At 65.0% G+C, this 57,671-nt stretch carries 49 protein-coding genes (2 of these 49 running past the window's edge); 28 read left to right on the top strand and 21 right to left on the bottom strand.

Features of this window, described 5'->3' with window-relative positions; translation table 11 throughout:
- Both D7S89_RS04415 and D7S89_RS04410 read left to right on the top strand, forming a co-directional pair.
- Nucleotides 1–98: the final stretch of a LysR family transcriptional regulator gene (locus tag D7S89_RS04415; protein WP_121275871.1), read on the top strand. 805 nt of this gene lie to the left of the window's left edge; 98 of the gene's 903 nt are visible here — the last part of the coding sequence; its start codon lies beyond the left edge, outside the window; it ends in the stop codon at nucleotides 96–98.
- Nucleotides 99–285: 187 nt separating this feature from the next.
- A complete protein-coding gene (locus D7S89_RS04410; protein WP_121275869.1) occupies nucleotides 286–720 on the top strand; it encodes a universal stress protein in 435 nt (144 codons plus the stop codon).
- 103 nt (nucleotides 721–823) lie between these two features.
- Here D7S89_RS04410 and aceA read toward each other — a convergent pair whose 3' ends face one another.
- The 3 genes from aceA to D7S89_RS04390 all read right to left on the bottom strand — a co-directional run bounded on the left by aceA (nucleotide 824) and on the right by D7S89_RS04390 (nucleotide 4,774).
- Nucleotides 824–2,128: an isocitrate lyase gene (gene aceA / locus D7S89_RS04405; protein WP_121275868.1), complete on the bottom strand. Its 1,305-nt coding sequence runs from the start codon at nucleotides 2,126–2,128 to the stop codon at nucleotides 824–826.
- Nucleotides 2,129–2,505: 377 nt separating this feature from the next.
- A complete protein-coding gene (locus D7S89_RS04400; RefSeq protein WP_121275866.1) occupies nucleotides 2,506–4,098 on the bottom strand; it encodes a DEAD/DEAH box helicase in 1,593 nt (530 codons plus the stop codon).
- A gap of 406 nt (nucleotides 4,099–4,504) precedes the next feature.
- Nucleotides 4,505–4,774 carry an acyl-CoA-binding protein gene (locus D7S89_RS04390; protein WP_121276108.1) on the bottom strand — a complete coding sequence of 90 codons (270 nt, stop codon included), beginning with the start codon at nucleotides 4,772–4,774 and terminating at the stop codon, nucleotides 4,505–4,507.
- A gap of 161 nt (nucleotides 4,775–4,935) precedes the next feature.
- Between D7S89_RS04390 and tsaB the strand changes: the two genes are divergently transcribed.
- The 4 genes from tsaB to D7S89_RS04370 are packed head-to-tail and all read left to right on the top strand — an operon-like array spanning nucleotide 4,936 to nucleotide 8,309.
- Nucleotides 4,936–5,688, top strand: a complete 753-nt coding sequence (tsaB, locus tag D7S89_RS04385) for a tRNA (adenosine(37)-N6)-threonylcarbamoyltransferase complex dimerization subunit type 1 TsaB (RefSeq protein ID WP_183085088.1) — start codon at nucleotides 4,936–4,938, stop codon at nucleotides 5,686–5,688.
- Nucleotides 5,685–6,182 (top strand): ribosomal protein S18-alanine N-acetyltransferase, encoded by a 498-nt coding sequence (gene rimI, locus D7S89_RS04380; protein WP_121275862.1) that lies wholly within the window; start codon nucleotides 5,685–5,687, stop codon nucleotides 6,180–6,182. The genes tsaB and rimI overlap by 4 nt, the downstream gene beginning before the upstream one ends.
- The gene (locus tag D7S89_RS04375; RefSeq protein WP_121275860.1) at nucleotides 6,169–7,299 is read left to right on the top strand and encodes a uracil-DNA glycosylase; all 1,131 of its coding nucleotides are present in this window, start codon (nucleotides 6,169–6,171) and stop codon (nucleotides 7,297–7,299) included. Before rimI ends, D7S89_RS04375 begins: the two co-directional genes overlap by 14 nt.
- Nucleotides 7,296–8,309 carry a DUF1853 family protein gene (locus D7S89_RS04370; RefSeq protein ID WP_121275858.1) on the top strand — a complete coding sequence of 338 codons (1,014 nt, stop codon included), beginning with the start codon at nucleotides 7,296–7,298 and terminating at the stop codon, nucleotides 8,307–8,309. Before D7S89_RS04375 ends, D7S89_RS04370 begins: the two co-directional genes overlap by 4 nt.
- A 59-nt stretch (nucleotides 8,310–8,368) precedes the next feature.
- On the opposite strand, the gene thiD is transcribed toward D7S89_RS04370, so the two are convergent.
- Nucleotides 8,369–9,175, bottom strand: a complete 807-nt coding sequence (thiD, locus tag D7S89_RS04365; protein WP_121275856.1) for a bifunctional hydroxymethylpyrimidine kinase/phosphomethylpyrimidine kinase — start codon at nucleotides 9,173–9,175, stop codon at nucleotides 8,369–8,371.
- A 22-nt stretch (nucleotides 9,176–9,197) separates the two neighbouring features.
- Nucleotides 9,198–10,505: a lysophospholipid transporter LplT gene (gene lplT, locus D7S89_RS04360; RefSeq protein ID WP_121275855.1), complete on the bottom strand. Its 1,308-nt coding sequence runs from the start codon at nucleotides 10,503–10,505 to the stop codon at nucleotides 9,198–9,200.
- Between the two features lie 214 nt (nucleotides 10,506–10,719).
- On the opposite strand from lplT, the gene alr reads away from it, so the two are divergent.
- Together alr and radA are read left to right on the top strand one after the other, a co-directional pair.
- Entirely contained in the window at nucleotides 10,720–11,790 is a 1,071-nt protein-coding gene (alr, locus tag D7S89_RS04355; RefSeq protein ID WP_121276104.1) for an alanine racemase, read from the top strand.
- Between the two features lie 56 nt (nucleotides 11,791–11,846).
- The gene (radA, locus tag D7S89_RS04350) at nucleotides 11,847–13,223 is read left to right on the top strand and encodes a DNA repair protein RadA (RefSeq protein WP_121276102.1); all 1,377 of its coding nucleotides are present in this window, start codon (nucleotides 11,847–11,849) and stop codon (nucleotides 13,221–13,223) included.
- A gap of 416 nt (nucleotides 13,224–13,639) precedes the next feature.
- On the opposite strand, the gene D7S89_RS04345 is transcribed toward radA, so the two are convergent.
- Both D7S89_RS04345 and D7S89_RS04340 read right to left on the bottom strand, forming a co-directional pair.
- Nucleotides 13,640–14,725: a CaiB/BaiF CoA transferase family protein gene (locus tag D7S89_RS04345; protein ID WP_425470726.1), complete on the bottom strand. Its 1,086-nt coding sequence runs from the start codon at nucleotides 14,723–14,725 to the stop codon at nucleotides 13,640–13,642.
- 97 nt (nucleotides 14,726–14,822) lie between these two features.
- Complete coding sequence (locus tag D7S89_RS04340; protein ID WP_121275853.1) at nucleotides 14,823–16,763, bottom strand: ATP-binding cassette domain-containing protein; 1,941 nt, start codon at nucleotides 16,761–16,763, stop codon at nucleotides 14,823–14,825.
- A 126-nt stretch (nucleotides 16,764–16,889) separates the two neighbouring features.
- On the opposite strand from D7S89_RS04340, the gene D7S89_RS04335 reads away from it, so the two are divergent.
- Entirely contained in the window at nucleotides 16,890–17,369 is a 480-nt protein-coding gene (locus D7S89_RS04335) for a glutathione peroxidase (RefSeq protein WP_121275851.1), read from the top strand.
- A 120-nt stretch (nucleotides 17,370–17,489) separates the two neighbouring features.
- On the opposite strand, the gene D7S89_RS04330 is transcribed toward D7S89_RS04335, so the two are convergent.
- From D7S89_RS04330 to dapC, 11 genes are all read right to left on the bottom strand, one after another.
- Nucleotides 17,490–18,452, bottom strand: coding sequence for a Csu type fimbrial protein (locus tag D7S89_RS04330; RefSeq protein WP_121275850.1), 963 nt, complete (start codon nucleotides 18,450–18,452; stop codon nucleotides 17,490–17,492).
- Entirely contained in the window at nucleotides 18,449–20,704 is a 2,256-nt protein-coding gene (locus D7S89_RS04325; RefSeq protein ID WP_342766888.1) for a fimbria/pilus outer membrane usher protein, read from the bottom strand. Before D7S89_RS04325 ends, D7S89_RS04330 begins: the two co-directional genes overlap by 4 nt.
- Nucleotides 20,705–20,843: 139 nt before the next feature.
- Nucleotides 20,844–21,578: a fimbrial biogenesis chaperone gene (locus D7S89_RS04320; protein WP_121275848.1), complete on the bottom strand. Its 735-nt coding sequence runs from the start codon at nucleotides 21,576–21,578 to the stop codon at nucleotides 20,844–20,846.
- 20 nt (nucleotides 21,579–21,598) lie between these two features.
- Complete coding sequence (locus D7S89_RS04315) at nucleotides 21,599–22,123, bottom strand: Csu type fimbrial protein (RefSeq protein WP_425470725.1); 525 nt, start codon at nucleotides 22,121–22,123, stop codon at nucleotides 21,599–21,601.
- 135 nt (nucleotides 22,124–22,258) lie between these two features.
- Complete coding sequence (cls, locus tag D7S89_RS04310; protein WP_121275845.1) at nucleotides 22,259–23,713, bottom strand: cardiolipin synthase; 1,455 nt, start codon at nucleotides 23,711–23,713, stop codon at nucleotides 22,259–22,261.
- A 149-nt stretch (nucleotides 23,714–23,862) separates the two neighbouring features.
- Nucleotides 23,863–24,579, bottom strand: a complete 717-nt coding sequence (locus D7S89_RS04305; protein ID WP_121276096.1) for a lysoplasmalogenase — start codon at nucleotides 24,577–24,579, stop codon at nucleotides 23,863–23,865.
- Nucleotides 24,580–24,603: 24 nt separating this feature from the next.
- A complete protein-coding gene (gene prmB / locus D7S89_RS04300) occupies nucleotides 24,604–25,491 on the bottom strand; it encodes a 50S ribosomal protein L3 N(5)-glutamine methyltransferase (RefSeq protein WP_121276094.1) in 888 nt (295 codons plus the stop codon).
- Between the two features lie 26 nt (nucleotides 25,492–25,517).
- Nucleotides 25,518–26,657: a succinyl-diaminopimelate desuccinylase gene (gene dapE, locus D7S89_RS04295; protein WP_121275843.1), complete on the bottom strand. Its 1,140-nt coding sequence runs from the start codon at nucleotides 26,655–26,657 to the stop codon at nucleotides 25,518–25,520.
- A gap of 98 nt (nucleotides 26,658–26,755) precedes the next feature.
- Nucleotides 26,756–27,118 (bottom strand): Spx/MgsR family RNA polymerase-binding regulatory protein, encoded by a 363-nt coding sequence (locus tag D7S89_RS04290; RefSeq protein ID WP_121275841.1) that lies wholly within the window; start codon nucleotides 27,116–27,118, stop codon nucleotides 26,756–26,758.
- Nucleotides 27,118–27,945 (bottom strand): 2,3,4,5-tetrahydropyridine-2,6-dicarboxylate N-succinyltransferase, encoded by an 828-nt coding sequence (dapD, locus tag D7S89_RS04285; RefSeq protein ID WP_121275839.1) that lies wholly within the window; start codon nucleotides 27,943–27,945, stop codon nucleotides 27,118–27,120. Before dapD ends, D7S89_RS04290 begins: the two co-directional genes overlap by 1 nt.
- A gap of 98 nt (nucleotides 27,946–28,043) precedes the next feature.
- A complete protein-coding gene (dapC, locus tag D7S89_RS04280; RefSeq protein ID WP_425470722.1) occupies nucleotides 28,044–29,249 on the bottom strand; it encodes a succinyldiaminopimelate transaminase in 1,206 nt (401 codons plus the stop codon).
- A 349-nt stretch (nucleotides 29,250–29,598) separates the two neighbouring features.
- Here dapC and smc point away from each other — a divergent pair, with 349 nt between their 5' ends.
- The 4 genes from smc to def all read left to right on the top strand — a co-directional run bounded on the left by smc (nucleotide 29,599) and on the right by def (nucleotide 37,099).
- Entirely contained in the window at nucleotides 29,599–33,117 is a 3,519-nt protein-coding gene (smc, locus tag D7S89_RS04275) for a chromosome segregation protein SMC (RefSeq protein WP_121276092.1), read from the top strand.
- Between the two features lie 75 nt (nucleotides 33,118–33,192).
- Entirely contained in the window at nucleotides 33,193–34,437 is a 1,245-nt protein-coding gene (locus D7S89_RS04270) for a cell division protein ZipA C-terminal FtsZ-binding domain-containing protein (protein WP_121275836.1), read from the top strand.
- An 83-nt stretch (nucleotides 34,438–34,520) separates the two neighbouring features.
- Complete coding sequence (gene ligA / locus D7S89_RS04265; RefSeq protein WP_121276091.1) at nucleotides 34,521–36,569, top strand: NAD-dependent DNA ligase LigA; 2,049 nt, start codon at nucleotides 34,521–34,523, stop codon at nucleotides 36,567–36,569.
- Nucleotides 36,566–37,099: a peptide deformylase gene (def, locus tag D7S89_RS04260; protein WP_121275835.1), complete on the top strand. Its 534-nt coding sequence runs from the start codon at nucleotides 36,566–36,568 to the stop codon at nucleotides 37,097–37,099. Before ligA ends, def begins: the two co-directional genes overlap by 4 nt.
- Nucleotides 37,100–37,192: 93 nt before the next feature.
- Here def and D7S89_RS04255 read toward each other — a convergent pair whose 3' ends face one another.
- The 3 genes from D7S89_RS04255 to map form a co-directional block, all read right to left on the bottom strand.
- The gene (locus D7S89_RS04255; protein WP_121275833.1) at nucleotides 37,193–38,926 is read right to left on the bottom strand and encodes a pseudouridine synthase; all 1,734 of its coding nucleotides are present in this window, start codon (nucleotides 38,924–38,926) and stop codon (nucleotides 37,193–37,195) included.
- A 7-nt stretch (nucleotides 38,927–38,933) separates the two neighbouring features.
- On the bottom strand, nucleotides 38,934–41,504 hold the full coding sequence (locus D7S89_RS04250) for a [protein-PII] uridylyltransferase (RefSeq protein WP_121275832.1): 2,571 nt from the start codon (nucleotides 41,502–41,504) through the stop codon (nucleotides 38,934–38,936).
- Nucleotides 41,505–41,616: 112 nt separating this feature from the next.
- Nucleotides 41,617–42,423, bottom strand: a complete 807-nt coding sequence (map, locus tag D7S89_RS04245) for a type I methionyl aminopeptidase (protein ID WP_121275830.1) — start codon at nucleotides 42,421–42,423, stop codon at nucleotides 41,617–41,619.
- Between the two features lie 382 nt (nucleotides 42,424–42,805).
- On the opposite strand from map, the gene rpsB reads away from it, so the two are divergent.
- From rpsB to rnhB, 15 genes are all read left to right on the top strand, one after another.
- The gene (rpsB, locus tag D7S89_RS04240; protein ID WP_121275828.1) at nucleotides 42,806–43,558 is read left to right on the top strand and encodes a 30S ribosomal protein S2; all 753 of its coding nucleotides are present in this window, start codon (nucleotides 42,806–42,808) and stop codon (nucleotides 43,556–43,558) included.
- Nucleotides 43,559–43,722: 164 nt separating this feature from the next.
- A complete protein-coding gene (tsf, locus tag D7S89_RS04235) occupies nucleotides 43,723–44,604 on the top strand; it encodes a translation elongation factor Ts (RefSeq protein WP_121276089.1) in 882 nt (293 codons plus the stop codon).
- A gap of 237 nt (nucleotides 44,605–44,841) precedes the next feature.
- Nucleotides 44,842–45,555: a UMP kinase gene (gene pyrH / locus D7S89_RS04230; RefSeq protein WP_121275827.1), complete on the top strand. Its 714-nt coding sequence runs from the start codon at nucleotides 44,842–44,844 to the stop codon at nucleotides 45,553–45,555.
- A gap of 95 nt (nucleotides 45,556–45,650) precedes the next feature.
- Entirely contained in the window at nucleotides 45,651–46,211 is a 561-nt protein-coding gene (frr, locus tag D7S89_RS04225; RefSeq protein WP_121275825.1) for a ribosome recycling factor, read from the top strand.
- 64 nt (nucleotides 46,212–46,275) lie between these two features.
- Nucleotides 46,276–47,058 carry a polyprenyl diphosphate synthase gene (uppS, locus tag D7S89_RS04220; RefSeq protein WP_121275823.1) on the top strand — a complete coding sequence of 261 codons (783 nt, stop codon included), beginning with the start codon at nucleotides 46,276–46,278 and terminating at the stop codon, nucleotides 47,056–47,058.
- Nucleotides 47,052–47,873: a phosphatidate cytidylyltransferase gene (locus tag D7S89_RS04215; RefSeq protein ID WP_121275821.1), complete on the top strand. Its 822-nt coding sequence runs from the start codon at nucleotides 47,052–47,054 to the stop codon at nucleotides 47,871–47,873. Before uppS ends, D7S89_RS04215 begins: the two co-directional genes overlap by 7 nt.
- A gap of 10 nt (nucleotides 47,874–47,883) precedes the next feature.
- Entirely contained in the window at nucleotides 47,884–49,107 is a 1,224-nt protein-coding gene (locus D7S89_RS04210; RefSeq protein ID WP_121275819.1) for a 1-deoxy-D-xylulose-5-phosphate reductoisomerase, read from the top strand.
- A 7-nt stretch (nucleotides 49,108–49,114) separates the two neighbouring features.
- On the top strand, nucleotides 49,115–50,482 hold the full coding sequence (gene rseP / locus D7S89_RS04205; protein ID WP_121276087.1) for an RIP metalloprotease RseP: 1,368 nt from the start codon (nucleotides 49,115–49,117) through the stop codon (nucleotides 50,480–50,482).
- 73 nt (nucleotides 50,483–50,555) lie between these two features.
- Nucleotides 50,556–52,859 (top strand): outer membrane protein assembly factor BamA, encoded by a 2,304-nt coding sequence (bamA, locus tag D7S89_RS04200; protein ID WP_121275818.1) that lies wholly within the window; start codon nucleotides 50,556–50,558, stop codon nucleotides 52,857–52,859.
- Between the two features lie 40 nt (nucleotides 52,860–52,899).
- Complete coding sequence (locus tag D7S89_RS04195; protein WP_121275816.1) at nucleotides 52,900–53,433, top strand: OmpH/Skp family outer membrane protein; 534 nt, start codon at nucleotides 52,900–52,902, stop codon at nucleotides 53,431–53,433.
- 16 nt (nucleotides 53,434–53,449) lie between these two features.
- A complete protein-coding gene (lpxD, locus tag D7S89_RS04190) occupies nucleotides 53,450–54,526 on the top strand; it encodes a UDP-3-O-(3-hydroxymyristoyl)glucosamine N-acyltransferase (protein WP_121275814.1) in 1,077 nt (358 codons plus the stop codon).
- Between the two features lie 130 nt (nucleotides 54,527–54,656).
- Nucleotides 54,657–55,124: a 3-hydroxyacyl-ACP dehydratase FabZ gene (gene fabZ, locus D7S89_RS04185; RefSeq protein WP_121275812.1), complete on the top strand. Its 468-nt coding sequence runs from the start codon at nucleotides 54,657–54,659 to the stop codon at nucleotides 55,122–55,124.
- Nucleotides 55,125–55,230: 106 nt separating this feature from the next.
- Nucleotides 55,231–56,019 carry an acyl-ACP--UDP-N-acetylglucosamine O-acyltransferase gene (gene lpxA / locus D7S89_RS04180; RefSeq protein WP_121275810.1) on the top strand — a complete coding sequence of 263 codons (789 nt, stop codon included), beginning with the start codon at nucleotides 55,231–55,233 and terminating at the stop codon, nucleotides 56,017–56,019.
- 2 nt (nucleotides 56,020–56,021) lie between these two features.
- The gene (lpxB, locus tag D7S89_RS04175) at nucleotides 56,022–57,191 is read left to right on the top strand and encodes a lipid-A-disaccharide synthase (RefSeq protein ID WP_121275808.1); all 1,170 of its coding nucleotides are present in this window, start codon (nucleotides 56,022–56,024) and stop codon (nucleotides 57,189–57,191) included.
- Nucleotides 57,188–57,671: the 5' portion of a ribonuclease HII gene (gene rnhB, locus D7S89_RS04170; protein WP_121275806.1), read on the top strand. It continues 245 nt past the right edge of the window; only the first 484 of its 729 coding nucleotides appear in the window; its start codon is at nucleotides 57,188–57,190; its stop codon lies beyond the right edge, outside the window. The genes lpxB and rnhB overlap by 4 nt, the downstream gene beginning before the upstream one ends.

Here is a 57,671-nt window from a genome sequence, read left to right as displayed (position 1 = left end):
ATGCGGTCTTCCCGCAGCGCCGCCATCTACCGTTGCGCGTGCGACTCTTTCTCGACTTCCTCAAACACACGTATGAGCGCCCTGACTATTGGCAGTAAGAGCGGGCAGTAACGGCCGGGCGGTGGCGGCTGCCGGGTTTTCGATATGCGGATTCACCCGCACGCCGGCATGAGCGGCGCGGCACGCGACCTACAATCGACTTCAGGCGCTCGTCGCGAGCGCTGCCTGCAACGCGCGCGCTGAAAGACGTGCGCCACGTGCTCGACGAGGGAGAGGGGGCGCACCATGTTCAAGCACATTCTGGTCCCGACCGACGGCTCCGACCTGTCGAAGAAGGCGATCGACGGCGCGATCGATCTGGCCCGTACCGTCGGGGCGCGCGTGACCGCCTATGCGTGCCTGCCGCAGTACCCGTATTCGCCGTTTTCCGAAGTCATGGTCGAGCCGCCCGCCGATTTTCAACAGCGCAGCGAGCGTGAAGCGCAAGACCATCTGCGCGAAGTCGAGGAGGCTGCGCGGCTCGCGGGGGTGGCGTGCTCGAGCCTCACGAGCGTGCATCCGTCGCCGTACCTCGGCATCATCGAAGCGGCCGAGCAAAGCGGCTGCGACGTCATCTTCATGGCCTCGCACGGACGGCGCGGCCTCGGCAGCCTGCTGATCGGCAGCGAGACGCAACGCGTGCTCACGCATACGAAGATTCCCGTCATCGTCTACCGCTGAAAAAACGCACGCGCCGTGCGAGGTGTCGCAGGGCGCGTGCGTGGGAGAGGCGGCCCGCGCGCAGCGCGGCGGGCCGTTTCTCATGAGGCTGGTCAGGCTAGCGTCAAGCGACCTTCTTGTCGAAGAACTGCTCGTCTTCGGTCGAGCCGTGCAGGGCCGTCGTCGAGGCGTCGCGCTCGACCGTCTGCGTGACGGCGTCGAAGTAGCCCGTCCCGACTTCGCGTTGATGCTTGACGGCCGTGAAGCCCTTCTCGGCTGCCGCGAATTCGGCTTGCTGCATTTCGACGAACGCGCTCATCTGCGTACGGGCATAGCCGTGCGCGAGGTTGAACATCGAGTAGTTGAGTGCGTGGAAGCCCGCGAGCGTGATGAACTGGAACTTGTAGCCCATCGCGCCGAGTTCCTTTTGGAACTTGGCGATCGTCGCGTCGTCGAGGTTCTTTTTCCAGTTGAACGACGGCGAGCAGTTGTACGAGAGCAGCTTGCCCGGGAACTGCTTGTGGATCGCCTCGGCGAACTTCTTCGCGTACTCGAGATCGGGCTTGCCCGTTTCGCACCAGATCATGTCGGCATACGGCGCGTAGGCGAGGCCGCGCGAAATCGCTTGCTCGAGGCCCGGCTTCGTGCGGAAGAAGCCTTCGACGGTACGCTCGCCCGTCAGGAACGGACGGTCGTTGTCGTCGACGTCCGACGTGATGAGGTCGGCGGCTTCGGCATCGGTACGGGCGATCAGCACGGTCGGCACGCCGCAGACGTCGGCCGCCAGACGCGCTGCCGTCAGCTTGGCGATGTTCTCGCGCGTCGGCACGAGCACCTTGCCACCCATGTGGCCGCACTTCTTGACCGAAGCCAGCTGATCTTCGAAGTGCACGCCCGAGGCGCCCGCTTCGATCATGGCCTTCATCAGTTCGAATGCGTTGAGCACGCCGCCGAAACCGGCTTCCGCGTCAGCGACGATCGGCGCGAAAAAGTCGACGTAGCCTTCGTCGCCGGGGTTCTTGCCTTCGGACCATTGGATCTGGTCGGCACGCGTGAGCGTGTTGTTGATGCGCTTGACGACGAGCGGCACCGAATTGGCCGGATACAGCGACTGGTCCGGATACATTTCGCCGGCGACGTTCGCATCGCCCGCGACTTGCCAACCCGACAGGTAGATGGCCTTCAGGCCAGCCTTGACTTGCTGCATGGCCTGGTTACCCGTCAGTGCGCCCAGCGCGTTGACGAACGGTTCGGTGTTGATCGCGTTCCACAGTTTTTCGGCGCCGCGCTTCGCGAGCGTGTGGTCGACTTGGAGGGAACCGCGCAGACGCACGACGTCTTCGGCCGTATAGCCGCGCTTGATGCCTTTCCAGCGCGGATCGGTTTCCCATTGCTGTTGAAGTTGCTGCGCTTGTTGCTGACGTGACATGGTGTGCTCCTGGGTTGCCTAGAGAAAAAGCCAATTCGCTTGCCCTTGGCTGGGTGGGTGCGAAGTCTTATATAAGAGTCTAGGCAAACTCGAGCGCCGAAGACAGACGTGTCATCGCCTTTTTTTGACAAGTTTATTTGTTTTAAATCAATGTGTTGCTAGTTTTATTTCACAATGAGAAATGCTATTTTCCATGCCGCAACGTTGTGCGTTGTGCCACGCAACACAGATTTTTACGACGCAAAAGGATTTTCCGTATCGTGAAATATCGGGGCGGACGAAAAAAAACCGGTGCACGAGGCACCGGTTGTGAAAAGTAGGAGCAGGGCGCGTCGGCGACGCAAGCCTGCGATGGCGCGTTGGAGCGCCGATTCTGATTAGTTGCCGCGACGGGCGCCGCCGCGCGGCGCGTCGCTGCGGCGAGCGCCGTAACCGTCGCGCGAGCCGCCCGAGGGACGGCCGCTCCAGCCACCGCGGCCTTCGCCGTTGCCGCCGCCGAACGACGAGCCATTGCCTCGGCTGCCGCCGTTGCCGTTGCCGTTGCCATTGCTGCTGCCGCTGCCATAGCGGCGGCCGCCATTACCGTTGCCGCCACCGGGGCGGCCGCGGCCAAAGCTCTTGCCGCCGCGATTGTTGGCGGGCGGGGCCTTGCGCGGCTCGAAGCCGGCGATGGTGTTCACCGGCAGCGTCGTGCGCACGAAGCGCTCGATGCGCTTCAACGCGCCTTGCTCGGCGTGATGCACGAGGCTGACCGCGGTGCCCGAGCGGCCCGCGCGGCCCGTACGGCCGATGCGGTGCACGTAGTCTTCGGCGAACTTCGGCAGGTCGTAGTTGAACACGTGCGTGATGCCCGGGATGTCGATGCCGCGCGCCGCGACGTCGGTGGCTACCAGCACGCGTACGCGCCGCTCGCGCAATGCGCGGATCGTGCGGTTGCGCGCGCCTTGCGGCAGGTCGCCGTGCAGCGCGGCCGACGAGAAGCCCGCATCGGACAGGCGGCCGGCCAGTTGGTCGGCTTCGCTCTTGGTTGCCGTGAAGATGATCGCCTGGTCGAGCGCCTCGTCGCGCAGCAGGTGGTCGAGCAGACGCTCCTTGTGATCGCGGTCGTCGACGTAATGCACGCTCTGCGTGATGTTCGCGCGCGACTCCATGCGGTGCTGAATCTCGATGCGTTCAGGATCGCGCAGCAGGCGGCTCGTCAGCGAGCCGATCTTGCCGTCGAGCGTAGCCGAGAACAGCATCGTCTGACGCGTGGCCGGCGTGGCGGCGACGATCGTTTCGATGTCGTCGATGAAGCCCATGTCGAGCATGCGGTCGGCTTCGTCGAGCACGAGCATCTGCAGCTGCGACAGATCGATGCGGCCGCGCTCGAGGTGATCGAGCAGGCGGCCCGGCGTAGCAACGAGGATTTCGGGGTTCTTTGCGAGCAGCATCAGCTGCTGGCCGTAGGCCACGCCGCCGAGGATACTGACCGTGCGCAGGCGGCGCAGGTGCTTGCCGTAGGTCGAGGCGGCCGTCGTCACTTGCATCGCGAGCTCACGCGTAGGCGTCAGCACGAGCAGGCCCGGACGGGCGACGGGCGGGCCGCGGCGCGGGCGGCGCTCGCCGTTCGGCTCGCGCGGTTCACGCGGCTGGGCAGCCTGTGTCTTTTGCAGCTGCGCGAAACGCTCGATCGCGGGCAGCATGAATGCAGCCGTCTTGCCCGAACCGGTCGGGCTCGAGACGAGCAGGTCGCGACCGGCGATCCCGGCCGGGATTGCGAGCTGCTGCACGGGCGTCGGGTTCTGGTAGCCGGCGGCCGTCAGCGCCGAAACGATTTCGGGCGACAGGCCCAGCGACGCGAAGCTCGGCCCCGCGGGCACGTTGCTTTCATCGGACGCCGGGGCCGCAGATGCGTCCGCGTCGTTCGTGTCGAGGCCAAGTGCGCGATCGGCGATGTTGTCCAACGGGGAATTGAAGCTCGAAGTCATGAGAATCCTTGAAACGTACGAAAGGAACGTCGGCGCCAATCGGCATTACCCAAGTCGTCGGATTCAGCATGCAAGACAGCAGCGAGCAAATCGAAAAACGGGGGCAGCTCGCGCTCATGAAGGCGAGCTTTTCGTTAGAAGCTGTATCGGATACGGGGATACCGGCATTGGTATCACCGCCAGCCTGGTACAAGACGGCCCGTGGGGCCTAGGCAGAAGGGGACAGGTTCTAAACTGGATTGGAGCAAAACGCTACGGTGCGCTGCATCGCAATGCACGATCAAGCGCAGGCCGCATTATAAGGATTATTGCTGCACTGCGCCAGCCGTTTGGCGAACTTTTCCACATGCCGAATTCGTTCGCATGCCACTGAAAGTGGAGCGGGGCTGGCGCAAGCGCATGCAGATCAGCTCGCGGTGCCGTTCTTCAGCGATTCGACGAGCTCGACGTATTGTTCCTTGGCTTTGTCCTGCGGCGTGCCCTTGAGTGCAGCCCAGGCGTCGTACTTGTATTTGCCGACGATATCGGCGAAACCGGGCTTGTCGCCGTGCACGTCGCCGTCGGTCGCTTGCTTGAACAGCGCATAAAGACGCAGCAGGGTCATGTTGCCCGGCTTCTCGGGCAGTTCTTTCACATCTACTTGGGCTTGCGCGAAAAGCGCGTCGACGTTGCTCATGAGAGGCTCCATGCCGAAACGATAAGGTCGCCGATCATAGCAAGCGATACGCGCCGAAAGCTGGAGCGATGCTTCCAAACGCGGCGACCGGCGTGCGATATGCCGCGTTGCCCGGGGCAAGCGCGTCCGGAGTGTTCAGCCGCCGCATTACAATAGCGCCCATGACTCGAACCGTGTTGCTTGCTCTCGATACGTCGACCGAATATTGCTCGGTCGCTTTGCTTCTCTCCGCTTCCGATGCCGACCCGTCGCCGCAGCTGTGGGCGCGCCACGACCAGACGGGTGCCGTCTCGAGTACGCGCGTGCTGCCGGCCGTGCGCGAACTGCTCGACGAGGCGGGGCTTACGTTGACCGATTGCGATGCGATCGCGTTCGGCGCCGGCCCTGGTTCGTTCACGGGCCTGCGTACGGCGACCGGTGTCACACAGGGGCTCGCGTTCGGGCTCGGTGTGCCCGTCGTCCCCGTCAGCACGTTGCTCGCCTGCGCCGAAAGCGTGCGCTTGCGCGATGCGTCGGTCACGCGCGTGTTGGCCGCACTCGATGCGCGTATGGACGAGGCGTACTGGGCCGACTACGCGTGGGATGCCGGGCTCGGCGACTGGCGCATGGTCGTGCCGCCTTCGCTGGGTGCGCCCGATCAGCTTGCCGCGCCCGACGAGCCGTTCGTCCTGGCTGGCAATGCGGTCGCGGCGTTCGGTGCACGGCTGACCGCGGCCACGCACGCCCGGGCGGTCGATTACGAGGCGCTGCCGCACGCGGTGCCGCTCGCTCACGCCGCGCTGCGCGCGTTTCGCGCGGGCCGCACCATGCCGGCCGATCAGGCGGCGCCCGAATATGTCCGCGACAAGGTCGCGCAGACTACGGCCGAGCGCCTTGCCGCACGCGCCGCGCAAGCCGGGGGGGCTGCAAGATGAGCGGCGTGCTGCTCGCCGACCGGTACATCTCGCCGATGACCGAGGCCGATCTCGACGAGGTCGCCGCCGTCGAGCGCGACGCGTACGAATTTCCATGGTCGCGCGGCAATTTCGAGGATTCGTTGCGCAACGGTTATTTCGGCGTGTGCATGCGCCACGTGACGGGTACGCTGATCGGCTATTGCGTGTTGATGCCGGTCGTCGACGAAATGCATCTGCTCAATCTGTGTGTGGCGCCGCAGGTACAGGGCACCGGCGCGGGCCTTGCGCTGCTGCGCGAAGCCGTGCGCATGACGCGCGGCAAGGGGCTCGCGGGCCTGCTGCTCGAGGTGCGGCCGTCGAATACGCGCGCGGTGCGGCTGTACGAGCGCTTCGGCTTCATCATGATCGGCCGTCGCAAGAACTATTACCCGGCGCGGCATCGCAGCCGTGAAGACGCGATCGTGATGCGCTACGCGTTCGCGAACGAGGAGGACGCGCATGGCGCTCAATGAAACCGCGCTCGAGACGCTGGGCCTCGCGCCGCTGTGGGTGCGTCGTGGGTCGGGCGGTGACGCACTGGCCCCCGAAAGTGGGGGGGGCGAGGCGCGGTCATCGCTTGAACTCGTCGACGTCGCGACGGCCGTAGAGAAAGCGCCAGCAAATGCGACCCGGGTCGCCGGTACGCAAGGCGTAGAGACGCAGGTCGAGGCAACGCAAGAGGATGCTGGCACGAGCAGGAAGGCGACTTCTGCCGCCCGGGCCGCAGTCGATTCGCGTATGCCGCCTGAGCCCGATACGGCCGCGTCGAGGGGCGATGCCGCAGGTGTCGAAGCAGCCGCGCCTCGCGCTACCGAGCGCGCGCCATCGCGCGCAGTCGAAGAAGACGCCGACGCATTCGGCATCATCGACGCCTTCGATGCGCTGGATCCGTTCGACGCGCCGCAAGCCGCACCGCAAGCCGCGCCGACCGCAAGGCGTGGCAACGCGGCTGCGCGCGAAGAGCCCGCCGCCGCGCCTGTGGTCGATATGCGCGAAGCGAAGTCCGACGTGCATGCGCTGGGCTGGGACGAGCTCGAGACGCGCGTGGCTGCCTGCGAGCGCTGCCGCCTGTGCGAGAAGCGCACGCAGACCGTGTTCGGCGTCGGCGATCGCGAGGCCGACTGGATGCTGATCGGCGAAGCGCCGGGCGAAAACGAGGATAAGCAGGGCGAGCCGTTCGTCGGTCAGGCCGGCAAGCTGCTCGACAGCATGCTGCGCGCGCTGTCGCTCGCGCGCGGCCAGGATGTCTACATCGCCAACGTCGTCAAATGCCGTCCGCCCGGCAACCGCAATCCGGAGCCCGATGAAGTCGCGCGTTGCGAGCCCTATCTGCAACGCCAGGTTGCGCTCGTGAAGCCCAAGCTCATCATCGCGCTCGGACGGGTGGCCGCGCAGAACCTGCTCAAGACGGACGCGAGCATCTCGTCGCTGCGTGGGCGCGTGCATCGCTACGAGGACGTGCCCGTCATCGTGACCTATCATCCGGCCTATCTGCTGCGCAGCCTGCCCGACAAGGCGAAAGCCTGGGCCGACCTGTGCCTGGCCGTCGATACGTACCGGCAGGCCCTCGCCGGACAGGCAGGCCAATGAACGCGCTCGAGCCGGCCGCCGATGCAGCCGCGCTCGATGCGTTGCTCGATACGCTGCGCGAGAGCGCCGTGCGCGATCTCGCGTGGCTGCTGTTCAGCCCCCATTTGCTGCGCGCGCAGCCGCCGCGCGGCGAGCTCGCGACCGTCTTCGAGACAGCCGACGAAGCGGCGGCCACTAGCGCATGGCTGCACGAGCTCGAGCGCGATGTCGCGCCGCTGCATGAAGCCATTGCAGTGCTGCGCGTCGTGCGGCTCGGCCGCTATGCCGAATGCCTGCTCGCCCATTTCCTGCGCTACGGCCCGGCCGTGCGCCTCGTGGCTGCCAACGTGGCGCTGCGGCGCGCGGGGCGCACACTCGGCGAATGCGATTTTCTCGTCGAAACGGCGAGCGGCCGGCGTCTGCACTGGGAGCTCGCGGTCAAGTGCTATCTGCACGTAGGCAGCGCGCAGGCGACGCTCGCCGATTACGTCGGCCCGAACCTGCAAGACCGGTTCGACCTCAAGCTGGCCCATCTGCTCGATCATCAGTTGCCGCTTTCGGCGCGCGATGAATTTGCCACGCTGGGCCACGTCGGCCCATGGGACGCGCAGATGCTCGTCAAAGGCTGGCTGTTCTATCGATGGGATCCGGTCCGCAACGGGCTGACCGCGGCGCCGGCCGAGACGACCGAGGTCGACATTGCCGGGCCAATCGATCCCGCACACGCACGCGGCTTCTGGACGACCCATGAGCAATGGCCTCGGCTTGCCGCAGCGCATCCTGCGTGCCGCTGGGTCGTGCTGCCGAGGCTCGCGTGGCTTGCGCCGCGCCGCGACGTCGAAGCCGGTAGCGCGGACGAGGCGATGTTGGGTGATGTCGCGACGCTTGCCGAGCGCTTGACGCAACAGGCCAGTCCGACGATGGTCGCCGGCTTCGTCAATGAGGGAGGCGGGCGCTGGTGTGAACGGCTGCGCGGCTTCGTCGTGCCCGACGCTTGGCCTGCGCAGGCCCAGGCGTTTGCTGCTGGTTGAAGCGAAGCGGCAGCGCCCGCCGCGACGTTTGCGCGCGATTCATGCTCGGTGGCGGTTGATCACCACCAGCGATGGAAATGATGGAGCGGGCCCGTACCGCTGCCTACCTGAAGGCGCACGCTTTCTCGCAGCGCGTCGAGCAGATAGGTCTTGGCCTCGGCGATGGCGCTGGCCCAGTCGCCGCGCTGCGCGACGAGCGCGGCGATAGCCGCCGACAACGTACAGCCGGTACCGTGTGTATGCGGCACTGCGACACGCGGGCCGCCGAAACGCTGCGCGCCGGTCGCGGCAACGAACCAGTCGGGGCTGTCCGGGGCTGGCAGGTGGCCGCCTTTCATGAGCACGGCCTGCGCACCGAGCACACGCAGCGCTTCGCCCTGACGCAGCATCGCGGCCTCGTCGGCCGCTTCGGGTTCGCCCAGTAGTGCCGCTGCTTCGGGCAGGTTCGGCGTGACGAGTCCCGCGAGCGGCAGCAATTCGTCGCGCAACGCGCCAACGGCCTCCGGGTCGAGCAGTGCGTGCTGGTTCTTCGAGATCATGACCGTGTCGAGCACGACGTACTTGGGCCGATAGCGGCGCAGGGCACTTGCCACGGCGCGCACGATGCCGGCGTTCGCGAGCATGCCGATCTTGACCGCATCGAAGCGGATGTCGCCGAACACGGCATCGAGTTGCGCAGTGACGAACGCGGCCTCGGGCGCGTGCACGGCGCTCACGCCATGCGTGTTTTGCGCGGTCAGCGCGGTGATGACGCTCGCGCCATAGGCGCCGAGCGCGGAGAACGTCTTGAGGTCGGCCTGAATGCCGGCGCCGCCGCCCGAATCGGAACCGGCGATCGTCAGCACGTTGGGAATCGGGTGGCTCATGGGCGATGGCCGGCGCCGGGTGTCAATGCTTGGCTTCGCCGATCAGCGCGACGGCATCGAAGGCGCGCTGGTTGGCTTGATGGCGGCGCATGACCAGCCACATCATCACGCAGACGAACGAGCCGAACAGCACGATGACGATCGAGACGGGCACATCGAGCCAGACGAGCACCGCATACAGGCTCAGCATGATGAGCACGGACAGGTTCTCGTTGAAATTCTGCACGGCGATGGAGTGTCCGGCGGACAGCAGCACGTGGCCGCGATGCTGGAGCAGCGCGTTCATCGGCACCACGAAAAAGCCCGACAGCGCGCCGACGACCATCAGGAACAGATAGGCGATCACCAGATAGCCGGGCACATGCACGCGCTCGAAGTAGACGCCCCAGTTCGCCGGAATCAGATGGCGCGTGTAGAACGCCATCATCATGACGGCGACGCCCATCATGATGCCGACCGGCAGCACCGTCAGCGATTTCTTCAGCGGCACCTTGGCTGCGGCGACGATGGCGCCACCGGCCACGCCGACCGCCACGATGGCCTGCAGGATCGCGCCCTCGGACAGCGACATGCCGAGCGAGACTTCGGCCCACTTGAGCACGATGAATTGCAGCGTGGCGCCTGCGCCCCAAAAGAGCGTCGTGACCGCGAGCGAAATCTGGCCCAGCTTGTCGTGCCACAGCGTGTTGAAGCAATGCGCGAAATCGACGATGAGCTTGATGGGGCCGTGCTGCTGTCTCGGGTAGCGCGCGCCCGTGTCGGGAATATGTAGATTGAATAGCGCGGCGACCACGTAGATGCCGACGATCACGACCATCGCGGCCTCGGCCGGTGTGGCGACGAACGGGACATGATGACGCAGCAGCGGCGCGGCGATATGCGGACTGATCAGTGCGCCGCCGAGCACCGTGCCCAGGATGATCGATGCGACTGTCGTGCCTTCGATCCAGCCGTTGGCGGCGACGAGCCGCTCGGGCGGCAGCAGTTCCGTCAGGATGCCGTACTTGGCCGGGGAGTAGGCTGCGGCGCCGAAGCCAACGATGCCGTAGGCGAGGAGCGGATGGGCACCGAACAGCATGAACAGGCAGCCGACGATCTTGATCGAGTTGGTCACGAACATGACCCGGCCCTTGGGCCTCGAATCGGCAAAGGCGCCGACGAACGCGGCGAGCACGACATACGAAAGGACGAAGAACAGCTTGAGCAGCGGCGTCATCCAGTTCGGGGCATGGAGGTCTTTCAGCAGAGCGATGGCAGCGATCAGAAGGGCGCTATCGGCCAGCGACGAGAAAAACTGCGCGGCCATGATGGAGTAAAAACCTTTTTTCATCTGATGCGATGCTGTCCTTTGCGGCGCGTCCTCCCCGGGCGCGACGATCGCGTTAGGACTTATGCCGTTCGAAATGGGTTGTGCGCACGGCTTTATATCACGAAAATAGGTGGTTTCGGACTGCCGGTGCGTCGCTCGAGAGCCGCGTGAGCCGGCTTTTGTCGCAAACACACGCTACAAGCGTCCATTTGCCCTAGTGATTACGAACAACGCCATGCCGCGCCCGCTTCTCGCCACTATTCATACCGCCGCCCTCGCCAACAATCTCGCTGTTGCCCGCCGGCACGCGCCGAATTCGAAGGTCTGGGCCGTCGTCAAAGCCAATGCCTACGGCCACGGCCTCGCCCGTGCGTTCCCGGGGCTGCGCGCCACCGATGGCTTCGGTCTGCTCGACCTCGAAGAAGCGGTGAAGCTTCGCGAGCTCGGCTGGGCCGGCCCGATTCTGCTGCTGGAAGGCTTTTTCCGCCCGACCGACATCGACGTCATCGACCGCTACAGCCTCACGACGACGGTTCACTGCGACGAGCAGCTGCGCATGCTCGAGATGGCGCGGCTGTCCAAGCCCGTGAACATTCAGCTGAAGATGAATACGGGCATGAACCGGCTCGGCTATACGCCTGACAAATTCCGTGCAGCGTGGGAACGGGCGCGCGCTTGTCCCGGCGTCGGCCAGATCGTGCTCATGACCCATTTTTCGGATGCCGACAGCGAGCGCGGCATCGCCGAGCAGCTGGCGGCGTTCGAGCGCGGCGCCGAGGGCATTGCCGGCGCGCGCAGCCTCGCCAACTCGGCCGCGACGTTATGGCATCCGCAGTCGCATTTCGACTGGGTGCGGCCCGGCATTATTTTGTACGGCGCTTCGCCGTCGGGCGTGACCTCGGCGATCGAGGGCACGGGCTTGCAGCCCGCGATGACGCTCGCCTCCGAGCTCATCGCCGTGCAGACGCTCGTGCCGGGACAGACGATCGGCTATGGCTCGACCTTCCAGGCGCCGGCGCCGATGCGTATCGGCGTCGTCGCGTGCGGCTATGCCGACGGCTATCCGCGCTGCGCGCCCGAAGGCACGCCGATCATCGTCGACGGCGTGCGCACGCGCGTCGTGGGCCGTGTGTCGATGGACATGATTACCGTCGACCTGACGCCGTGTCCCACTGCCAACGTCGGCTCGCGTGTCGAGCTGTGGGGGGCGCAGCTGCCGATCGACGATGTCGCACGCGCTTGCGGCACGATCGGCTACGAGCTCATGTGCGCCGTTGCGCAACGGGTGCCTGTACGTGCCGAATGAGCCTGCCGTTCTCGAGAACAACGAAAGCGAAGTGAACGGTTAGGGATTTGACGCGCGTGGCGAAACAGAAAACAACCTATACCTGTACGGAATGCGGCGGCCAGGCACCGAAGTGGCAAGGGCAGTGCCCTTCGTGCGGCGTCTGGAACACGCTCGTCGAGACGGTCGCACCGACCGCGAACGGGCATCGTTTCCAGTCGCTCGCGAAGAGCGCGCCCGTGCAACGTCTGGCCGACATCGAAGCGGCCGACGTGCCGCGCTTCTCGACCGGCATCGGCGAGTTCGATCGCGTGCTCGGCGGTGGTTTTGTGGCAGGTGGCGTCGTGCTGATCGGCGGCGACCCTGGCATCGGCAAGTCGACGCTGCTGTTGCAGTCGCTCGCCTCGCTGGCGCAGGATCGGCGTGCCCTTTATATCAGCGGCGAGGAATCGGCCGCGCAGATCGGCTTGCGCGCGCAGCGCCTCGCGCTGCTCGAGCCGGGCTCGAAGGCCGCCGATCTACAGCTGCTCGCCGAGATCCAGCTCGAGAAGATTCAGGCGGCCATTGAAGCCGAGCGGCCCGATGTGGCCGTCGTCGACTCGATTCAGACGATTTATTCCGATGCGCTGACTTCGGCGCCGGGCTCCGTCGCCCAGGTGCGCGAGTGCGCAGCACAGCTCACGCGCATCGCGAAGCAGTCGGGCACGACGATCGTGATGGTTGGACACGTGACGAAGGAGGGCAGTCTCGCAGGCCCGCGCGTGCTCGAACATATCGTCGATACGGTGCTGTACTTCGAAGGCGACACGCATTCGTCGTTCCGGCTCGTGCGGGCGTTCAAGAATCGCTTTGGCGCCGTCAACGAGCTTGGCGTGTTCGCGATGACCGAGCGCGGGCTGCGCGGCGTGGCGAATCCGTCGGCGCTGTTTCTGTCACAGCATGAGCAGATCGTGCCGGGTTCGTGCGTGCTCGTCACGCAGGAAGGCTCGCGGCCGCTGCTCGTCGAAATCCAGGCGCTCGTCGATACGGCGCATGTGCCGAACCCGCGACGGCTCGCGGTCGGTCTGGAGCAGAATCGTCTCGCGATGCTGCTGGCCGTGCTGCATCGGCATGCCGGCATCGCGTGCTTCGATCAGGACGTGTTCCTCAATGCCGTCGGCGGCGTCAAGATCGCCGAGCCTGCGGCCGATTTGGCCGTGTTGCTCGCGATTCATTCGTCGATGCGCAACAAGCCGTTGCCCAAGGGGCTCATCGTGTTCGGCGAAGTCGGGCTGGCCGGCGAGATCCGGCCGTCGCCGCGCGGGCAGGAGCGCTTGAAGGAAGCGGCCAAGCTCGGCTTTACCGCCGCGTTGATTCCGAAGGCCAATGCGCCGAAGCAGGCCGTCGACGGCTTGCAGGTGATCGCCGTCGAGCGCATCGAACAGGCTATTTCGCGGATCAAGGAGCTGGAGTAGGCGGTTCGTTGGCGTTGGTTGAGCGAAGATTGCCCCGCCGTCTTGGGCTCGACTTGGCAGGTCGAGCCGGGAAATCGGCTGATCTGCGCGAGCTTCACGAACAACGCTTCTTAGTCTTCCTAGAATTGGCGTCGAAAAGAAAAGGGCGTCACCGCAGTGACGCCCTGACAGCAGGAAGTCGGGGGTCCGTTTACCCAAGGGTAGCGGCCGACACTGATCCCGACTTTTCACGTGCCATGCTAGCGAAAACGAGGTTGACCGTCAATGGAGCTGGAGCTTCCCGAAGAGAATCTTGCCGCCATAACCCTCCTGCTCTCGAGCGAGCGCCTGAGTACCTTTCTCTGCCTGGCGGGGGCTGCCCGCTCCGCTGTGGCGCTGCATCAGCAGACACCGAAGCTAGTGGCTGAGGCTGTTGCTCAGGAGTGGCTCGCGTCCGCGCCAAGATCAGCCTCGCCTTGCACATCGGAAAACAGCAGGTGTTCGCGCGCCTCCTCGGCCGTCAGAATCGGCGAGACGCAGCAATCGAGCGGCTCTAGCAATTCAAGCCAGGCCGCGAGCCGATGCGTCGCGAAGCGTGCCGCCAGCTCCTGCGTCAGCGCAACCGCGTCTGGCCCGCCGATCGCCTGGCCGAGACTCCAATGCCGGCTCGTCCAATCTTCCCGGCCCAATGCGCGGCACAGCCGTTCCCAGAATTTGAGCTCGAGCGCGCCAACCGCCAGCCAGCGTTCGTCAGCCGTGCGGTACACGTTGTAGCAGGGCACCCCACCGTTGAGCAGACCGCGGCCCGCATGCCGTGCGTCCGTCGGATTGGCGTCTGACTGCTTGTCGCCCTCTTCGAGCGCGGCATGCGCGACGATGTTGTGCGTGTAAATCGCATGCGTCATCGACACATCGAGAAACGCGCCTTTGCCGCCGCGCGAGACCTGCCACAGTGCGGCCAGGATTTGCGTGACGGCCGTTGCCGCACCGCCCAGCATGTCCGCGATCTGGATATTGGGCACGACCGGCGTGCCGTCGACGGTGGCGATCTGGTCGAGCACGCCCGCGTAGCCGAGATAGTTGATGTCGTGGCCGGGGCGATGCGCGAACGCGCCCTCCGAGCCGTAGCCCGTGATGGCGCAGTAGACGAGTTTCGGATTGACGGCGGCGAGGGCCGCATAGTCGAGCCCAAGGCGCGCCATCACGCCGGGACGGAAGCTTTCGATGAGCACGTGCGATTCGCGCGCGAGTGCGCGCAGCACCGTGCGACCCGTCTCCGTCTTCAGGTCCAGCCGCGTTTCACGCTTGCCGCGATTGACGATGCGATAGAACGCGCTCGGCCGGCCCGCGGCCTTGTCGGCGGGGCTTTGCATCATGGCGCGGGCCGCGTCGCCGGTGCCGGGCTCTTCGATCTTCAGCACGTCGGCGCCGAGCTCGGCGAGCCGCAGCGTCGCGAGCGGGCCTGGCAGCAGGCGCGTGAGATCGAGCACGCGCAGACCTTGCAGCGGAGCTTGCGTCGTCAACGGACACCTCCTGTCGGTGCATGTCGGCTCGGCCTTCGCGCGAGAAGGCCGTGGGCGCTGCGCGGTGCGTCGAGCAGCTCGCGCTTGCGCATGCGCCTTAGCCGATCTGTTCCAGTTCTTCCTGCGCTTCGAGCCAGTCGGCTTCGAGCGCGTCAAGGCGCGCGTGCACTTGGGCCTGCCGGCGCAGCGCTTCGGTCAGCTGCGTCTTCATGGCCGGCTCGTAGCTCGAGGAGTCGGCGACGAACGCATCGAGCGTCGCCTTCTCCGCGTTCAACGTTTCCATTTCCTTTTCGATCTTCGTGATGCGTGCTTGCAGCGGCTTCTTGAGCTGCGAGAGTTTCTGCCGCGCTTCGGCTTCCTGGCGGCGCTGGTCCTTGCGGTTCGGCCCGGCATCGTTCGTGACACCCGCTGCTTGAGCGGCGCCCGCAGCCTTGGCCGCTGCGCGCGTGTCGGCCGCGTGTTGCAGCAGCCAGTCGCGATAATCATCGAGATCGCCGTCGAACGGTTGGAGCCGGTGGTTCGCCACGAGCATGAACTGGTCGGTGCTCGCGCGCAGCAGGTGCCGGTCGTGCGAAACGAGGATCAGCGTGCCTTCGAATTGCGCAAGCGCCATCGTCAGGGCGTGACGTGTTTCGAGATCGAGGTGGTTCGTCGGTTCGTCGAGCAGCAGCAGATTCGGCTTTTGCCAGATGATCAGCGCGAGCGCGAGGCGCGCCTTTTCGCCGCCCGAAAACGGTGCGATCGGCGCGCTCGCCATGTCGCCCGAAAAATTGAAGCCGCCCAGAAAGTCGCGCAGCTCCTGTTCGCGCGTCTCGGGTGCCATGCGCGCGAGGTGGGCGAGCGGCGAATCGTCGGGGCGCAGCGTCTCGAGCTGGTGCTGGGCGAAATAGCCGATCGTGAGCCCGCGGCCTTGGCGCATCTCGCCCGAGAGCGGCATCAGCGTGGCGGCCAGCGTCTTCACTAGTGTCGACTTGCCCTGGCCGTTCGCGCCGAGCAGGCCAATGCGCTGACCGTTCTGGATCGACAGCGTGACGCTCGAAACGATCGGGATTTCCTGACCGTCGTCGCTCTGGTAGCCGCAGCGCACGTTCTCGAGCACGAGCATCGGGTTCGGCGCCGCGTCGGGCGTACGGAATTCGAACGTGAACGGCGATTGCGCGTGGGCAGGCGCGATGAGCTCCATCTTTTCGAGCGCCTTCATGCGGCTTTGCGCCTGCCGGGCCTTGGTCGCTTTCGCCTTGAAGCGGTTGATGAAGCTTTGTAGATGCTCGACCGTCTTCTGTTGCTTCTCGTAGGCGTTTTGCTGCAGCGCCAGCTGCTGGGCGCGCAGGACTTCGAACTGCGAGTAGTTGCCGCCGTAGCGTTTGACCTGACGATTCTCGAGATGCAGCGTGACGTTGCAGACCGAATCGAGGAATTCGCGATCGTGGGAGATCACGACCAGCGTCCCCATATAGCGGTGCAACCAATCTTCGAGCCAGACGATCGCATCGAGATCCAGGTGGTTCGTCGGCTCGTCGAGCAGCAGCAGATCCGAGCGGCACATGAGCGCCTGCGCGAGATTGAGGCGCATGCGCCAGCCGCCCGAGAAGCTCGCGACGTTCTGGCGAGTTTGTTCGAGCGAGAAACCCAGGCCCAGCAGCAGCGCCTCGGCGCGCGCGGGCGCGGTGTAACCGTCGGCGTCGGCGAAAGCCGCGTGCGCATGCGCGAGCGCTTCGCCGTCATGGGCCGCTTCGGCGGCCGTGATGCTGGCCTCGATTTCGCGCAACGCCGTGTCGCCGTCGAGCGTGTACTCGAGCGCCGTCTTCTCGACGGCGGGCGTTTCCTGGGCAACGTGCGCGATGCGCCAGGTCGGCGGCATCGAGAAATCGCCCCCATCGGCGTGCAGGTCGCCACGCAGCACGGAGAAGAGCGTCGATTTGCCGGCACCGTTTGCGCCGATGAGCCCGGCTTTTTCGCCGGGGTTCAGGGCGAAGGAGGTGTCGTCGAAAAGCGGCTTGACGCCGCGCGCGAGGCTGAATTGGTTGAAACGGATCACGACAGGACTTGGGTTGGGCGGCTCGAAAAGCGCTATTTTAGACGGTGCTCGCCGCGCATAGTCCAGACCGATGCGTGCCGGGCGTCGGCTTTTCGCCTAGACTGCCGTTTTTTCAAGAGGCCAGCGATGAGTTCGCTTTATAACATCTCCACGCGCACGCTCGCGGGCGAGCCAGCCAATCTCGAGCGCTATCGCGGCAATGTGCTGCTGATCGTCAACACGGCCAGCGAGTGCGGGTTCACGCCGCAGTACACGGGTCTGCAAGCGTTGTACGAGCGCTACCGCGCGCGCGGCTTCGAGGTGCTTGGTTTTCCGTGCAATCAATTCGGGGCGCAAGAGCCTGGCGACGCCGCGCAGATCGCGCAGTTTTGCGACCGGACGTACGGCGTCACGTTTCCGATGTTCGAGAAGATCGACGTGAAGGGGCCCGATGCGCATCCGCTCTATCGGCATCTCACGGCGGCGGCGCCCGGCATCTTCGGGACGAAGGCGATCAAATGGAACTTCACGAAGTTTCTCGTCGATCGCGAAGGGCACGTCGTCAAGCGTTATGCGAGCCGCACGAAGCCGGAGGCGATTGCCCGCGCTATCGAGGCGCTGCTTTGAGGGGGCGGGTGCGGTTTCGGTAGTCACTCGTAGGCGCACGCCGGAAAAGGAACGCCAGCGATCTCCACGATCGCTGGCGCGCCGTCGACTTCATTCGCAACGGTCTTCGTTCGGCCTGACTCAGAAGCTGATTGTCGCCGTGATCGAGTCGAGATAGTTCCCTGGTGCTGGCGTCGTCTGAGACGGAACAACGCCATAGACGGTTACCACCTGAGTGTTGCCGGTGCCAATGCCAGTCACCGTCGTGGTGCCCGCGGTACCATCCCCCCATGCCGAAGTATGGGCTGAGTCGGTGTACAGCTGGTAGCTCACAGTCCCCCCACCTCCGGTGCGCTGCATGCTCCGGCTCACCACGTTGCCACTCGATCCGCCGTTCAGCGCGATGCTCCATGCATCCCCGTTCGTGCACTGTGCGCTGATCGAACCCAGTGCGTTAAACGCGCTACTCAGGACGCCCGCTGCCGCAAAGCTTACGTTTGTCGTGCTGATGTTGCAGTTGTTGACCACCGTCGCGCTGGCGGTGAACGGAAAGGTACCGTTGCTCGTCGTAAGCGATGCGCATGTGGGGGCGGTTAGCAGGTAGAAGCCATCGTTGAGCGACGTCAGCGTGCCGCTAAACGACTCCGTGTATACCGTGTCGCTGTCGCCGGTCGTCGGCACGGTGGGCTGGTTGGCGGCAATCCGGCCATAGACCGTGACAGTCTGCGCAGCCGTCGTCCCCAAAGTGGGTTTGCTGAGCGTGAGCGAAATGGGCGTCGAGCCATTGGAGATCGAGCCCCATGCGAGCGAATGGGCTGCATCCTGGTACAGGTCATACTGCATCGCGTTTGCGCCATTCGTGAGGCTGCGCGGACTCGTTGCGCCAAGATTCAGGCAAACCAGCGCGTTCGGCGTAACCGAAACGACAGGCCAGGTGCAAGTGACGTTGACCGTTCCCGTAGCCGTCACCGCACTGAGCGCGATCGGGCTCACGGAGCCGAAGTTGACAGCCGAGGCTGTGGCCGAACAGCTTTGCGCGCTCGCCGGCGCAGACAGACAAAGCATGACGGCCAAGATGAGCAGCGAAAGGACAGCGCGATTCATGGCGTGTCTCCCTCCGCCGCGCGGCATGTTAGCGGACCGATGACGGGCAGCGTACCGTCGCGGGGCCGCACGTATCCGAATTGCACCGAACAGTGAAGCGTGCCGCTATCGATCACCAGATGGTTGTCGGGGTGCAACTCGTCGATGAACGTGAGGCCATCATAGCCCGTGATCGTGTCCTTGCCGCTTTCGACGTGGTGGACACGCGAGCCGGGCGGCAGCACGGCGCCATTCGGACCGTGAAGGATGATCGAGGCCGCGCTGTAGCGCGTCACGCCAAAATGCGCGAGCACCCCGGATTGCGCTTGCGGCACGACGTTAGCCGACGTTGCCGCAATCTGCGCATCGGCTGGCAGGTTCGAGCTGTTGATGCTGATCTGATTGCTCTGGTAGCTGTTCAGGTCCGGCACAAGAAAATGGCCAGAACTGTCTGTTGTACCGATCACGCGATTTTCGTGCAGTACGGGAATGCCCGCGACGCCGTTCGTCACGACCAGCGCAAAGCCGTCGTCGATGCGTCGCGAAAGTTGCGCATTGCCGTCCATCAACACGAGCGCGCCGCTTAGGTCGACCGTCCCGTATGCGTGTCGGTCGACGTCTTGCACGATCGCCGTAGCCTCCCCGTCGTTACCGAGGTACTGGAACTGCGCTTGCCGATATTGCACACTGCCCGCGCCGCCGGCCTGGACGCCCCAGCCCGAGCCACCGGCGTAATCAGGCGGGCGTATGGCACTGACGTTGTAGCTCGACTGGCCGCTATGTCTGCCGGCCGTGGCGCTGACCGAGGTGTCATCGCCGAAGCCAAAGGTTATGGCAACGAACGCGCCGTTCGCGTTGCGCTGCTTGAAGTCCCGGTAAGCATTCAGACTCAGCGAGATGCGGTTACCGACGTCGAGGGTGCACGCGACGGACCCGATCCGCGAGGAGGGACCCTGCGGCGAGCGGAAGGCGATGTAGCTGACGGAGAACGTCTTGTGACGTAGAAAGGGGAGGGCGAGCGTGACGCGGTCCGTTGCGGAAGGTACCGGGATGCCATCGCGCGCAGCGAGGTCGCCGTAGTTGCCGAAGGCACGGATCGTCTGTGCGTCGATGAGGAAGTTTGGCTCGATCAGCTGGTAGCCGAGACTCACTTGTGTGCCCGCGAGCCGCCCAGCGCTTGCTGCCAGCGCGCCGTTTATGACGCCCGCCATGCCGAGCCGCACGAGTGCGCCGGCTCCTACGTTATAGAGGCCGGGGGTCGCTTCGGCGTGGCCTTCGACCGTGATCGTGTCGGATAGCCCGCGCCGGGCCGAGGTGCTGACCGCAGGGCGCCGATCGTATTCGAACGATTCGAGCCCGTAGTCGCGGCGCAGGAACCCTGCCTCGAACGAGTAACTCGTCAGCCCTGGCGCCAGCATGCGCGTGTCGACATAAAGCGGCACGGATGTGGCGATGGTCCGCCCCAGCGCATCGCGCGTGACGACAGTCGCTTCCCCTGCGCCGGTGATGCCGGGCACCTCGTTGACGATGAACGGCCCGCTGGGAACGTTGTCGCTGAATTGCCGGACGTTATTGATATAAAGGTCGACGGCCGATGGCAAGACCGCAGAACCCGCGAGCGCAGGAACCGGAAAAGTGACGAGGTCGGGGCGCAGCGCGAAATTGCTGCGCCACTGGAATCCGCCAAGCCGAATGGAGCGCGTCCATGCAAGCGACGACGTAATCGTATCGCCGATCTGAGTGGTGCTCGGCGTGGTCGGGGTCGACATGCGCCACGACGTGTCGTAGCGGATGTAGCGCTGTTCGTTCCGGTATAGGTAAGCGATGCCTGTATTGCTGAATACGCCGGCTGAATCGAAGTAGCGTTCCTCGGAATAAAGTGAGAGCTGTTCGTCGTCCAGCGTCTGTGCAAACGCGTCGTAGTTGATCACGAGCCCGCGCGCGGACGTGGCCTTCGGCGTGGCAGGCAGGGAGCGGCTTTCCAAGGTATACGCCCTGCGGATGCCGTCTGGAATGTCGAGGTCCACGGTTTGGTTTGCGGCATCGTACGTGTAATGCAGGCCTGGGATCGAGTCGAGCTGCACGTCGGCAGTGTCTGCAATGCCCAGTCGATCGGTGGAGAAACCGATCTCGTTCAGATCCTTGCCATGGGCTGACAGGTGGCCATCGTGTTCGCGAAAACTCACGAGTAACGTCGTGCGCTGGCCATTCACGTCCACTTCCAGGACTACATCATGAGGCCCATTCGGATTGATGTCTGTGATGGGCAGCATGGAATGCGCACCCACACGCGTAGACCCGAGCATGATCAATCCGGCCGCAAACGCGGCGCATGAATATCGCCCCCGTTGCTGCTTCGTACGCGCTAGACGACATGTGCGCGGTGCGGCAGGATCGAGGCCGTGCACGGGTTTAGCCAGGTTGTTTCAACGTTATCCCCCCTTTGACGGGTAGAGAGTTGACGACTGCCCGGACCTTTACGGTATCGCTCAAATCCAGCGTGGCTGGCAGGGGTACGTTCCACTGAACCGTGCGCCCGGCCAGTGCGTACCCAAGCAGCCCCTCGTTGAGCTGGTAAGCATTGCCGGCACCGTTCACCAGTTCAACCGCAGCGATCTGGGCACGACGCACGCCGGTATTGTCGACGCTCAACGTCCATCCCATTGCGCTCTTCGACAGGTGCCACGCGAGTTGGGGCACGCCAGCCATATTGGGTGGCTCAATAAAGATCGGCACCGAATAGCGCAGCCTTATCGTCACGCCGCCGACACTCACCTCGCCCGGTGGGGGCAGCTCGTCGATGAGAATCCTGAAGCTTTGCTCGACAGCGACAGGCGTGGCGCTGGCCCGTACGAGCCGCACCAGTTGATCAGCATGCGGAGGGATCTCGACGAGCGGGGGACTGGCGATCAAGTCCTGCGATGGAGTCAGCGTATCGTTGCCGTTTACCTGGTCCCAGCGAAACATCCTTACCTGTCCGTATAACGGATGGTCCCCCGGGTTGCGCAAGGTAATGCTCGATGCGTTTTCGCTTGGCCGGAATTCCACCATCACGGGCGAAACCTGCAGTGTGGCGGCCGAAACCGCGCTGGGTATCAGGTTGACCGGAAAAAGCACGCTCGCGGCGAGAAAGTGCAGTCGACCCATAAATTTTCTCTGGCGAACGCTCAGAAATAGACCGTTGCAGTCACTGTTGTTTGGTAGGTGTCCGGCTTCGGTGTCGTCTGCGTGGGTACCTGGCCATAAATCGTGATCGACTGTGACGATCCGTTGCCGGTGCCGCCCACCGTATCCGTTCCCTGAGTGTTACCCCACACCGTAGTATGACCGGCGTCCTGGTACAGCTGGAAGCTGACTGTCGTGCTAGTGTTGCCGGTGGCCGTGCCGGCCATCAGGCGGCTCGACACGGTCGAGCCGCTAACCGTGCCCGCATCTAGTCCCACGTTATACGGCGTGGTGTTACTGCAAGTGACCGCCACCGTGGTCTGCTGGTTCAGTGCCGCCGCGAGTACGCCGTTTGTCCCGAAATTCAGCGGATTCGCCAAAACCGTGCAATTAGCTTGAATGGTGAGCGAGACGTTAAAGGTCGAGGTAGCGGTACCGTTGCTATAGATGGCGGCATGTGAAACCGGCAACGGTGGTGCGAAAGCCAGGGCAATTGCGAGTGCTAGAGAGAGCGGCAGTGGCTTCATGACCGACTCCATGCGAACCGCTATTGATTGTCGGCCCCTGCTTGATTCCCATTCTGGCCGACATGGCATGAGTATCAAAATACTCATAGAAACTGCCACATTCAATATACTTTTTACCAGTCAACCCAAAACTCGCTACAAAATCGGTGAAAACAACCGCGCCACATGCATAGCGACGCGCCGCCAAGCGGGCGCATCGCGGTACTCGCTGCGATCGACTTCGTATGTATGCTCGAAATCGCGCAGGAGCATCGCTTCGACCTCGGACGCAAACGCGTGGTCGATCGTGAGCACCATGATCTCGAAGTTCAGGCGGAACGAGCGATTGTCGAGGTTGGCGCTGCCGACGGCCGCCGCCGCTTGGTCGATGAGCACCACTTTCTGATGCAGGAAGCCGGGCCGGTAGCGGAAGATGCGCACGCCCGCGCGCACGAGGTCGTGTGCATAGAGCTTCGATGCTTCGAATACGACGTAGTGATCGCGTCGGCTCGGAATCAGGATGCGCACGTCGACGCCGCGCATGACCGCGAGCCGCAATGCCGAGAACACGGCCTCGTCGGGCACGAGATAGGGCGTCGTGATCCAGATGCGCTCGCGTGCGGCGTTGATCGCTTCGACAAAAAATAGCGAGCCCGTCTCCTGCTTGTCGGCCGGGCTCGGTGCGACGACGAGGCAGTGCATGTCGTCGTCGTCGTCGGGGCTGTGCGGCTTGTCGGCCGGGGGCGGCTCGAACCGCGGCAGTTGCTGCGTCGCCCAATGCCAGTCTTCGATGAACACGAACTGCACGCTCGCGACGATGGGCCCGCGCATTTCGATGTGCGTGTCGCGCCACGGCGACAGGCGCGGGTTGCCGCCCAAATACTCGACACCGACGTTGTGGCCGCCGACGAACGCGCGTTCGCCGTCGACGACGACGATCTTGCGGTGGTTACGAAAATTAAGCTGAAAGCGGTTGACGAAGCGACGGTTCGTCGCGAATGGATGGATTTCGACGCCGCCTGCGAGCAAGTCCGCGGCATAACGCTGCGGCAGGTCGAAGCTGCCGATGCTGTCGTAAAGGAAGCAGACGCGCACGCCCTGTGCGGCCTTCGCGATCAGCAGTTCCTTCAGCATGCCGCCGAGCGCATCGTCGCGCACGATGAAGAACTGCACGAGCACGTAGTGACGGGCCGCGTCGATCGCTTCGAGAATCGCGGCGAACGTCGCATCGCCGTTCACGAGCGTGCGCACGAAGTTGCCGGGCAGAAATGGCATGCCGCTCAGGCCGGTCAACGCCCGGACGACGGCGTGGCCCAATGTTTCGGCGGGACGACCCGTCGACGACGCGCGCGTGTCCCATGCGCTCGGATGCGCATGCGTGCGCAGCAACTCGCTTTCGAGGCGCCGCGCGTCGACGTAGCCCGAGAATTTGCTGCGGCCCAGAAAGAGATACGGGATCAGCGTGAAGTACGGCATCGCCACGAGCGAGACCGCCCAGGCGATGGCGCCTTGCGAGGTGCGCGTGTTGAGGATCGCGTGACAGGCCGCGATCGCGCCGAGCACGTGCGCGGCGATCACGAACGTGCCTAGGGAAAGCCAGTTGAATTGCATACTTGGGCCGGTTGTGCCTGATCTGCCGGGACGCGCCGCATCGGGGCGGCGCCCATGCGCATCTTACCGAAGCCCATCAATGGGGGGCGGATTCGTGGCGGCGCGCATACAGTGCTGCGACGAGACCGATCGTCGCAGCACTCAGGCGGTCAACGCCGCCGTGCGAACAGGATGCCGGCCGACAGCGCGACTTGCGCGAGCGCGTAGCTAAACCAGATGGCGTAACCGCTGCCCGCGAATGGGCCGACGAAGCGGTCGATGCCGATCATCGTGTCGGAGACGACGAACGCCAGGCCGCCGCCTGCCACAGCCGCGGCCGTGCCCGGCACAGAGGCGAGCAGGGCGAAGCTCGCCATCAGGCACAGCGCAACTTCATAGACGGCGACCGGGATAACCAGCTCGCCGAGGTGGGGAAAGAAAACGGCATACGCCCCGAGCGCCGCGGCCCAAAGCAATGGCAGCGCGACGCGCCGCCAGCCGCGCACGGGGCCCGCGAGCGGCACGAGCAGCCCGCAATAGGCCAGATGGGCGAGCAGGAATGCGCCGAGCCCGCCAACGAACGAGAACGACAATTGCGGCAGCGCGAGCAGCGCGTCACCCACCGCCGACGCGGCCAGCGCTAGCCCGAGCCACCCGCGCTCGCGCATGGTCGTCTGGCGCGAGGTGGCCGTGGCGAGCACGAGCAGCGCGCACATCAACACCTTGGCAGCAGCTTGGTCGGGATAGGGCGCCTGGCGCAACGAGATGCCGTACGCCAGCGCGGCGCCGCCGGCCAGGAGCCACCAGCGGCGCGCCTGCGACGAAAGGGCTGCGCGAGCTTCGGCTTCGACCTCGGACTCGGCCTCGGTTTCGCGCTCGGGCGGCATGGGCAAGGGCGTCGGCATCGCGCGTCAGGCAGCCGGCAAGTCGCTGGCCTGGATCAGGAACACGCAGTCGTCGCCGGCGCTCGTGGACAGCCAGACGAGATCGAGCCCGCCCAGCGCCGCCTCGACGTTGGCGCGCTCGTTGCCGATCTCGACGACGAGGATGCCGTCTTCCGTGAGCCAGTTGCGCGCCTGCGCGACGATGCGGCGGACGACGTCCATGCCGTCGTCGCCGCCGGCCAGTGCGAGCTCCGGCTCATGGCGATACTCGGTCGGCAGCGCTTGCATCGACGCGCTGTTCACATAGGGCGGATTCGTGATGATGACGTCATAGCGCCGCTCGGGCAGCGGCGCGAACAGATCGCCCTCGAACAGCGCGATGTGATCCTCGAGTGTGTAATCGGCAACGTTGATCTGGGCGACTTCGAGCGCTTGCGGCGAGATATCGACCGCATCCACGTCGGCGTTCGGAAACGCATGCGCAGCGAGGATCGCGAGGCACCCGGAGCCCGTGCACAGCTCGAGCACGGCGCCTACCTCGTCGGGGTCGGCGACATACGGCTGCAAGCCGTCTTCGAGCAACTCGCCGATGAACGAGCGCGGCACGATCACTCGCTCGTCGACGTAAAAGCGCCGGCCATGCATCCACGCTTCGCGCGTGATGTAGGCGGCGGGCACGCGCTCGGCCGCGCGGCGCTCGATCACTTGCAGGACGCCATCGATCTCGGTGTCGAGCAGGCGCGCGTCGAGAAACGGCTCGAGCGTATCGAGCGGCAGATGCAGCGTGTGCAGGAGCAAATAGGCGGCTTCGTCGTAGGCGTTCGCGCTGCCGTGCCCGAAGGCGAGCTGCGCTTGGCTGAAGCGCGATACCGCATAGCGCAGCAGGTCGCGTATCGTCATGAACGGCGTGGTCATCGTCATCGTATGGGTCTCCTGAGCCATTACGCGATCAGCGTCTCGAGCACGCGCCGATAGACGTTCTTCAGCGGGTCGATAAACGCGATTTCAATATGCTCGTCGATCTTGTGGATGCTGCCGTTGGGTGGCCCGAACTCCACGACCTGCTTGCAGATGCGCGCGATGAAACGGCCGTCGGAGGTGCCGCCCGTCGTCGACAGTTCGGTCGTCACGCCCGTCTCGGCCTTGATGGCCTGCCCGAGCGCATCGGACAGCTCGCCTCGCGGCGTGAGGAACGGCAAGCCGCTGACGTTCCACTCCAGATCGTAGTCGAGCCCGTGCTTGTCGAGAATGGCATGCACGCGGCTTTGCAGGCCTTCGACGGTGCTCGCCGTCGAAAAACGGAAGTTGAACAGCAGCTCGGCGCGGCCCGGGATCACGTTGCTCGCGCCCGTGCCGCTATGCAGGTTCGACACCTGCCAGGTCGTGGGGGGGAAGTATTCGTTGCCTTCGTCCCAATGCTCGGCCACGAGCTCGGCCAGCGCCGGCGCCATCAGGTGGATCGGGTTCTGGGCCAGATGCGGATAGGCGATGTGACCTTGCACGCCCTTGATGACGAGCTTGCCCGACATCGAGCCGCGGCGCCCGTTCTTGACGACGTCGCCGAGCGTCGCGCTCGAAGTCGGTTCGCCGACCACGCAGTAGTCGAGCCTTTCGCCGCGCGCTTCCAGTGCGTCGACGACCTTGACGGTGCCGTCGGTGGCCGGGCCTTCCTCATCGCTCGTGATGAGCAGCGCGAGCGAGCCGCGATGGTCCGGATGCGCCGCGACGAACTCCTCGCTGGCCACGACGAAGCCGGCGATCGACGCCTTCATGTCGGCGGCGCCACGCCCGTACAGCTTGCCGTCGCGCTGCGACGGCACGAACGGCGGCGAGCTCCAGTGCTCGAGCGGGCCGGTCGGCACGACATCGGTATGGCCCGCGAACACGAGCAGCTTGCCGTTCGTGCCGTCGGTGCCGCGCTTGACGGCCCACAAATTCGTGACGCCATGCGATTCGATCGTTTCGCAGGCGAAGCCGATGGCTTCGAGCCGCTCGATCAGCAGGTTCTGACAATGCTGATCGTCGGGCGTGACGGAAGCGCGGGCGATGAGCTGTTCGGTGAGGGCGAGGGTGCCGGACATGGATTCAGACCACTTTTGATAAAAAAATGCCGGCACGCTCTGGCCGGCAACTGCTTAAAAATTTTCTTCTGGTGCGCGCAACGCAGCGGCGCGGGCAATCAGCCGAACAGCGCCGCGTATTCGCCGGCCGAAAAGCCGAGCGACTTCACGCGGCCGTCGACGACCACGACGGGCCGCTTCACGACCGAAGGCTTCTCGACCATCAACGCGATCGCGCCGGCTTCGCTGCCGGCCGCGGCCTTGGCATCGTCGGTCAGACCGCGCCAGGTCGTGCCGCGGCGGTTCAGCAGCGCGTCGAGTGGCACGTCGGCCAGCCACGCCTTCACGAGCGAGGCCGTGAGCCCCGCTTTCTTGAAGTCGTGGAACTCGAATGCCACGCCGTTCGACTCGAGCCACGTGCGCGCTTTCTTCACGGTGTCGCAGTTCGGAATGCCGTAGACGATGGTTCGCGAAGCCGCCATCAGTCGCCTCGCAGCAGCTCGTTCAGGCCGACCTTCGCGCGCGTTTTCGCGTCGACCTTCTTCACGATCACGGCGCAGTAAAGGCTATGCGAGCCGTCCTTCGAGGGCAGGTTGCCGGCCACGACGACCGAGCCCGGCGGCACGTAGCCGTACGTGATTTCGCCTGTCTCGCGGTCATAGATCTTGGTGCTCTGACCGAGGTACACCCCCATCGAGATGACCGAGTTTTCGCCGACGATCACGCCTTCGACGACTTCCGAACGCGCGCCGATGAAACAGTTGTCTTCGATGATGACGGGATTGGCTTGCAGCGGCTCGAGCACGCCGCCGATGCCGACACCGCCCGACAGGTGCACGTTCTTGCCGATCTGCGCGCACGAGCCGACGGTCGCCCACGTGTCGACCATCGTGCCTTCATCGACGTAGGCGCCGATGTTCGTGTACGACGGCATCAAGACGACGTTCTTCGCGATGTACGAGCCGCGGCGCGCGATCGCGGGCGGCACGACGCGAAAACCGCCTGCGGCAAAGTCTTCGGCCGTGTAGTTGGCGAACTTCGACGGCACCTTGTCGTAGAACTGCGAATAGCCGCCGGCCGGCATCGGCACGTTGTCCTCGAGCCGGAAGGACAGCAGCACGGCTTTCTTCAGCCACTGGTTGACGACCCATTGGCCGTCCTGCTTTTCGGCGACGCGCAACAGGCCCTTGTCGAGTTGCTCGATCGCGTAGGCGACGGCGTCACGCACTTCGGCGGGCGCGGCCTTCGGCGAGAGCTCGGCGCGGTTGTCCCAGGCGGTGTCGATGATCTGTTGAAGTTGTTGCGACATGTTCGGTTTCGCTCAATGAAGACTGGAAAGACAGGACGGGGTGGCTTCGTGCACGGGCGATGAGGGCGGGCGAGCCGGCCGCATGCCGGGCACGCGGATCAGCGCGCCAGGCCGCGGCAGAAATCGACGATGCGTTTGGCACCTTCGACACACTCGTTCACGTCGGCGACGAGCGCCAGGCGGACGAAATTGCGGCCGGGGTTCGTACCATGCGCGGTGCGCGCGAGATACGAGCCCGGCAAAACCGTCACATTATAGTCGGCGTAGAGGCGCTGGGCGAACTCGGTATCGGTCAGGCCCGTGCGCGACACGTCCGCCCACAGGTAGAACGCGGCATCGGGCAGACGCACGTCGAGCACATCGGCGAGCATCGGCGTGACGAGCGAGAATTTCTGCACGTACTTGGCGCGGTTCTCGCGCACATGTGCCTCGTCGCTCCATGCGGCGACACTCGCGGCCTGGTAGACCGGCGACATGGCCGCGCCGTGATAGGTGCGGTACAGCAGGAAGCGCTTGAGCAGGGCCGCATCGCCGGCGACGAAACCCGAGCGCATGCCGGGCACGTTCGAGCGCTTGGACAGGCTCGAGAGCATCACGAGCCGCTCGAAGCCGCGGCCGAGCCGGTGCGCGGCCTCGAGGCCGCCGAGCGGCGGTTTCGCTTCGTCGAAATAGATCTCCGAATAGCATTCGTCCGACGCGATCACGAAGCCATGGCGGTCCGACAGCGCAAAGAGCTCGCGCCAGTCGTCGAGCGTGAGCACGGCACCCGTCGGATTGCCGGGCGAGCAGACGTAGAGCAGCTGCGTGCGCGCCCAGACGTCCTCGGGCACGGCCGCGTAGTCGCAGGCGAAATTGCGCGCCGGGTCGCTGTTGACGAAGTACGGCTCGGCGCCTGCGAGCAGCGCGGCGCCCTCGTAGATCTGATAAAACGGATTCGGGCACAGGACGACCGCGCCGGGGCGTGTGCCGTCCACGACCGTCTGCGCGAGGGCGAACAGGGCCTCGCGCGAGCCCGAGACCGGCAGCACCTGCGTGGCCGGATCGAGCGTCGGCAGCCCGTAGCGCCGCATCGCCCAATGCGCGATCGCTTCACGCAGCGCGTTCGAGCCCAGCGTGGCCGGATAGCTTGCGAGCGTGTCGAGCGAAGCGACGACGGCCTCGCGAATCAGTTCAGGCGTGGCGTGCTTGGGTTCGCCGATGCCGAAACTGATGTGCGGGCGCTCGGCGCTCGGAATCGCGTCTTTGAGTAGCGCGCGCAGCTTTTCGAAGGGATAGGGCTGGAGACGGTCGAGTAGCGGATTCACGTGAGGCTCGGCGGGTATCGGCAGATGCGGACGGCGGCGCCAGGCGTGGCCTGTGCGTCGGGCGCAGTTGGTTCGGTAGTGCTTCGGTACTAGGGGAACCAGTAATTATAGCCGGGGTTCGTCCCTGGACCGATGCCTGGCGGGAGCGCCCGACCGCGATGGTATGATTGCCACTTGTGCGCGCGAAGCCGTATGCCGATTGTCGTCGGTGCCCGGCTTCGCGCGCTGTTAATAAGCATTGCGACGACGGCATTCTCGAGCGTTGCGCTTCACGGCGCAGGGCCGGCTGAGCCCCAAGGTGCCGCTCGCCGCGATCCGTTCGATTTCCCATTCAAACAGCGATATCGCCGTGCGTCTGACCTCGATCAAACTCGCTGGCTTCAAGTCTTTCGTCGATCCCACGCATTTCCAGGTACCGGGCCAGTTGGTTGGCGTCGTCGGTCCCAATGGCTGCGGCAAGTCCAACATCATCGACGCCGTGCGCTGGGTGCTTGGCGAGTCGCGCGCCTCGGAGCTGCGCGGCGAGTCGATGCAGGACGTGATCTTCAACGGCTCGACCGCCCGCAAGCCCGGTAGTCGCGCGAGCGTCGAACTCGTGTTCGACAACGCCGACGGCCGTGCGGCCGGCCAATGGGGGCAGTACACCGAAATTGCCGTCAAGCGTGTGCTGACGCGCGACGGTACGTCGAGCTACTACATCAACAATTTGCCGGCGCGGCGCCGCGACATTCAGGACATCTTCCTCGGCACGGGCCTCGGGCCGCGCGCCTACGCGATCATCGGGCAGGGCATGATCGCGCGCCTCATCGAGGCCAAGCCTGAAGAGTTGCGCGTGTTCCTCGAGGAGGCCGCGGGCGTCTCCAAGTACAAGGAGCGCCGGCGCGAGACCGAGAACCGTCTGCACGACACGCGCGAGAACCTCACGCGCGTCGAGGACATCGTGCGCGAGCTCGGCACGAATCTCGAGAAGCTCGAGGCGCAGGCTGTCGTCGCGACCAAGTTCAAGACGCTGCAAGCCGAGGGCGAGGAAAAGCAGCGCCTGCTGTGGCTGCTGCGCAAGAACGACTCGGCGGCCGAACAGGGGCGCCAGCAACGCGCGATCTCCGATGCGCAGATCGACCTCGAAGCCCAGACGGCCCGTCTGCGCGAGGTCGAAGCCGAGCTCGAGACGCTGCGCGTGGCGCACTACGCGGCCAGCGACGCGATGCAAGGCGCGCAGGGCGCGTTGTACGAGGCCAACGCCGAGGTGAGCCGGCTCGAAGCCGAGATCAAGTTCATCATCGAATCGCGCAACCGCACGCAGGCGCAGATTGCCGCGCTGACGGCGCAGCGCGAGCAGTGGCAGATGCAGGCCGAGAAGGCGCGCGGCGATCTCGAGGATGCCGAAGAGCAGCTCGCGATGGCCGAAGAAAAGGCCGCGCAGGCTGAAGATGAAGCCGCCGCCAAGCACGATGCGCTGCCCGCGCTCGAGACGCGCTGGCGCGATGCGCAGACGCAGCTGAACGACGAACGTGGCGGGATCGCGCAGACGGAGCAGTCGCTCAAGCTCGAAGCGGCGCATCAGCGCAATGCCGATCAGCAGCTGCAACAGCTGCAACAGCGGCACGAACGGCTCAAGGCCGAGGCGGGCGGGCTCGATGCGCCCGACGAAGTGCAGCTCGAAGAGCAGCGCATGCAGCTTGCCGAGCACGAGGAGATTCTGCGCGAGGCGCAGCAGCGTTTGGCCGAGGCGCAAGAGGCGCTGCCGCAGCTCGACGCGGCACGCCGCGAGGCGCAGCAACGCGTGCAGTCCGAAAGCGCGCAGATCCACCAGTTCGAAGCACGGCTCGTTGCGCTCAAGCAGTTGCAGGAGAACGTGCAGACCGAGGGCAAGATCCAGCCGTGGCTCGACAAGCACGAGCTCGCGGGCTTGTCGCGTCTGTGGAAGAAGCTGCACGTCGAAGCGGGTTGGGAGACGGCGCTCGAATCGATCCTGCGCGAGCGCCTGGCCGCGCTCGAGATCTCCAACCTCGACTGGGTGAAGGCGTTCGCCAGCGACGCGCCCCCGGCCAAGTTGGCCTTCTATTCGCCGCCTGCCGCGGGTGCTCCGCGCGAGACGCCGGCCGGCCTGCGGCCGCTGATTTCGCTCGTGCGTATCGACGACGCAGGCCTGCGCGCAGTCCTGAGCGACTGGCTCGGCCACGTCTACCTCGCCGACGATCTGACCCAGGCGCTTGCCATGCGCGCGCAGTTGCCGGAAGGCGGGGCGCTCGTCGTGAAGGCGGGGCACGTCGTCACGCGCGTGGGCGTGCAGCTTTACGCGGCCGATTCCGAGCAGGCCGGCATGTTGGCGCGTCAGCAGGAAATCGAAAACCTCACGCGTCAGCTGCGTGCACAGACGCTGCTGGCCGACGAGGCCAAGACTGCGTCGATCCGCGCCGAAGCCGCGCACACGCAAGCGTCGCAGGCGCTGGCCGACGTGCGGGCACAGGCCGAGCGTGCGACGCAGCGCGTGCATGCCCTGCAGATGGACGTGCTCAAGCTCACGCAGGCGCACGAGCGCTACACGCAGCGCAGCACGCAGATTCGCGAAGAGCTCGAGGAAATCGCGGCTCAGATCGACGAGCAGCGTGCGCAGCGCGCCGAGTCGGAGGCGAACTTCGAGCGTCACGATGGCGAGCTGGCCGAGTTGCAGGCGCGTTTCGAAGAGCATCAACTGGCGTTCGAAGCGCTCGACGAAGCGCTCGGCGAAGCACGCACGCAAGCGCGCGATCTCGAACGCGGAGCCACCGATGCGCGCTTTGCCGCACGCAACATGGCCAACCGCATCGACGAGCTCAAGCGCACGATCCAGGTCGCGCACGATCAGAGCGAGCGCGTAGCCGCCTCGCTCGAGGACGCGCGGGCCGAGCTCGAAACGATCAACGAACAGACGACGCACACCGGCCTGCAAGATGCGCTGGAGATTCGCACGGCCAAGGAAAGCGCATTGTCGGCAGCGCGCATCGAACTCGACGATCTGACGGCGAAGCTGCGTCACATGGACGAGACGCGCTTGACGGTCGAGCGCTCGCTGCAGCCGCTGCGCGAGCGCATCACCGAGCTGCAGCTCAAGGAGCAGGCGGCGCGCATCGCGGGCGAGCAATTTATCGAGCAGCTGGCGGCGGCCAACGTCGACGAGGCGCAGTTGCAGGAAAAGCTGACGCCCGACATGAAGCCGTCGTATCTGCAGGGCGAGGTGACGCGCATCAACAATGCGATCACGGCGCTGGGCCCCGTCAACATGGCCGCGCTCGAAGAGCTCGCGGCCGCGACCGAGCGCAAGACCTTCCTCGATGCGCAATCGGCCGACCTGACGAGCGCGATCGAAACGCTCGAAGACGCGATCCGGAAAATCGACCAGGAAACGCGCACGTTGCTGCAAGCCACGTTCGACGAAGTGAACCGGCATTTCGGTGAGCTGTTCCCGCGCCTGTTCGGCGGCGGGCAGGCCAAGCTCATCATGACCGGCGACGAGATCCTGGACGCGGGCGTGCAAGTGATGGCACAGCCACCGGGCAAGAAGAACTCGACGATTCACCTGCTGTCGGGCGGCGAGAAGGCGCTCACGGCGACGGCGCTCGTGTTCGCGATGTTCCAGTTGAATCCCGCACCGTTCTGTCTGCTCGACGAAGTGGACGCACCTCTCGACGATGCGAACACGGAACGCTTCGCGAACCTGGTGCGTGCGATGTCGGACAAAACCCAGTTCCTGTTCATTTCGCACAACAAGATCGCGATGGAGATGGCGCAGCAACTGATCGGTGTGACGATGCAGGAGCAAGGGGTATCGCGCATCGTGGCCGTCGACATGGAAACGGCCGCCGGTTTCGCCCAGAATACGGCTTGAACGAGCGGGACCGCGCAATAGGGCGTGCGCGCCTGGGCGGAGAACGCGAATAAAGAAATGCTTGATGGAGCGTGCATGGACGAGTTGACACTCGGATTGATCGGCGCGGGTGCCGTGGTGGTGGGCGGGGTGGTCGTGTACAACGCGTGGCAGGGGGCGAAGGTGCGCCGCAGGATGCCCAGGCCGATGCCGCCCGAAGCCGAGCAAGCGCTGGCGCGTCACGATCACGAAGAGGAGCGGCCGTTCATCGAGCCCGCGCGTGCCAACGTCCGCCGCGAGCCGGCACTGTCCGACAGCCCGCAAGCCGACGATGCGGCGCGCATGGAGCCCAGCTTCGGTGGTGTCGCACCGCTCGACACCTCGGCTGACATCCAGGCCGAGACGACGGTGCCGAACGGCGACCTCGGTGAGATCGGCGAGGCGCCGGTAGCCGGCGTCGCGGCGCCGAGCGAGGAGCCGCCGCCGATCGCACCGGCCGCGACGACGATTTCGGCGGCGCCGCCGCACATCGTCGATCGCCGTATCGATTGCGTGGTGCCGATTCGCTTGAGCAGCCCCGTGGCCGGCGACAAGGCCCTGCCGCTGGCGCAGCGTCTGCGCCGGGCCGGCAGCAAGCCCGTTTATATCGAGGGCAAGCCCGAGGGCGGCAGCGGCTGGGAACTGCTGCAAAACGGCCAGCGTTACGAAGAACTGCGCGCGGCCGCGCAGCTCGCGAACCGGAATGGCCCGCTCAACGAGCTCGAGTTCTCCGAATTCGTGTCGGGCGTGCAGCAGCTGGCCGACGCGATCGACGGCGCCCCCGAGTTTCCCGACATGCTCGAGACGGTCTCGATGGCGCGCGAGCTCGACGGCTTTGCGGCGCAATGCGATGCGCAACTGTCGATCAACGTGCTGTCGGACGGCGCGCCGTGGTCGGCCAACTACGTGCAGGCCGTGGCCTCGCAAGACGGTCTGCTGCTCTCGCGCGATGGCACGCGTTTCGTGAAGCTCGATGCCCGGCAAAGCCCGGTCTTCATGCTGCAGTTCGGCGATACGAACTTCCTGCGCGACGATCTGACCTACAAGGGCGGTCAGATGATCACGCTGATTCTCGACGTGCCCGTCGCCGACGAAGACATTCTGCCGTTCCGCCTCATGTGCGATTACGCGAAGTCGCTGGCCGAACGCATCGGCGGGCGTGTGGTCGACGATCAGCGCCGTCCGCTGCCGGAAAGCGCGCTGCTCGCGATCGAAAAGCAGCTGATGACGCTCTACGCGCGGCTCGAGGAGGCAGGCATCCCGGCGGGTTCGCCGGCGACGCGTCGGCTGTTCAGCCAGTAAGCGTACGGGGGGCGCGCTTGTCGCGGGGCTTGCTGCGATAATGCGTGGGTTATCTACAAGAAGCGAACGCGAACGCCGACAGCATGACCCGAAACATCGTTGAACCGCCCCCCGAGCAACCCGCTGAGCGCGCCAGTTGGCTGCGCGCGGAGCTCGAACGCGCGAACTACGCGTACTACGTGCTCGACCAGCCCGAGCTGCCCGATGCCGAGTACGACCGCCTGTTCCGCGAGCTTCAGCGCCTCGAGTCCGACCATCCCGACTTGATCGTGCCCGATTCGCCGACGCAGCGTGTCGGTGGTGAGGCCGCGAGCGGGTTTGCGCCCGTCGTGCACGAAGTGCCGATGCTGTCGCTGAACAACGGCTTTGCTGACGAAGACATCGTCGCGTTCGACAAGCGCGTCTCCGACGGGCTGCACCATGAGCACGTCGAATACGCATGCGAGCTCAAGTTCGACGGGCTCGCGATCGCGCTGCGCTACGAAGATGGCCACCTGGTGCGCGCGGCCACGCGCGGGGACGGTGCAACGGGCGAAGAGGTCACGCAGAACGTGCGCACGATCCGCTCGATCCCGCTCAAGCTCAAGGGTGCGCAGCTGCCGCGCGTCGTCGAAGTGCGTGGCGAGGTGCTGATGTTCAAGCGCGACTTCGAGCGGCTCAACGCGCGTCAGCGCGAAGCGGAGCAGCGCGAGTTCGCCAATCCGCGCAACGCCGCGGCCGGCAGCTTGCGGCAGCTCGATCCGAAGATCACGGCACAGCGTCCGCTCTCGTTCTTCGCCTATGGCATCGGTGTCCTCGAAGGCATGGCGATGCCGGCTACGCATGGCGAACTACTCGACTGGTACGCCGAGATCGGCCTGCCCGTGTGTGCCGAGCGCGCGCTCGTGCAGGGGGCCGATGGCCTGCTCGATTTTTTCAGGCGCATTGGCGAGAAGCGTCCGTTGCTGGCGTACGACATCGACGGCGTCGTCTACAAGGTCAATCGCCGCGATGAGCAGGAAGCGCTCGGCTTCGTGTCGCGCGCGCCGCGCTTCGCACTGGCGCACAAATTCCCGGCCGAGGAAGCGCTGACCGAACTCGTCGGCATCGACGTGAACGTCGGCCGCACCGGAGCGATCACGCCCGTGGCGCGCCTGAAACCCGTGTTCGTCGGCGGTGTGACCGTGACCAATGCCACGTTGCACAACGAGGACGAAGTGCATCGCAAGGATGTGCGTGTCGGCGATACCGTCATCGTGCGGCGTGCCGGCGACGTGATTCCCGAACTCGTGTCGGTCGTGCTCGATCGGCGCCCAGCCGATACACAGCCGTTCGTGATGCCGACGCATTGCCCCGTGTGCGGCTCGCACATCGAGCGGCTGCCCGACGAGGCCGTGGCGCGCTGCACGGGGGGACTCTTCTGTCCGGCGCAGCGCAAGCAGGCGCTATGGCATTTCGCGCAGCGCCGCGCGCTCGACATCGACGGCCTCGGCGAGAAGATCATCGATCAGCTCGTTGAACAGAACCTCGTGCGCACGCCGGCCGATCTGTTCAACCTGGGCTTTTCCACGCTGGCCGCGCTCGACCGCTTCGCCGACAAGTCGGCGCAGAACCTGCTCGATGCGCTCGAGAAGGCCAAGCACACGACGCTCGCACGCTTCATTTACGCGCTCGGCATCCGTCATGTCGGCGAATCGACGGCGAAGGATCTCGCACGGTATTTCGGCTCGCTCGATCCGATCATGGACGCCTCGATCGAGGCGCTGCTCGACGTTCCCGATGTGGGGCCCGTCGTGGCCGAATCGATTCACCAGTTCTTCGCCGAAGAGCACAATCGGACGGTGATCGATCAGCTGCGCGCGCCGGGCAAGGTGAGCTGGCCCGAAGGGCCGCCAGCGCCGCGTGCGCCGCAAGGTGTGCTTGCGGGCAAGACGGTCGTGTTGACCGGCACGTTGCCGACGCTCACGCGCGACGATGCCAAGGCCATGTTGGAGGCGGCCGGTGCCAAGGTGGCCGGCTCGGTGTCGAAGAAGACCGATTATGTGGTGGCGGGCGCGGATGCGGGCAGCAAGCTCGCGAAGGCCGAGGAACTCGGCATCCCCGTGCTCGACGAAGACAATATGCGCAAGCTTCTGGAGGGTCACGACTTATGATTCGAGAGATTCTCAAGATGGGCGATCCGCGCTTGCTGCGCATCGCCCAGCCCGTCGATCAGTTCGATTCCCCCGAACTGCACGAGCTCATCCGCGACATGTTCGAGACGATGCACGCTGCGAACGGCGCCGGGCTCGCGGCACCGCAGATCGGCGTCGATCTGCAGCTCGTCATCTTCGGGTTCGGCCACAACGAGCGCTATCCCGATGCGCCGCCCGTGCCCGAGACGGTGCTCATCAATCCGACCATCACGCCGGTGTCGCAGGACACGGAAGAGGGGTGGGAAGGGTGTTTGTCGGTGCCGGGCATGCGCGGCGTGGTCGGGCGTTTCTCGATGGTCCGCTACCAGGGGTACGACCAATACGGCCAACCGATCGACCGTGTCGCCGAAGGCTTTCATGCGCGCGTCGTCCAGCACGAATGCGATCATCTGATCGGCAAGCTCTATCCGATGCGTATCACGGACTTTTCGAAGTTCGGATTTACCGAGGTGCTGTTCCCCGACCTCGACCCGTCTCAAGACGATTGAACGGCACGCTTGGCCGCCGCGCGACGCCCGCTTACCGCGGGCGTCGTCGCTTTGGTGCTCAGTGAGCGTGGCGAGAGAAAGGGAATGGAAGCGTTAGAACGACTCGTTGGGCAGCAGATAGCGCCACTGGCCTTGCGGTAACGCGCCGAGCACGACGCTGCCCATGCGTACGCGCTTGAGGCCCACCACATGTAGCCCGACCAGTTCGCACATGCGGCGAATCTGCCGTTTCTTGCCCTCGCGCAGGACGAAGCGCAGCTGCTCGCCGTTTTGCCAGCTCACTTTGGCGGCCTTGAGCGGCACGTCGTCGAGCGACAGGCCGAAGCGCAGCAGCGCGAGCTTTTCAGGCGGGAAGTGTTGATCGATGTCGGTCGTGAGTTCGCCGTACGTCACGCGCACGAGGTACTCCTTTTCGACGCCCGAGTGTTCGCCGATCAGCTGCTTGGCGATGCGGCCGTCCTGCGTGAGCACGAGCAGGCCCGTCGAATCGATGTCGAGACGGCCGGCTGGCGCGAGCGTGCGCAGGTGGCTCGGCGAAAAGCGCGTATCCGAGCGATCGCCTTCCCAGTGGTTGGCCGGCGTGATCAGCGTCACGGCCGGCTCATAGCCGTCCTCGGCCTGGCCCGACACATAGCCGACGGGCTTGTGCAACAGGATCGTGACCTGGCGCGCCTGTGAGGCGTGCGCTTCGGAACTCACCTCGATCCGCTGCTCGGGGCGCACGCGTGCGCCGAGCGTATCGACGACCACGCCGTCCACGCGGACCCAGCCGTTCTCGATCCATTCGTCCGCTTCACGACGCGAGCACAGGCTCAATTCGGACATGCGCTTGGACAGCCGCATCGTGCCGTCCGCGTTGACCGCCGAAACCGAACTCGAGGCCGACGCCGCCGGGCGGGCGGGACGTGAGGGACGTCCGTTCGGCGCGGCCGCCGCGCGCTTGACGGGACCGCGCGCGGCGCGTGCCTCGTATTCGGCGCGTGGCTTACGGTCGCCGCGTGATTCGTATTCGGCGCGTGGCTTGCGGTCGCCGCGCGGCTCATATTCGGCGCGTGGCTTACGCTCACCGCGCGATTCGTATTCGCCTCGCGGCTTGCGGTCGCCGCGCGATTCATATTCGGCGCGTGGCTTGCGGTCGCCGCGCGGCTCGTATTCGGCGCGCGGCTTACGCTCACCGCGCGACTCGTATTCGCCTCGCGGCTTGCGATCGCCGCGCGATTCATATTCGGCGCGCGGCTTACGCTCACCGCGCGACTCGTATTCGCCTCGCGGCTTGCGATCGCCGCGCGATTCATATTCGGCACGCGGCTTGCGGTCGCCGCGCGATTCGTATTCGGCGCGCGGCTTGCGCTCGCCGCGCGACTCGTATTCGGTGCGCGGCTTACGCTCACCGCGCGATTCGTATTCGCCTCGCGGCTTGCGCTCGCCGCGCGACTCGTATTCGCCTCGCGGCTTGCGCTCACCGCGCGATTCGTATTCACCTCGCGGCTTGCCTGCGCTCGTTGCAGTGCGTTCGCTGAAGCGTCCACCTGCTGCACGCGGAGCACGCTCGTCGTCGCGTGTGCGCGTGCCGGCGCCACGATTCGCCGGTGCCTGGCGCTTGCCAGCGGTATCGCGCTTGAACTTGTCGCCTTGCGCGCGCGGCGCAGAGGCTGCGCTATGCGCGCCCTTGGCTTTGGGCGCGGCGCCCGACGCACCTGCGGGGCGCGGCGTGTCTGCCGGACGTTCGGTACGTACAGGCTTGCGGGCCGACGGGCTGCCGGTTCGTACGGGGGCGCGTTCCGGCGCGGCCGGTCGCGGATGTTTGGCTGTCAGTTTGACGCGCATTCAATTCTCACACGGCGATCGCGCGCAGCAGTTCGGTTTCGAGCTGGATTTGCAGACGGTTGTCGGACAGGCCGCGTCCATCGAGCAGGAACACGTCCTCGACGCGTTCGCCGAGGGTGTTGATCCGCGCCGCATGGACGCCGACCCGATGCACCGCCAGCACACGCGCGATCGAATAAAGAAGGCCCGGCCGGTCGTTGGCCGACACGGACAGGATGTAGTACTGGCCCCGCTCGTCGGCTCGAAGGTCGACGCGCGGGGTAATAGGGAACGTACGCGACAGCCGCGAGAGCCGCCCCTTGGACGGCTCGGGCAGAGGCGCATCGGCCGACAGGCGGGCCGCCAGCTGCTGCTCGACGAGATTGGCGATGTTGCGGTATTGCACGTCGTCTTCGGTGTGCGCGACGATGAAGTTGTCGAGCGCGTAGCCGTGGCGCGTTGTGTTGATGCGCGCATCGAGCACCGACAGGCCGTTGCGGTCGAAGTATGCGCAAATGCCCGCGAACAGGTCCGAGCGGTCGCGCACATAGACGAGCACCTGCAACGCCTCGCCGATCGGCGAAGGCCGCGCGCGCACGATCGGCGTGTCGGTTTGCACGTGACGGTAGAGCACGCGTGTTTGCCAGGCGATGTCGGCAGCGTCATGGCGCAGGAAGTAGCCGACGTCGAGCTGCTCCCACAGTGCACGGTGTGCATGCTCGGGGACCGTCTCGAGCCGCAGCAGCGCCAAGGCTTCCTCCTGGCGCGTCTTTAGCTCGGAGTGCTCGTCGGGGCGCGCACCGCCCAGCACGGCGAGCGTCGTGCGGTACAGATCCTCGAGCAGCTTGCCTTTCCAGGTGTTCCACACCTTCGGGCTGGTGCCGCGGATGTCGGCGACGGTCAGCAGGTAGAGCGCGGTAAGCTGCCGCTCGTTGTCGACGAGCTTGGCGAACTGTTCGATGACGGCCGGATCGCTCGTGTCCTGTTTTTGCGCGACCTGGCTCATCGTCAGATGATGCTGCACGAGCCAGACGATCAGCGTGGCATCGTCGCCGCCGATGCCGTGTTCACGACAAAAGCGCCGTGCGTCGGCCATGCCGAGCGTCGAGTGATCGCCGCCGCGGCCCTTGGCGATGTCGTGAAACAGCGCGGCGACGTACAGCACCCATTGGCGCTCGAAGTTGGCCATCAGCTGGCTGCAGAACGGGTATTCGTGCGCATGCTCGGCCAGCGCGAAGCGGCGCAGGTTACGCAGCACCATCAGGATGTGCTGATCGACCGTATAGACGTGATAGAGGTCGTGCTGCATCTGGCCGACGATGCGCCGGAAGTTCAGCAGATAGCGCCCGAGCACGCTGGTCTGGTTCATGAGGCGCAGCGCATGCGTGATGCCTTGCGGCTGCTTGAGGATCTCCATGAACAGGCGTCGGTTCTCGGGGTCGCGCCGCCAGCGCGAGTCCATGATCTCGCGCGCGTTGTACAACGCGCGCAGCGTACGCGCCGAGAGCCCTTTGGTGCCTTGCGTCATCTCGTACAGCAAGAAGGCTTCGAGGATCGCGCTGGGCGTGCGCTCGAACACGTCGTCGCTCGCGATCTCGATCATGCCTTGCTTCTCGACGAAGCGCTCCGACAGCACGCGCGTGATGCCGCTCGTACGCGGAAAGAGCTGTGCCTCGACGTTCTGGATCAGGATCGTCGTGAGCTGCGTGACAGCCTTGGCTGCCCAGTAATAGCGCCGCATGAGCTGTTCGCTCGCGCGGCGCGTTTGCGTGGCTTCGTAGCCGAAGCTCTCGGCCGCAGCTGTTTGCAGATCGAACACGAGCACGTCTTGCCGGCGTCCCGCGATGCCGTGCAGGCGTGCACGCAGCATCTTCAGGAATTGCTCGTTGCGGCGCAGTTCGCGCGCTTCGCGCGCGGTGATGAGGCCACGCTCGTCCAGTTCGCGCCAACTGCTGCCGAAGCCCGCCGCGCGCGCGATCCAGAGGATCAGCTGCAGATCGCGCAGACCGCCCGGACTTTCCTTCACATTGGGCTCGAGGCTGTATGGGGAGTCCTGAAACTTCGCATGGCGCTGCCGCATTTCCAGCATCTTGGCCTGGAAGAACGCGCGCGCATCGAGCGTGTCGTTAAAGCGCAGCGTGAAGCGTTCGAACAGCGCGGTGCTGCCGACGATGCGTCGTGCCTCGAGCAGCGACGTGCGCACGGTGATGTCGTTGCCGGCCTCTTCGATGCATTGGCCGACGCTGCGTACGCTGCTACCGATCTCGAGCCCGAGATCCCACGCCATGCCGATGAAGCGCTCGATGCACGCCTCGAGCGCGGGCGCCAGCGTTTCGGGCAGCAGCACGAGGATGTCGATGTCCGAGTACGGCGCGAGCTCGCCTCGGCCGTAGCCGCCCACGGCGACCAGCGCCAGCGACGCCGGCATTTCGCAGGTGAGCCAGGCCCGCTTGAGCGCGTCGTCGGTGGCCCGCGAGAGCGCGCGCATCACAGCATCGACGTTGCTCGCCGCCTTGAAACGGGCCAGCAGCTCGGTCTTGGCGAGACGGTAGTCCGCTTTGAGCGAGATGGGGTCGGGCAGGGCGGCGGGGGCGCGCATAGGCGTGGCGACGGTCGGAGACAGTGTCGGAACAGGACGATCAAAACAACATCGTGACGGCGCGCAAACGCACGCCGTCACGACGGGTGAGCCGGACGGTGCGCTTGCGCGCTTATGCGGCGGTGGCCAGGGTCGGCCGGGCCGGCGAGCCGGCCGATAGCGTGAGCACGTCGAAGCCCGAATCGGTGACGAGCACGGTGTGTTCCCACTGCGCCGAGAGGCTGCGATCGCGCGTCTTCACGGTCCATTGATCGGGCATCGTGCGGATCTCGCGACGGCCCGCGTTGATCATCGGCTCGATCGTGAAGATCATGCCGGCCTGCAACTCGAGGCCCGTGCCGGGGCGCCCGTAGTGCAGAATCTGCGGATCTTCGTGGAAAACCGTGCCGATGCCGTGGCCGCAGTATTCGCGCACGACGCTGTAGCCTTGCGCTTCGGCATGTCGTTGGATCGCGTGGCCGATGTCACCGAGCCGCGCGCCGGGGCGCACCTGCTCGATGCCGAACCACATGCATTCGTATGTCGTTTGGACGAGCCGTTTGACGAGAATCGAGCCCTCGCCGACGATGAACATGCGGCTCGTGTCGCCGAAATAGCCCTCTTTGATGACGGTGATGTCGATGTTCAGCGCATCACCGTTCTTGAGCACCTTCTCGCCCGGAATACCGTGACAGATCACGTCGTTGACCGAAATGCAGGTGGCCTTCGGATACGGCGGATAGCCGGGCGGCTGATAGTTGAGCGGCGCGGGGACCGTGCCCTGCACGTCGAGCATGTAGTTGTGGCAGAGGCGGTCGAGCTCGGCCGTGGTGACGCCGGCCTGGACGAACGGCGTGATGTAATCGAGGACTTCGCTCGCGAGACGGCATGCCACGCGCATTTGCGCGACGTCGGATTCGTTTTTGATCGTGATAGCCATTGGGTGCGGGCCTGAAACGTGGATGGCGCGATTATCGCACCATATGCCCCCGCCGGCAGATCGTTGCAGGGCCTCGCGCCGGGACGAAGCAGCCGATGCGGGGCGCGAAGCGCGGCAATCGCACGGCCGGCTTGAGGGGCGCGATGCCTGCATGCTATACTTTCAGGCTAGTCGTCTTCGGCAATTTCCATTTTGTGTTTCCGTTTTGTGCGGAACGAATGAAAAGAAGCAGAAGGCGACTTGATGCGGCGGCGCCCGTTGGTGCCGCCGATTCGCAAGCCGGCGCACCCAGGGTGCCGGCCGCGTGACGCAAGGGTAAGGCCCGGGCGTGGCGCGGCGGGTACGGCAGCCGGCTTAAGACCCAACCCTCGCGGAGAATTTCATGGCAGTTACCATGCGTCAGATGCTGGAAGCCGGCGTCCACTTCGGTCACCAAACGCGCTTCTGGAACCCCAAGATGGCCCCGTTCATCTTCGGCCATCGCAACAAGATTCACATCATCAACCTCGAAAAGACGCTGCCGATGTACAACGACGCGCTGAAGTACGCGCGTCAACTGGCAGCGAACCGCGGCACGATCCTCTTCGTCGGCACGAAGCGTCAATCGCGCGACACGATCGCGGCCGAAGCGCAGCGCGCTGGCATGCCGTACGTGAACGCCCGCTGGCTCGGCGGCATGCTGACGAACTTCAAGACGCTGAAGGTATCGATCAAGCGCCTGAAGGACATGGAAACGGCAGTCGAGGCAGGTGAGCTCGAGCGCATGAGCAAGAAGGAAGCGCTGCTGTTCGAACGCGAAATCGCCAAGCTGCAAAAGTCGATCGGCGGCGTGAAGGACATGGGCGGCATTCCTGACGCGATCTTCGTCATCGACGTCGGTTACCACAAGATTGCTGTCACCGAAGCGAAGAAGCTCGGCGTGCCGGTCATCGCCGTGGTCGATACGAACCACTCGCCGGAAGGTGTGGATTACGTGATCCCGGGTAACGACGACGCGAGCAAGGCTGTTGCGCTGTACGCGCAAGGCGTGGCTGATGCGATCCTCGAAGGCCGTGCGAACGCAGTCAATGAAGTCGTGCAAGCTGTGCGCGGCAACGACGGCGACGAGTTCGTCGAGGTCAACGGGGAGCAATAACGCAACCCTTGGCCGGCAAAAAAGGGGGCTCTGCGTAGGCCCCCTTTTTTTAAGTTTCGGCCGCTTGCGCGGCGTGCGGCCTGTCGGTGGCGCGCCGCGAACGAATACCTGTCGCTCGCATCGAAAGCGGGCGACGTATGAAAGACAGACTCAAGGAGCGAATGATGGCGGCAATTACCGCAAGCATGGTTGCAGAACTGCGCGCGAAGACCGACGCGCCGATGATGGAATGCAAGAAGGCGCTGACCGAAGCTGACGGCGATCTGGCGCGCGCCGAAGAGCTGCTGCGCGTGAAGCTCGGCAACAAGGCCAGCAAGGCTGCGTCGCGTGTGACGGCCGAAGGCATCATCGCATCGTTCATCGACGGCAACGCCGGCGCGCTCGTCGAACTGAACTGCGAAACCGACTTCGTCGCAAAGAACGACGATTTCAACGGGTTCGCCAAGCAAGTGGCCGAGCTCGTCGTCAAGCAGAACCCGGCCGACGTGGCTGCGCTGTCGGCGCTGTCGCTGGATGGCGGGACGGTCGACGCGGTGCGCCTCGCGCTCGTCGGCAAGATCGGCGAAAACCTCTCGATCCGCCGCTTCGTGCGTTTCGAGACGGCTAACAAGATTGCTGCGTACCTGCACGGCACGCGCATCGGCGTGATCGTCGAGTACACGGGCGCCGACGAACAAGTCGGTAAGGACGTCGCAATGCACGTCGCCGCGATGAAGCCGGTCTCGCTGTCGGCTGACGACGTGCCGGCCGAGCTGATCGCCAAGGAGCGCAGCATCGCCGAGCAAAAGGCGGCCGAATCGGGCAAGCCGGCCGAAATCGTCGCGAAGATGGTCGACGGCAGCGTCCAGAAGTACCTGAAGGAAGTGTCGCTGCTGAACCAGCCGTTCGTGAAGAACGACAAGCAGACGATCGAGCAGATGCTGAAGGCAGCCGGCGCGTCGGTGCAGAAGTTCACGATGTTCGTGGTCGGCGAAGGCATCGAGAAGCGTCAAGACGACTTCGCGGCCGAAGTGGCGGCGCAAGTTGCCGCTGCAAAGCAGCAGTAACGGTTGTAACAAGTCGTACGTCGCGGCAGGCGGGTGATGCCCGCCGCGAACCGGCGCTTTCGCGCGCTGGTTGAGGGTTAACCCGTTCAAGCACGCGCAAACGTTCGCCCGGCAAGCGGCCAATTGGGTCCGTCGGGCGATTCTTGTGCGTGTGATCGGCGCTTGCCCCGGCTTGGGTTTCACCCCTACAGTTCCACATTGTTGTTGTCATCTCATTCGGTGCGATCGGATACCGCTATGCCCACTGCCTATAAACGCATTCTTCTCAAACTCTCCGGCGAAGCTTTGATGGGCGAGGATGCTTTCGGCATCAACCGCGCGACGATCGAAAGGATGGTGGCCGATATCGCCGAGGTCGTCAGGCTCGGCACGCAGCTCGCAGTCGTGATCGGCGGCGGCAACATTTTTCGCGGCGTGGCTGGCGGCGCGGCTGGCATGGATCGCGCGACGGCCGACTACATGGGCATGCTGGCGACGATGATGAACGCGCTGGCACTGCAAGACGCGATGCGCCATGCCGGTATCGAGGCGCGCGTGCAGTCGGCGCTGCGCATGGACCAGGTCGTGGAGCCGTACATCCGCCCGCGCGCAATCCGTCAGCTCGAGGAAGGCAAGGTCGTGATCTTCGCGGCCGGCACGGGTAACCCGTTCTTCACGACCGATACGGCCGCTGCGCTGCGCGGCTCGGAAATCGGCGCGGAAGTCGTGTTGAAGGCCACGAAGGTCGACGGCGTATACTCCGCGGATCCGAACAAGGATCCCGCAGCGACGCGTTATTCGACGATCAGTTTCGACGAAGCGATCGGCCGCAATCTGCAGGTGATGGACGCCACGGCTTTTGCGCTGTGCCGTGACCAGAAGCTGCCGATTCGGGTGTTCTCGATCGTCAAGCCGGGCGCGCTCAAGCGCATCGTGCAAGGTGAGGACGAGGGTACGCTCGTCCACGTGTAAACTCTCGCAGGACGCGCGATTCCGCGCGCCGCGCGGCGGGCTAGGCGCCGCGCGGAGTGGGATCGGCACACTGTCATGAAGGTTCGGAGGTTTAAATGAGTGTGGCAGACGTCAAAAAGGGCGCCGAGCAGAAAATGCAACGCTCGATCGACGCGTTCAAGAACGATCTCGCAAAAATCCGCACGGGCCGCGCGCACACCGGATTGCTCGATCACATCCAGGTCGACTACTACGGCTCGGCCGTGCCCATCTCGCAGGTTGCCAACCTGACGCTCATCGATGCGCGTACGATCGGCGTGCAACCGTGGGAAAAGAATATGGTCGCCGTCGTCGAGAAGGCGATCCGCGAGTCGGATCTGGGCCTGAATCCGGCTACGCAAGGCGATCAGATCCGTGTGCCGATGCCGGCACTGACGGAAGAGCGCCGTCGCGAGCTCACGAAGGTCGTCAAGAGCGAAGGCGAAACGGCGAAGGTGGCCGTGCGCAACCTGCGTCGCGATGCGAACGAGCAATTGAAGAAACTCGTGAAGGAGAAGGACATCTCCGAAGACGACGAGCGCCGTGGCTCCGATGATGTGCAAAAGCTCACGGACAAGTTCGTTGCCGAGATCGACAAGCTCGTCCAATCGAAAGAAGCCGAGATCATGACGGTCTGAGCCTGCTCGGACCCGATTTGCTCTTTTGTCTGACTTCTTTCCTGCAGTTACAGTCCCCGCGGCCATGACTTATTCCAGCTCTACTGTTCGCGTACCTGATGTCGCAGCAGTCCCGCGGCACATCGCGATCGTCATGGACGGCAATGGCCGTTGGGCGACGCAGCGCCGCTTGCCTCGCGTGGCGGGACACACGCGCGGGGTCGATGCCGTGCGTGCCGTCGTCGAGGCGTGCGCGCGCACGGGCGTCGAATATCTGACGCTGTTCGCGTTCAGCTCCGAAAACTGGCGCCGGCCCATGGAAGAGGTTTCGTTCCTGATGCGCCTGTTCGTGACGGCGCTCGAGCGCGAAGTCGGCAAGTTGCACGCGAACGGCATCCGCTTGCGCGTGGTCGGCGATCTGTCGCAATTCGATGCGCGTATTCAGGACCTGATCCGCCGCGCCGAGGCCAAGACCGCACGCAACACGCGTCTTACGTTGACGATCGCCGCGAACTACGGCGGCCGGTGGGACATCCTCCAGGCTGCGCGCAAGCTTGCCGAGCAGGCCGCGCGCGACGGACAAGTGGGCGCGATCGACGAACAGGCGTTTGCCGAGCACCTGGCGCTGTCCTACGCACCCGAGCCCGACCTGTTCATCCGCACTGGCGGTGATACGCGCATCAGCAACTTCCTGCTGTGGCAACTCGCGTATACCGAATTCTATTTTACTGAAACGTTCTGGCCCGACTTCGATGCGCAGTCGCTGGCCGACGCCATCGCCTCCTATGGGCGCCGCGAGCGCCGCTTCGGCCGCACGAGCGCGCAGCTCGAACCGCAGTCGCAGGACGTCGATTCCCTTCCATGCTGAAAACCCGTGTCGTCACGGCGGTGGTGCTCCTGGCGGTCTTGCTGCCGGTGACGCTGTTCGCGCCCGTGAGTGCTTTTGGCGCACTGATTGCGCTGGTTGTCGTGCTGGCGGCCTGGGAATGGGCGCGCTTGCTCAAATTCGAGGGCGTGGGGGCCGTGGCCTATGCGGTGCTCGCCGCGCTCGCGCTCGGCGCGAGCCTGCGGCTCGGCACGGGATGGCGCGCCGTGCGTCCGTTGCTCGAAGCCGCGGCCGTGTTCTGGGTGCTCGTCGGCCCGTTCGTTCTCCTACGCAAGCCGGTGCTCTCGCAGGGGGCGTGGCGGCTGTTCTTGTCGGTCGCCGGCCTGGTCGCGTTCGTCGCGTGCTGGCATGCGCTCGTCGTCGCGCGCACGCTGGGCGTATCGTTTGTGTTGTCCGTATTGCTGGTGGTCTGGCTTGCCGACATCGGCGCATACTTTGCGGGCAAGGCGTTCGGCAAGCATAAGCTCGCGCCGGCCATCAGCCCCGGCAAGACCTGGGAAGGGGCGGTCGGCGGCTGGCTGGCCGTGCTCGTGATCGCCAGCGTGGCAATTGCCGCGCACCTGTTCGAGCCCACGCTGTTTTCAACGCTCGGCACGAAGGTCGGCTGGTTGCGCGCGTTCGTCGTACTGACGGTGCTAGTCGCATTCAGCATCGTCGGCGATTTGTTCGAATCGATGCTCAAACGTCAGGCCGGCGTGAAGGATTCGAGCGGCCTGTTGCCGGGACACGGTGGTGTACTCGACCGCATCGACGCATTGTTGCCGGTGCTGCCGCTCGCGATGCTGCTCATCGGCTAGAGAAAGCGATATGAAAAAACATTTGACTCTGCTCGGCTCGACCGGCTCGATCGGCGAGAGCACGCTCGACGTCGTCGCGCGCCATCCCGACCGCTTTGCGGTCTACGCGCTGACGGCGCACCGCAACGGCGAGAAGCTCGTCGCGCAATGTCTGCGCTTCCAGCCCGAGGTGGCGGTGGTCGGCGATGCCGACACGGCGGCCCGCGTCGAAACGCAGCTGCGTGCCGCGGGCTGCGCGACACAAGTCGCCTATGGGCCGCAGGCGCTCGTCGAGGTGGCCAAGAGCGCGCAATGCGATACCGTGGTCGCCGCGATCGTCGGCGCAGCGGGCCTCGCGCCGACACTTGCCGCCGCCATGGCGGGCAAGCGCATTCTGCTCGCGAACAAGGAAGCGCTCGTGATGTCGGGCGCGATCTTCATGGACGCCGCGCGCGATCACGGCGCGACGCTGCTGCCCGTCGACAGCGAGCACAACGCCATCTTCCAATGCCTGCCGCGCGAAGAGGCGCTGCATGGCGGGGTGACGAAGATCATCCTGACGGCCTCGGGCGGTCCGTTCCGCACCCGTGAGCCGGCCACGCTCGTCAACGTGACGCCCGACGAAGCCTGCAAGCATCCGAATTGGGTGATGGGGCGCAAGATCTCGGTCGACTCGGCCACGATGATGAACAAGGGGCTCGAAGTCATCGAAGCCCACTGGTTGTTCAGCCTGCCCGGCGAGCGCATCGAGGTGCTGATCCATCCGCAAAGCGTGATCCATTCGCTGGTTTCCTATGCCGACGGCTCGGTACTCGCGCAGCTCGGCAACCCCGACATGCGCACGCCGATCGCGCACGCGCTCGCGTTTCCCGATCGCGTCGAGTCGGGGGTGGCGCAACTCGATCTGGCCGACATCGCCCAGTTGAGCTTCGAAAAGCCTGACTACGCGCGCTTCCCGTGCCTCGCGCTCGCCATGCAGGCACTGGCCGCAGGCGGTATCGCCAGCGCGGCGCTGAACGCGGCCAACGAAGTAGCCGTGGACGCCTTCCTGGCGCGCCGCATCGGCTTCATGGACATCGCGCAGACGGTCGATGCGGTACTGAATGCGTTGCCGAACCGCCGTCCGAGCGGGCTCGACGACGTGCTCGAGGCCGATGCCGCCGCGCGCCGTGCTGCGCACGACTACATTGCCGCGCACGCCCGGGCACCGCACGTGGCCAATGGCACGGGCCAGCTCGATCGCGCCGTACAGTGAGACGTCGATGGACCTGCTGATCGAAATCGTCGCATTCGTCGTCGCGATCGGCGTATTGGTCGTCGTGCACGAATACGGGCACTACGGCGTGGCACGGCTGTGTGGCGTCAAGGTGCTGCGCTTTTCGATCGGCTTCGGTCGTCCGCTCGTGCGCTGGGTCGGGAAGAAGACCGGCACCGAATGGACGATCTCGACACTGCCGCTAGGCGGCTACGTCAAGATGCTCGATGAGCGCGATCCGGGCCCCGGTATCGCGCGCGAGGATTTGCCTTTTGCATTCAATCGCCAGTCGGTCGCCAAGCGCATCGCGATCGTGCTGGCCGGGCCACTGGCAAATTTCGTGCTGGCGATCGTGCTGTTTGCGGCAATTTTCGCCACGGGCGTGACCGAGCCGGTCGCGCGGCTCGCGACGCCGCCAGCGGGGAGTCTCGCCGCCCGTGCGGGCTTCGATGGCGGCGAAACCGTCGTCGCCATCGGCGATGAGCGCGGCGGCAATCTCGAAGCGGTGCGGTCCTGGTCGGACTTGCGCTGGAAGCTGCTCGATGCGGCGTTCGATCATCGGCGCATCATGCTGCGCGCGCACGACGGCCGTGGCACCTACGATTTCCGCCTCGATCTCCATGATTTGCCTGATCGCTCGGTCGACGACGATTTGGTATCGAAGCTCGGCTTCGGCGAGGGCGGCACGCTGTCGGTGGTCGCGCTCGAGCCGGGCAGTGCGGCGCAGCGGGCCGGGCTGGCCGCCGGCGATACGCTGCGTGCGGTGGACGGCACGCGCATCGACGGCGCCGACGGTTTCATCGCTTATGTGAAGGCGCATCCGGGACGCGCCATCGCGCTCGAGGTCGAGCGCAACGGCCAGCGCGTCGAACTCGACGTCGTGCCCGATGCGCAGCACGACACCGCAACGGACGCCAACGTGGGCCGCATTGGTGCGGCCCTGTCCACGCAAGTGCCGACCGTCGACGTGCGCTACGGGCCGCTCGAGAGCGTCGCGCGCGGCGCACATCGCACGTGGGACATCGCCATCTATTCGCTGCGCATGTTCGGCCGCATGGTGACGGGCCAGGCATCGCTGAAAAATCTGTCCGGGCCCGTGACGATCGCCGACTACGCCGGCAAGAGCGCGCGGCTCGGTCTCGCGCCTTTCCTGTCCTTCCTCGCGCTCGTCAGCATCAGCCTCGGCGTGCTGAACTTATTGCCGATTCCGGTATTGGACGGGGGGCATCTGTTATATTATTTGGTTGAAGCCGCAACTGGCAAAGCTGTGTCGGAGCGCTGGCAACTTGTTCTGCAAAGGGCCGGCCTCGTTTGTATCGTCATCTTGTCGGCGATCGCACTCTTCAACGACCTGGCCCGTTTAATCCATTTCTAAAGTTGTCTCCGGCGGCTCGCGCGTTTCGGCAGCCACCGCGGCAAAGTGTAGCTAAAAACACTGGGGAAGCACGTTGTTCAAACCTCATCGCTTTGTTCCAAAGACTGTGGCGGTCGCGGCGCTGGCCGCGCAGGGCCTGGTGGCTCATGCGGCGACGCCGTTCGTGGTGAAAGACATCCGGATCGAAGGTTTGCAGCGGATCGAACCGGGTACGGTGTTCGCCTACCTGCCGATCAAACGAGGCGATGCGTTTACGGACGACAAGGCGTCCGAGGCGATCCGCGCGCTGTATGACACGGGTCTGTTCAGCGACGTGCGCATCGCCACCGAAGGCGACGTCGTGATCGTGACGGTGGCCGAGCGCCCCGTCATCGCGTCGATCGACTACTCCGGCCTTCACGAGTTCGAGAAGGACGCGCTGAACAAGGCGCTCAAGGGCGTGAACCTGTCGCAAGGCCGCCCGCTCGACAAATCGCTCGTCGATCGCGCCGAACAGGAACTCAAGCGCCAATATCTGACGCGCGGCTTTTACGCCGCCGAGGTGACGACGACCGTCACGCCGGTCGATCAAAGCCGCGTGTCGATCCTGTTCACGGTGAACGAAGGCCCGAGCGCGAAGATCCGCCAGGTCAACTTCATCGGCAACAAGGCGTTCAGCACGAGCACGCTGCGCGACGAGATGCAGCTGTCCACGCCGAACTGGTTCTCGTGGTACACGAAGAACGATCTGTACTCGAAGGACAAGCTGACGACCGACCTCGAGAACGTCCGTTCCTACTATCTGAATCGCGGCTATCTCGAGTTCAACATCGAGTCGACGCAGGTGTCGATCTCGCCGGACAAGAAGGACATGTACCTGACGCTGACGGTGCATGAGGGCGAGCCGTACACGATCTCGGGCATCAAGCTCGCGGGCAATCTGCTCGATCGCGGCCCGGAGCTCCAAAAGCTCGTCAAGATCAAGGCCGGCGACCGCTTCTCGGCCGAGAAGCTGCAGGCGACGACGAAAGCGATCGTCGACAAGCTCGGCGAATACGGCTACGCGTTCGCGACCGTCAATGCGCAGCCCGAAATCGATCAGGCGCACCACAAGGTCGCGCTGACGCTGCAGGTCGAGCCGAGCCGCCGCGTCTATGTGCGCCGCATCAACATCGTCGGCAACACGCGCACGCGCGATGAAGTCGTGCGCCGCGAAATGCGTCAGCTCGAGAGCTCGTGGTTCGACTCGAGCCGCCTCGCGCTGTCGAAGGACCGTATCAACCGTCTTGGCTACTTCACCGATGTCGACGTGACGACGGTGCCCGTCGAAGGCACGGCCGACCAGGTCGACGTCGACGTCAAGGTCGCCGAGAAGCCGACCGGCGCGATCACGCTGGGTGCGGGTTTCTCCTCGACCGACAAGGTCGTGCTGTCGGCCGGCGTGTCGCAAGACAACGTGTTCGGCTCGGGTACGAGCCTTTCCGTAAACGTCAACACCGCACGAAGCTATCGCACGCTGACGGTCACGCAGATCAACCCGTATTTCACGGTCGACGGCATCAAGCGCATCACCGACGTCTATTACCGGACGACGCAGCCGCTGTACTACTCGACCAACTCGAGCTTCCGCATCATCACGGCGGGCGGCGACCTGAAGTTCGGCATCCCGTTCTCGGAAGTGGACACGGTCTACTTCGGCGCGGGCTTTGAGCAGAACCGTCTGGACGTCGATTCGTCGACGCCGCAGAGCTACAAGGATTACGTGAGCAGCTTCGGCCGCGTGTCGAACAACGTGCCGCTGACGATCGGCTGGTCGCGCGACTCGCGTGACAGCGCGCTCGTGCCGAGCCGCGGCTACTACACGCAGGCCAATGCCGAGTACGGCACGCCGGCCGGCGCCACGCAGTACTACAAGGCCGACTTGCAGGCGCAGTACTACTATTCGTTCGCGCGCGGCTTCGTGCTCGGCATGAATTTCCAGGGCGGCTACGGCAACGGTGTGGGCAACAAGCCATACCCGATCTTCAAGAACTACTTCGCCGGCGGTATCGGGTCGGTGCGCGGCTACGAGCCGAGCTCCCTGGGCCCGCGCGATGCCACGACGAACGACCCGATCGGCGGCTCGAAGATGGTGGTCGGCAACATCGAGCTGACGTTCCCGCTGCCCGGTACCGGCTATGACCGGACGTTGCGCGTGTTCACGTTCTTCGACGGCGGTAACGTCTGGGGCAACGTGGGCAACAGCACGGGCGCGAACGGCCTGCGTTACGGCTATGGTATGGGTCTTGCCTGGATTTCGCCGATCGGGCCGCTCAAGCTGAGCTTGGGCTTCCCGCTCCAGAAGCACACTGGCGACCAGTACCAGAAGTTCCAGTTCCAGATCGGCACGGCGTTCTAAGCGACGACGTCCGAGCCCTTACAGTATCGAGGAAAGAATTTTGCTAACCGGTACGTTTTCGAAACATGTGATGTGCGCGACGGCGCTGGCCGCCGCGCTTTTCACCGGTATCGCACACGCGCAAGAAGCCCGCATCGCGGCAGTCAATTCCGATCGCATCCTGCGCGAGTCGGTTGCCGCGCAATCCGCGCAAAAGAAGCTCGAGGGCGAGTTCGCCAAGCGCGACAAGGAACTGCAGGGCATGGCGCAGAAGCTCAAGTCGATGTCGGACGAGCTCGACAAGAACGGCACGACGATGTCGGTCTCCGACCGTGCTCAGAAGCAGCGTGACCTGTCGGCACTCGACACCGATTTCCAGCGCAAGCAGCGCGAGTTCCGCGAAGACCTCAATCAGCGCCGCAACGAAGAGCTTGCCGCGGTGCTCGAGCGCGCGAACAAGGTCATCAAGCAGATCGCCGAGCAGCAGCACTATGACCTCATCGTGCAGGAGGCGGTCTACGTGAGCCCGCGTATCGACATCACCGATCAGGTGCTGAAGGCGCTGGCCGCGACGAGCAACGGCGGCACGAACTGAGCGGAGCAGTAAGCGAATGGCATTGACGCTCGAGGACCTCGCGCAGCGTTTCGGTGGCGACATCGTGGGCGATGCGAACGTGCGCGTCGGCGGTCTCGCACCGCTCGATCAGGCGAACGCGCAGCAGCTCGCGTTTCTGGCCAATCCGAAGTACCTCTCGCAAGTCGAGACGACGCGCGCCGGTGCGGTGCTGATTGCGCCGGCCGATCTCGCCAAGCTCGGTTCGCGCGAGGGGCGTAACTTCATCGTCACACCGAATCCGTACGCTTATTTCGCGCGCGTGGCACAGCTGTTCATCGACCTGGCCGCGCCCAAGGCGCCTGCCGGCGTGCATCCGAGCGCGATCGTCGATCCGCTCGCGCAGGTGGCGGCGAGCGCCGTCATCGGGCCGCATGTCGTGATCGAAGCGGGCGCCGTCATCGGCGAGCGCGTGCGGCTCGACGCGAACGTCGTGGTCGGCCGCGGCACGCGTATCGAAGAGGATGCGCATCTCTACCCGAACGTGACCGTCTATTACGGTTGCAAGATCGGGCCGCGCGCGATCGTCCACTCGGGCGCCGTGATCGGCTCGGACGGCTTCGGCTTCGCACCCGATTTCGTCGGCGAAGGCGACGCGCGCACGGGCACGTGGGTCAAGATCCCGCAGGTGGGGGGCGTGACGATCGGCCCCGATGTCGAAATCGGCGCGAGCACCACGATCGACCGCGGCGCGATGGCCGATACGGTCATCGAGGAATGCGTGAAGATCGACAATCAGGTGCAGATCGGGCACAACTGCCGCGTCGGTGCCTATACGGTGATTGCCGGATGTGCGGGCATCGCCGGGAGTACGACAATCGGGCGGCATTGCATGATCGGCGGAGCCGTCGGTATTGCCGGCCATGTGACGCTGGCCGATCATGTGATCGTCACAGCCAAGTCGGGCGTCTCGAAGTCGTTGCTGAAGCCAGGCATGTATACGAGCGCGTTTCCCGCGGTGAGCCACCTCGAGTGGAACAAGAGCGCCGCGCTGGTGCGCCATCTCGACAAGATGCGCGAGCGCATCAAGGCACTCGAAGCCACAGTGGCCGAGCGCGCAAGCGGCGGCGAATGACACGATCCTTCGCGTGCGCGGCGCAGGGCATCGCGCGGCCACGCAAGCCACTATCAAAGCAGCAGGAACGCCCGAGCGTTTAGCATCCGCAGTTATCATCCGCGCGCGCAAGGCGTGGAGCAGACACACCATGAGCACTGAAAAAATCAACCTCGACATCCATAAGATCCTGAAGCTGCTGCCGCATCGCTATCCGATTCTGCTGGTGGATCGCGTGCTGGAGCTCGAGCCGCACAAGAGCATCAAGGCGCTGAAGAACGTGTCGATCAACGAGCCGTACTTCATGGGGCATTTCCCGCAGCGGCCCGTCATGCCCGGTGTGCTGATCCTCGAAGCGCTTGCGCAGACGGCGGCACTGCTGACGTTCGCCGAGGAGCCGCATGATGCCGAGAACACGCTGTATTACTTCGTCGGTATCGACGGCGCGCGCTTCAAGCGTGTCGTCGAACCCGGCGATCAGCTGATTCTGAACGTATCGTTCGAGCGCTATATGCGCGGCATCTGGAAATTCAAGGCGCGCGCCGAAGTCGACGGCGTCACGGCGGCCGAAGCGGACCTCATGTGCACCGTCAAGCGAACGGACGAGCAGCAGAGCTGACATTTCACGCGCGCAGCGCACATCGAAGACGGGCCAGCCGCGCCGGCAACACGGCCGGCGCTGGCCCGGGCGGCAAACACGACGCAATAGAGAAGGGCGAAAGCGCATGAGCAGGATTCATCCCACTGCGATCATCGAGCCGGGCGCGCAGCTTGGCGAAGAGGTCGAGATCGGTCCCTATGCCATCGTCGGCGCGAATGTGACGATCGGCGCACGGACCACGGTCGGCTCGCATAGCGTGATCGAAGGGCATACGACGATCGGCGTCGACAACCGAATCGGGCATTACGCGTCGGTCGGTGGTCGTCCGCAGGACATGAAGTATCAGGGCGAGCCGACGCGGCTCGTCATTGGCGATCGCAACACGATCCGCGAATTCACGACGATCCATACGGGCACGGTGCAAGACAGCGGCGTGACGACGCTCGGCGATGACAACTGGATCATGGCCTACGTGCATATCGGCCACGACTGTCACGTGGGCAGCCATGTGATTCTGTCGAGCAACGCGCAGATGGCAGGACACGTGGTCATCGGCGACTGGGCCATCGTCGGTGGCATGTCGGGCGTGCACCAGTTCGTGCGAATCGGCGAGCACTCGATGCTCGGCGGCGCCTCGGCGCTCGTGCAGGACGTTCCGCCGTTCGTCATCGCGGCGGGCAACAAGGCCGAGCCGCATGGCATCAACGTTGAAGGGCTGCGCCGCCGCGGCTTTTCGCCCGACTCCATTTCGGCACTGCGCAGCGCGTATCGTCTGCTGTACAAGAATGGCCTGTCGCTCGACGAGGCCAAGACGCAGTTGCGCGAGCTCGCCGCCTCGGGCGGCGAGGGTGACGAGGCCGTGAACAAGCTCATCGCGTTCATCGAGCAGTCGCAACGCGGCATCATCCGCTGACGATGGCGTTGCAACCGAGTCCGCTGCGTATCGCGATGGTCGCGGGCGAGCCGTCCGGCGACCTGCTTGCCGCGTCGCTGCTCGGCGGCCTCACGCGCAAGCTGTCCACGTCGACGCAGTACTACGGCATCGGCGGGCCGCGCATGATGGCACAAGGCTTCGAGGCCCACTGGCCGATGGAGAAGCTGACCGTGCGCGGCTATGTCGAGGCGCTCAAGCACATCCCCGAGATCCTGCGCATCCGTAGCGAGCTCAAGCGTCAGTTGCTGGCCGAGCCGCCGCATGCGTTCATCGGCGTGGACGCGCCCGATTTCAATTTCGGGCTCGAACAGCCGCTGCGCGAGGCCGGCATTCCGACGATTCACTTCGTCTGCCCGTCGATTTGGGCATGGCGCGGTGGCCGTATCAAGAAGATCGTCAAATCCGTCGACCACATGCTGTGCGTGTTTCCGTTCGAGACCGCATTGCTCGAGAAGTCCGGCGTGCCGGCGACCTACGTCGGCCATCCGCTGGCCGATGAGATCCCGCTCGAGCCCGACATGGGGGCCGCGCGCGCAGCGCTGGGCCTGCCGGCAAGCGGTCCCATCATTGCGGTCCTGCCAGGCAGCCGGCGTTCCGAAATCGGCCTGATCGGGCCGACGTTCTTCGCCGCGATGGCGCTGATGCAGCAACGCGAACCGGGTGTGCGCTTCGTGATGCCGGCGGCGACACCGGCGTTGCGTGCGCTGCTGCAGCCGCTCGTCGACGCGCACCCGGGTCTTGCGCTGACGATCACCGACGGCGACGCGCAGCGTGCGATGACGGCGTCCGACGCGGTCCTCGTCAAGAGCGGGACTGTCACGCTCGAAGCGGCGCTGCTGAAGAAGCCGATGGTGATCTCGTACAAGGTGCCCTGGCTGACGGGCCAGATCATGCGCCGGCAGGGCTATCTGCCTTACGTCGGCCTGCCGAACATCCTCGCGGAGCGCTTTGTCGTGCCCGAGATCCTGCAGCATTTCGCGACCCCTGAGGCGCTCGCCGATGCGACGCTCAAGCAGTTGCACGACGAAGCGAACCGGCGCACGCTGACCGACGTGTTCACGCAGATGCACCACGCGCTGCGCCAGAACACGGCCGAGCGCGCCGCCGAGGCGGTCGCGCGCGTCATCGAGGCGGGGAAAGGGCGCTCATGACGGCAACGAAAAAACCGCGTCGCGCCAGCGCAGCGGCAAAAGCGGCGGCAGGCGTGTCCGAGCAGGTCGAGCTAGCCGACCAAGTCGAGCTAGATTTCGACTCGCCGGTCGACATCGTCTGCGGCGTCGACGAAGCCGGGCGCGGGCCGCTGGCCGGGCCCGTGGTGGCCGCGGCCGTGATCCTCGATCCGCGGCGTCGCATCCTGGGGCTCGACGATTCGAAGGCGCTCAGCGCGAAAAAGCGCGAAGCGCTTTACGAAAAGATCGTCGAGTGCTCGATCGCTTATTGCGTGGCCTCGGCCAGCGTCGAGGAAATCGATTCGCTGAACATCCTGCATGCGACGATGCTCGCGATGAAGCGCGCCGTCGAAGGGCTCGGCGTGACCCCGACGCTCGCCAGGATCGACGGCAACCGGTGCCCGCCGCTGTCGATCCGCAGTGAGGCAATCGTCGGCGGCGATGCGCTCGTGCCGGCCATCT

It is taken from the genome of Trinickia fusca (assembly GCF_003628145.1).
Taxonomy (GTDB): Bacteria; Pseudomonadota; Gammaproteobacteria; order Burkholderiales; family Burkholderiaceae; genus Trinickia; species Trinickia fusca.
Note: the sequence above shows the minus strand (reverse complement) of the source record. Positions and strands in the feature narration are given on the sequence as shown.

Bases quoted from the DNA above. Each gene is read 5' to 3' on its own strand.
- D7S89_RS04410 (WP_121275869.1), top strand. From the start codon at position 286: ATGTTCAAGCACATTCTGGTCCCGACCGACGGCTCCGACCTGTCGAAG.
- aceA (WP_121275868.1), bottom strand. From the start codon at position 2,128: ATGTCACGTCAGCAACAAGCGCAGCAACTTCAACAGCAATGGGAAACC.
- D7S89_RS04400 (WP_121275866.1), bottom strand. From the start codon at position 4,098: ATGACTTCGAGCTTCAATTCCCCGTTGGACAACATCGCCGATCGCGCA.
- D7S89_RS04390 (WP_121276108.1), bottom strand. From the start codon at position 4,774: ATGAGCAACGTCGACGCGCTTTTCGCGCAAGCCCAAGTAGATGTGAAA.
- tsaB (WP_183085088.1), top strand. From the start codon at position 4,936: ATGACTCGAACCGTGTTGCTTGCTCTCGATACGTCGACCGAATATTGC.
- rimI (WP_121275862.1), top strand. From the start codon at position 5,685: ATGAGCGGCGTGCTGCTCGCCGACCGGTACATCTCGCCGATGACCGAG.
- D7S89_RS04375 (WP_121275860.1), top strand. From the start codon at position 6,169: ATGGCGCTCAATGAAACCGCGCTCGAGACGCTGGGCCTCGCGCCGCTG.
- D7S89_RS04370 (WP_121275858.1), top strand. From the start codon at position 7,296: ATGAACGCGCTCGAGCCGGCCGCCGATGCAGCCGCGCTCGATGCGTTG.
- thiD (WP_121275856.1), bottom strand. From the start codon at position 9,175: ATGAGCCACCCGATTCCCAACGTGCTGACGATCGCCGGTTCCGATTCG.
- lplT (WP_121275855.1), bottom strand. From the start codon at position 10,505: ATGAAAAAAGGTTTTTACTCCATCATGGCCGCGCAGTTTTTCTCGTCG.
- alr (WP_121276104.1), top strand. From the start codon at position 10,720: ATGCCGCGCCCGCTTCTCGCCACTATTCATACCGCCGCCCTCGCCAAC.
- D7S89_RS04335 (WP_121275851.1), top strand. From the start codon at position 16,890: ATGAGTTCGCTTTATAACATCTCCACGCGCACGCTCGCGGGCGAGCCA.
- D7S89_RS04330 (WP_121275850.1), bottom strand. From the start codon at position 18,452: ATGAATCGCGCTGTCCTTTCGCTGCTCATCTTGGCCGTCATGCTTTGT.
- D7S89_RS04325 (WP_342766888.1), bottom strand. From the start codon at position 20,704: ATGCTGCCCATCACAGACATCAATCCGAATGGGCCTCATGATGTAGTC.
- D7S89_RS04320 (WP_121275848.1), bottom strand. From the start codon at position 21,578: ATGGGTCGACTGCACTTTCTCGCCGCGAGCGTGCTTTTTCCGGTCAAC.
- D7S89_RS04315 (WP_425470725.1), bottom strand. From the start codon at position 22,123: ATGAAGCCACTGCCGCTCTCTCTAGCACTCGCAATTGCCCTGGCTTTC.
- cls (WP_121275845.1), bottom strand. From the start codon at position 23,713: ATGCAATTCAACTGGCTTTCCCTAGGCACGTTCGTGATCGCCGCGCAC.
- D7S89_RS04305 (WP_121276096.1), bottom strand. From the start codon at position 24,579: ATGCCGCCCGAGCGCGAAACCGAGGCCGAGTCCGAGGTCGAAGCCGAA.
- prmB (WP_121276094.1), bottom strand. From the start codon at position 25,491: ATGACCACGCCGTTCATGACGATACGCGACCTGCTGCGCTATGCGGTA.
- dapE (WP_121275843.1), bottom strand. From the start codon at position 26,657: ATGTCCGGCACCCTCGCCCTCACCGAACAGCTCATCGCCCGCGCTTCC.
- D7S89_RS04290 (WP_121275841.1), bottom strand. From the start codon at position 27,118: ATGGCGGCTTCGCGAACCATCGTCTACGGCATTCCGAACTGCGACACC.
- dapD (WP_121275839.1), bottom strand. From the start codon at position 27,945: ATGTCGCAACAACTTCAACAGATCATCGACACCGCCTGGGACAACCGC.
- D7S89_RS04270 (WP_121275836.1), top strand. From the start codon at position 33,193: ATGGACGAGTTGACACTCGGATTGATCGGCGCGGGTGCCGTGGTGGTG.
- ligA (WP_121276091.1), top strand. From the start codon at position 34,521: ATGACCCGAAACATCGTTGAACCGCCCCCCGAGCAACCCGCTGAGCGC.
- def (WP_121275835.1), top strand. From the start codon at position 36,566: ATGATTCGAGAGATTCTCAAGATGGGCGATCCGCGCTTGCTGCGCATC.
- D7S89_RS04255 (WP_121275833.1), bottom strand. From the start codon at position 38,926: ATGCGCGTCAAACTGACAGCCAAACATCCGCGACCGGCCGCGCCGGAA.
- D7S89_RS04250 (WP_121275832.1), bottom strand. From the start codon at position 41,504: ATGCGCGCCCCCGCCGCCCTGCCCGACCCCATCTCGCTCAAAGCGGAC.
- map (WP_121275830.1), bottom strand. From the start codon at position 42,423: ATGGCTATCACGATCAAAAACGAATCCGACGTCGCGCAAATGCGCGTG.
- rpsB (WP_121275828.1), top strand. From the start codon at position 42,806: ATGGCAGTTACCATGCGTCAGATGCTGGAAGCCGGCGTCCACTTCGGT.
- tsf (WP_121276089.1), top strand. From the start codon at position 43,723: ATGGCGGCAATTACCGCAAGCATGGTTGCAGAACTGCGCGCGAAGACC.
- pyrH (WP_121275827.1), top strand. From the start codon at position 44,842: ATGCCCACTGCCTATAAACGCATTCTTCTCAAACTCTCCGGCGAAGCT.
- frr (WP_121275825.1), top strand. From the start codon at position 45,651: ATGAGTGTGGCAGACGTCAAAAAGGGCGCCGAGCAGAAAATGCAACGC.
- uppS (WP_121275823.1), top strand. From the start codon at position 46,276: ATGACTTATTCCAGCTCTACTGTTCGCGTACCTGATGTCGCAGCAGTC.
- D7S89_RS04215 (WP_121275821.1), top strand. From the start codon at position 47,052: ATGCTGAAAACCCGTGTCGTCACGGCGGTGGTGCTCCTGGCGGTCTTG.
- D7S89_RS04210 (WP_121275819.1), top strand. From the start codon at position 47,884: ATGAAAAAACATTTGACTCTGCTCGGCTCGACCGGCTCGATCGGCGAG.
- rseP (WP_121276087.1), top strand. From the start codon at position 49,115: ATGGACCTGCTGATCGAAATCGTCGCATTCGTCGTCGCGATCGGCGTA.
- lpxD (WP_121275814.1), top strand. From the start codon at position 53,450: ATGGCATTGACGCTCGAGGACCTCGCGCAGCGTTTCGGTGGCGACATC.
- fabZ (WP_121275812.1), top strand. From the start codon at position 54,657: ATGAGCACTGAAAAAATCAACCTCGACATCCATAAGATCCTGAAGCTG.
- lpxA (WP_121275810.1), top strand. From the start codon at position 55,231: ATGAGCAGGATTCATCCCACTGCGATCATCGAGCCGGGCGCGCAGCTT.
- lpxB (WP_121275808.1), top strand. From the start codon at position 56,022: ATGGCGTTGCAACCGAGTCCGCTGCGTATCGCGATGGTCGCGGGCGAG.